Here is a 57,671-nt window from a genome sequence, read left to right as displayed (position 1 = left end):
CCGCCCCAATTCTCGAAGAGTCAAGGGAGATTTAACAACTTCGAGAAATTTATCCCATCCTATAAATCTTGAGGAGAATCGGAAAATGGCAAGCTATCAAGTTAGATTGATCAACAAAAAAGAAGACCTCGACACCACAATTGAAATCGATGAAGAGACTACAATTTTGGATGGAGCAGAAGAAAATGGTATTGAATTACCTTTCTCTTGCCATTCAGGTTCTTGCTCTAGCTGTGTAGGCAAAATTGTTGAAGGTGAAGTTGATCAATCTGATCAAATCTTCTTAGATGATGAACAAATGGGTAAAGGATTTGCTTTACTTTGTGTTACCTACCCCCGTTCTAACTGCACAATCAAAACTCACCAAGAACCATATTTAGTTTAATCAATCGCTGTAGTCGCTACTATCCACAGTTTTTGAAAATCTACATTAAGTCAGGATGATCTACATATTTCATCCTGATTCCTTGTATGTAAAAATTGTAGTTTGTATTAAACACAACACAAGTTTACAAAATAACAAAAATTTTGAATTTTAATTAGGTGACTACCAATGTTTACCCCATTTAGTGTAGCTGGCTGCTCTTTAGAACTGCTCAGACTTGGAGAGAAAGGTATCGTCATTTCCTGTAAAATTCAGGATCAGGCAGTTATGAAAAAACTTATATCACTCGGTTTAACAACAGGTACTAATATTACTGTAGAGCAGGAGTTTCCCTCATTATTAATCAAAGTAGGTAATATTTTACTAGAAATAGATAAAGAATTAGCACGCGCTATTTATGTTCGGATTATTTAGATGTTACGTCTACTATTAATAAATAATTAGTTAAAAATCAGAATCCCGTTATCGTCGATATACCGGGATTCTTAGTTGTACAAATATGAAAAATTAAATTGATTAACTAAATCTGGGGATTGTTTTAATCTATAGCCACTATGACATCTGAGGATTTGATCAGAGCATAAGCTGCTTTACCCTCAGCAAGTTGCAACTTGTCTGCTGACGACTTAGTGATGATTGAAACTATCTCTACACCAGGAGCAAGTTCTAAAGTTACTTCTGTATTTATTGCACCTGGCACAACTTTTTTAACTGTGGTTTTGAGAAAATTACGCGCACTAACTTCCATATGTTATGAACCTGAACTGTTTACACTTGATAAGATACCAACATTTTAGGTAACAAAAGAGCAGCTTTAGATTCTCTTAATAATTTCCCCTAATATAAATTAAAGTCAAAAGTAGAAAGGTAATAATAAAAAAGTTTTACTGCCTTTTTACTTTTTGGAGTCTGAGTTTACAACTCTAACTTTCTAAATTCTATAGCATTGTGTTTAGAAATGGTGGGCATTACTCACCATTACCTTTATTAGACCTCTTGCAAAAGTCCGAAAATGAGATGTGTCATTCTGAATAAAATGTAGAATCTTTGAGATGTTTCGCTTCGCTCAACATGACAGTTTAAGCATTTATGCAAGAGGTCTAAGTAGAACGGGGTAAATAATTAAAGGTTTGTAGTAAGGACTTTAGTCCTTATTTGAGAACTAAAGTTCTCACTACGAACTCAATCTTAGTATTTTTACATTACTTAATAGAGTTCGTTTGTTTCAACTCGTTCTACTTATTGTGCAAATTGTTTCTAAATACAACAACTAATGATGAATCAAAGAAGTAACCCCAATTTTAGTCCAGCAACTCAACAATGGTTGATAGCGAATGATTACAGCATTCAAGACTTAAATCAGCCTGGGGAAAATGGCGATACAGCTTTGATGAAAGCGACAAGAGAAGGAGTCTACGCAGTCGTGAAAGAATTAATTGATGCGGGGGCTGAGATTAATGCCAAAAATAATGATAGTAATAATGCTTTATGGTTTGCTTGTTTTGGCAATCACTACGATTTAATTAATTTGCTAGTAGATGCCAAAATTGATATCAACAATCAAAATGATAATGGTGCAACTGTTTTAATGTATGCCGCTTCATCTGGTAAAGCAGAAGTTGTAAAATTACTTTTACAATACCATCCTAACTTAGATTTAAAAAATTTGGATGATTATAGAGCGATAGATTTTGCTAGCACAACAGAAGTTTTAAGGATATTGAAAAATGCGTCAAGATAATAGTTCTGGTAAAGCTTACCATGAGGCTACCAAGCATTCTTACTTATCGGTGCAGCTTGATCCAAATTATATTGATGCTTCAACTCAACCAATTGCATTTAAAGTTTATCCAAAGTTTTATAGAAGAGTGAAATTAAATCTCAATAATAAAATTCACTCTTTTATTTGGTTAACTAGTGCAGTTACTTTAGAGAAGGTATATAATAATGTTCCTTACAAACTGCGGGTAAATCCATCAGCAGGCGCACTGTATCCTACGGAGGTGTACGTACAGATTCGAGGAGTGCCGGATATAGTAGATGGTATCTATCATGTAGAAGTTGAGAATAATTGTCTAACACTCATCTATGAATTAATTGATGATGGGTTAGAGAGTTATATTATACCGAACAAAAGTATAAGCGGATTCATTTTTTTCATTAGTTCTGTTTATTATAGGTCTAGTTGGAAATATAAAAACAGGAGCATAAGATATTGCCTGTTAGATAGCGGACACCATTTAGGTGCTATTGCAGCTTCAGCTTATCTTCATGAACGTGATATCCAGCTAATTTTTGACTTTGATAAACTTGCTCTCAATACAGCTTTAGGGTTTGAGAATAAAGAGTTTATTACGGCTTGTGCAGTATCTGGTGAAGCACAAGATCAGAAAGTTAGACAACTCAGGCTACAAGTTCCTTTTGTTTGCGGTACAGATTATTTTGAAGCTAATCAATTTATTGAAGATAGCTATCAAACAACAGCTTGTCAAACAAGTCAAAAACAACAACTCAAGCAGCCTCAATTTGATTTTGAGCCAGACAAATTTTATCAAACTGTCTGGAATAGACGTTCAATTAGACGTTTCCGGAAAGAGTCTATTTTGCAAGAACAATATTTATATGTCTTGCAAAAACTAGAGCAGTCAATCCCCACAGAAAACTTTGAGGAAGTAGAAATTTACTCTGTGGTGCATCGTGTTGACGGAATGTTACCAGGGTTATATAAAGGCGCGAATTTGATTAAAACAGGTAACTTCAGCGAACAGACTGGTTACTTGTGCATTAATCAAGCTATAGCAAGAGATTGTGGTGTGATTTTCTTTTTTGTATGTGAATATACCAGCTATCAAACAGCTATGCAGATAGCGGGGTTTCTGGGACAAAGAATTTATCTGGTGAGTAATTATGTAGGCATTCAATGTAGTGGCATTGGTGCTTTTTATGATAATGAAACCCAGCAATTCTTAGAAACAGATAAAGATGTGCTTTATGCAATGGCAATTGGAATTTAAGTAGGAATGTAAACAGAAATGAGCGGGCAGAGGTATCATTTTAACGGTGATGACTATCATCCTATGCAGCCATCATCGGCTGATATTATATTGAGACAGCAACTAGAGTATTCGATTAGTAGATACTTTTACGAAGAGTGCGATCGCACTCTGCAAAATCTGTTATCTAATTGTCGATGGTATGTGACAACTCAAGCCAACGCCATGACGCTGGTGATTGAATGTCCCGATCAAGTTACTAACTGGCGGGTTTTACAAAAACTTGTCCCAATGGGGAAATTACTCAATCAAATAGTTAGCAGTGCTAAAATTCGGGTTTGTCCCCCAGAAAATGAAGGTGTACCTTTTGAAATGAGGGTAGATGAACTTTCTGTGTATCGGGATATGGCCTAAATGGGAGCAGAGGGGCAGGGGGCAGGGGAGATTTAAATCAGTTAAGTGTTAATACTCAATGCCCAATGTCCCCTAATAATTACGTAGCAGAAGCCTTTCCTTTGCTACGCAACCTAGCGCGAACAGAACGCTACGCGCTTCCTTCTCTATAGAGAGGCTGTGCGCTGCGCCCTAAGCGTAGCTATGCCGCAGACTTTACGGAACACTGCGTGAACGCGCAGCGTATTCGTAGCATTCACCTGTAGAGTATTACGAATTACGAATTATTTTAATTATTTTCTCAAATACCAAATCAGCCGAATTCTGCACAACAGGACTTAACTCTAGTCCAAAATCAAGATTTGCCGCTTCAATTAAATAAACAGTCACATCTTGAGGAAAATCATCTTGAAAGATTTTCCTACCGACGGCTAAAGCATGATCCCAACGAAAATCATGCAAATTATAACTAGGTTCTGGTAAAGCTGTTAATTCTTCGCCAGGAACTTGAAACACTGCGCCAACTTCTGAACCAGTTGAACTTGCATCAATAATTACTAATTTTTTACTACCTCTAGCTTGAAACATTACCTCCATCCCGGCTGTTCCACAGTCATATACCTGCACATTGGGATGGGGATTTTTTGCTAGATATTTTTGTAGGCGTTGAGCAATAATTACGCCTACAGCGTCGTCACTGCGATTCAGATTTCCACAACCAATAATAGTAAGCATTTTTTATCCTACGGACAGTATGAACAGGCTGAACCAGAGATGCTAAAGCAGCACTAAGATTTAGTGACTGCTTGATATAAAATTTTTCTATCTACAGGTGGATGTATTTATGTACTATGTATCCAGTACACATGAGGTCATAACATTTAGCTAGAGTAAGGCTATGAAGATTAAAAATCTGAGAAAGAAAAACATAACATTCCTAACTTCGACCGGCTGTACATAATGAACTCTAGGCAATCTCCTCAAAACTTTCCATCTAATTCCTCTGACGAGCCGGAGGTTAACCAAAATGAACTCTTTCCAATTGTCAGCATGGGTGCATCTGCGGGAGGATTACAAGCATTCACAGAATTACTCAGCCATTTGCCCATAGATACTGGCATGGGATTTGTGCTAATTCAGCATTTGAGTCCCCATCAAAAAAGTATGTTGACAGAGATTCTGGGTAGAACAACCCAAATGCCTGTAGTCGAAGTACAGGATGGGATGTCTGTAGAACCGAATCATGTCTACGTGATTCCACCCAACTCCATGATGAAAATTTCTCAAGGTGTATTAAAACTGTCACCGCGAGAAAAAATCCGGGGCTTGTCTATGACAGTGGATACTTTCTTTTGTTCCCTAGCAGAAGATTACGGAAACAAAGCCATTGGAGTTGTCCTATCGGGGGGAGATTCTGACGGCGCAAAGGGACTGGAAAGGATCAAAGATGCTGGCGGTATTACCTTTGCTCAGTGTGAAGCATCGGCACAAGTCAGTAGTATGCCGAATACGGCTGTGGCTTCTGGCCATGTAGATTTTATCCTCACCCCGCAACAAATCGCCGAGGAGTTGGGAAAGATCAGCCGTCATCCCTACGTCAGACAACCAACCCCAGAGCCAATCACAGAGGAGATACCAGAAAGCGGTAATGCGCTGGCGATAATCTTCCGGTTGTTGCGGGTTGCCACAGGTGTTGACTTTACCCATTACAAGCAGAATACCCTGAAACGGCGCATTTCCAGGCGGATGATTTTGTACAAGCTGGAAAAATTGCAAGATTACGCTCAGTATCTCCAAAATAACCCAGCAGAAGTAACCGCGTTGTATCAGGATTTGCTAATTACTGTCACTAGTTTTTTCCGTGACCCTGAATCCTTTGCAGCCTTAAAAACCAAAGTTTTTCCGCTTATTGCCAAGGAACACCAGCCAGACTCACCCATTCGCGTCTGGGTAGCTGGATGTTCCACGGGGGAGGAAGCCTACTCTATTGGTATTTGCTGGATGGAGTTTTTGGCAGATCAGGGAATCAATCTGCCCATCCAGATTTTTGCGACAGATATCAATGAGGTGGCAATTGAGAAAGCCAGAAACGGTATCTATAAACCCAGTCAGATAGTAGATATCTCTCCAGAACGTCTACAGCAATTCTTTGTGCCGATAGATGGTAATTATCAGATTAGTAAGCCAGTACGTGAACTGTGTGTTTTCGCTAGGCACAACCTGATTAATGATCCGCCATTTTCCCGACTGGATCTGATTACTTGCCGCAATGTATTAATTTACTTAAGCTCTCCTTCACAGAAAAAACTCCTGCCCATGTTCCACTATGGTCTCCAGCCAACAGGCTTTCTGATGTTAGGCACTTCGGAGACAGTGGGTGAGTTTTCTAACTTGTTTACTTTAGTAGACAAAAAGTACAAAATTTATTCTCGGAAAATAGCATCGGCTCGGATCAGTATTGATATGATGCCTAGTAATTATCCCCCAGACACTCTGAACCCTCTGCCCTCAATGCGAGAAGATGCTTGGAATGGCCAGGAAATTTTGAAAGCAGCTGACAGGATTGTGTTGAATCAATATGCCCCAGTGGGGGTAATTATCAACAATGAACTGGAGATTTTGCAGTTTCGGGGGCAGACTAGTTCCTATCTACAACTCCCACCTGGTAGACCCAGCTTTAACCTGCTGAAAATGGCCAAGGAAGGATTACGGCTAGAACTACGCACCGCCGTCCACCAGGCTAAAAAGCAAAAGCTACCCGTGAGTAAGGAAGGCTTACAAATCAGAGAAGATCATCAAGTGAAGCTGGTGAGGGTTGATGTAATTCCGTTTCAATCTGTGGCGACCACAGAACTTTACTTTTTAGTGCTGTTTCAAGATATGCTCCCGGAGGTAGGTAGTGATCCGCCTACAGAAAACACTACTACTAGCGGCCATGTCAAACCTAGACGCGGAAAACAAGCGAGTTACGAGCAGGAAAACTCTCGGCTCAAACAGGAATTAGCAAATACTAAAGAATATCTGCAATCTATCATTGAAGAGCAGCAAGCTACTAATCAAGACCTGAGAGCAGCCAATGAAGAAATTCTCTCCAGTAACGAAGAACTGCAAAGCACTAATGAGGAATTGGAAACAGCCAAGGAAGAGATTCAGGCCACTAATGAAGAACTCTTCACAATTAACGCCGAACTACAACGACGGAACATTGAGTTAACTCAAGTCAGTAACGATTTGCAAAATCTCCTCAGTTGTATCAATATTCCTATCCTCATGTTGGGCAGTGATCTGGCGATTCGGCGTTTTACTCCCGTAGCAGAGAGAATATTTAACTTGATTCCTACGGATTTGGGGCGACCGCTTAGTGATATTAAGCACAATTTAAATATCTCTGATTTAGAACCAAAAATTTTAGAGGTAATTAGCACCCTTAATTATAAAACTCAGGAAGTTCAAGACGAAAAAGGGCATTGGTATGACCTACGAATTAGACCATATCGGACAATAGACAACAAAATTGATGGTGCTGTGGTGATTTTGGTAGATATTGATGATCTCAAAAACAGTGCCAAGCAGCTGAAAGTATCCATAGATTATGCCCAAGCAATTGTGGATACAATGAGCGAGTCTCTAGTGGTTCTGGATAAAGATTTACGGGTGATCAGTGCCAATCAGTTTTTCTACGAAACATTCCAGACTGCACTAGAAGATACAGAAAACCGTCTCATCTATGAAATTGGTAATGGACAGTGGAATATTCCCCTGTTGCGATCGCTCCTAGAAGATATTCTCCCCCAGCAAACCCAGGTTCAAGGTTTTGAGGTTGAGTGTAATTTTGAGCAAATCGGACATAAAATTATGCGGCTCAATGGCCGGAAGATGCCTACACAAGACCATCGAGAAATGATTCTTCTCCTGATTGAAGACATCACAGAACGAAAGCAATTGGAGGTAGAACATACTCAACTTTTGGCTCAAGAACAATCAGCCCGCAATGCGGCTGAAGCAGCCAACCACGCCAAAGATGAGTTTTTATCAATTCTCTCCCACGAACTGCGAAACCCACTCAATTCTTTGCTGGGTTGGGCGCAGTTATTGCAAAAGCATCAGCTTGACAAAGCTACCATTAACCAAGGATTGGAAGCCATTGAGCGCAGCGCACAGGCTCAAGCCCATCTGATTACTGATCTCCTCGACATCTCCCGCATTAGTTCCGGTAGGCTGCGTCTAGATGCCGAGTCAATTCAACTTATACCAATCATTGAATTTGCTATCGAGGTTGTCCGTCTCTCCGCCGAAGCTAGAAACATTCAAATTGTCTCCAGGCTAGATTCTACACCCAGAAATATAGTAGGCGATCCGACTCGCTTACAGCAGGTGCTGTGGAATTTACTTTCTAATGCCATTAAATTCACTCCCCTAGGCGGCAGAATTGACGTCACCCTAGATTACAGTGATCTTTATGCCGAGATTCAAGTTAGTGATACAGGTAAAGGTATCCCTGCTGACTTTCTCCCTTATATTTTTGAACGATTCCGTCAAGCTGATGGTAGCAGAACCCGTTCAAATCCTGGATTAGGGCTAGGACTGTCCATTGTCCGCCATTTAGTAGAACTCCACGGCGGTATAATTGAAGTGGCAAGTCCAGGTGAAGGTCAAGGGACAACTTTTACAGTCAAGCTACCTCTGCAACTTACCCAGCCAGAGATACTTCTGCCGATGTCACAAGTAGAGACGTTACAACGCAACGTCTCTGTAGATAATTTAGAAAGTTTGCCATCCCAGCCCTCTACTGATGACATTCCATCCCTGGAAGGTGTGCGGGTACTGGTGGTAGATGACGAAGCAGATATACGCCTGTTATTTAAAATAGTGCTGGAGGATTACGGCGCACAAGTCACAGAAACTGCATCAACAAGGGAGGCACTATCAAAGCTGAGAGACAACCCTGGTATTTATGACGTGCTTCTATCTGACATCGGTCTACCACAGGAGGACGGTTATGTACTAATTCGTCAGGTGAGACAGTTGAGTGACGAAGCCACCAGAAACATTCCTGCCGCCGCCCTCACCGCCTATGCTGGAAATGAGGAGTATGAAAAAGCTGTAGCAGCAGGATTCCAAATCCACCTTGCTAAACCTGTTGAACCCCCTCAGTTGTTATCTGTGGTTGCTACTTTGGCGGGGAGGATGCGTAATTCGTAAAAGCCATACCTTGACACTCTCAGCACTAAAAGTGACTGAGATTCTTGAAGAGTAATGAGTAATGAGTAATGAGTAATAAGTAATAAGTAAATACCCATTACTTATTACTCATTACTTAGTCAAAGCAGTTAAAACTGCCGTGAGCTACAACGAGGGACTGAAGCCTCTGAGCTTGTCAGCAAATCGTGTTATTTCTTGTCAGACTTATCGCCTGCCTATACTTGCAACTCAAATCCAGGTAATATATCTTCTCCAAAAATAATCGCTGGCATTTGAATAACTTCTACAGTTTTCAAAAGTCGGTAAATTTCCACTTGCTGATCTTGAGGATTAATTAGCCAACCCAAACGCAAACCATTTTCTATGTATTCCTGCATTTTCGCTTGGATAGATGCAAGCCGGTCTGTCTCGGAACGCAGTTCAATGACAAAATCGGGTACAAGTGGCGGAAATTTTTTTCGCTGTTCTAGTGTTAAAGCTTCCCAGCGTTCTAACTTTACCCAAGCCACATCAGGGGAACGTTTTGCACCATTCGGAAGTATAAAGATAGTTGAAGAACTAAAAACTTTTCCTAATTTAGCTTGACGATTCCAATTGTTCAAGTCTGTAATTAGGTCTGCTTCTTGATTTCCGCTTTCTCCTCCGACTGGGGGCATAATTATTAATTTTCCGGCTGCATTCATTTCCAGGCTTAAATCACTATTGGCAATACACAATTGATAAAATTGCTCATCAGTTAAATGAGCAATCGGTTCTAGATTAAGCACAACAGTATTCATCGAACCTTTCCTCGTGCCTTTGTTGCTAATATTAGTTACCTGTATTTAAAAGTTTAGTAGGACTAAAACTTTTCAAACATCCTCTTAATACCCCTACACCCCTCATCAACATTAAAAACTACTTGAAAAGCGATAATTTGGCTGCCATTCTAAATAAAGAATACAGAAAATTAACCACAATAAACCTGCGGCATATCCAGCTAAAACATCAGTAGGCCAATGTACTCCCAAATAGAGTCTACTAAAACCTACTGCCAAAATTATCGCTGTGGTTGAACCTAAAATCTCCTTGCGCCATTGGGGAAATTGCTTCGCCAAAATGTAGCCAATGCAGCCATAAATTGCTGTCGAAACCATTGCATGACCACTAGGAAAACTATAGTGAACTGCATTGACAATATAATTCCAAAGTGTGGGACGCGCCCTTCTGAAAATTTCTTTGAACAGCACATTTAAACCCACTGCACCGACTGTTGCTATAGCCAAAGTAGTTGCTTCTCGGCGGCGTTGATTCTGCCAGAGATTAATTCCTAGTGCTGAACAAATTGACAGAAAAATTACCGGCTCACCCAACATAGTTATCCCCTTCATGATGCCATCCAGCAGGGGGTTATGCAGGTTTTGCAGCCCTAGCAAAATGCTTTCATCTAAACCATTCTTGTATAAAATTCCACTGCTTAAAACTAGGGTGGTAGCAGCCGCAGATCCGATAATCAGTTGACTGTTGAGTTTGTCTAATCGTGGCTGCATCGGCATAGTTGCCAACTGTATTGGTGCTGCAACTGTCGTTATCGATAGATTTTTAGGGAATTTTCTATAATCTAAAACAATATCTTGGAGTCGGGAAGCGATCGCGCTATGCCTAAAATCAGGACTAAAAATCACCAGTACATTGCCTGTCAAATGGTTAGCACGTACTTGGTCAACGTTTTTCTCTTCTAATAGCCGAGACTCAATGTATTTTCCCATAAATTCGGAAAGATGCAGTCCTTTCACCTTGAATCTGGCTCTACCTTTGACAGATGTATGTATTGCCTGAATCAAACCATGCTCATGCGAGAGATTATTCTCATGCCCGTTCATCGTCCCAGAAGTCCATTTTGAATTATAAGTATATTTTAGAGCAGCGATGAATCGCTGCTCCAAAGACCAATTTCTTGCACCAGTTACTTTAACCGTACCGTCTTTTAGTATGGGCGATCAGCTACGCTGGGCGGTTACGCCATCGCGCAAATACTCAAAAACCTCCCCAGAACAGAGAACTTTAAAGGTTTTTTGGTAAATATTAAAGTCTGAAAACATCACGACACAACTAACTATACTCTGTTAAAATGCAGAATTGCGGCATTCGCTTTCAGTCTTGGCGTTTACCGCCCATCTAGCCTTGCAAATCATCCGTCCGCCTCAAACTGATGCCGCCACTGGCGACAGGCCGATGTTAATTCTGGAGTTTTATGTCTTTTTCTCATCTCGGCTTGTCCAAAGAAATTATCCGTGCCGTCACCGAACGGGGTTACACCAAACCCACGCCAATCCAGACACAGGCGATTCCTGCCGTCTTGTCGGGGCGTGATTTGCTAGCTGGCGCACAAACGGGGACTGGAAAGACTGCCAGCTTCACGCTGCCGCTTCTGCATCGATTGTCTGCCGACAGTAGCGTCAATCATATATCTAATGCACACTCACCGATCCGGGCGTTGATTCTCACCCCGACTCGTGAACTTGCCGCACAGGTAGAGTTAAGCGTGCGTGAGTACGGTAAGTACCTAAATTTGCACACGATGGCCATGTTTGGCGGGGTCAGCATTAATCCGCAGAAACGGCTTTTGAAGGGTCGTGTGGATATTCTCGTTTCTACACCAGGACGACTACTAGATCATGTGCAGCAAGGTACGATAAATCTGTCACATATTGAGATATTGGTGCTGGATGAAGCAGACCGGATGTTGGACATGGGTTTTATTCGTGATATCCGGCGCATTCTCTCGCTACTGCCCAAACAGCGACAAAACCTGCTGTTCTTCGCCACCTTCTCGGAAAAAATCAAGGCGCTCGCCACCGGGCTACTTAATCAACCGAAGATGATCGAGGTAGCACGCCGCAACGTTACCGCCGACACAGTGGCACAGAAAATCTACAAAGTAGAGCGTGACAGGAAACGTCAATTACTAGCGCACCTGATTCGGCAGGACAACTGGTATCAAGTGCTGGTATTTACTCGTACTAAGTATGGTGCTGATCGTCTGGTTAAGGAGTTAGGCCAAGAGCGTATTCAAGCACTAGCGATTCACGGTAATAAGAGCCAGTCGGCGCGTACCCACGCTCTGGCGAAGTTCAAAGACGGCACTTTACAAGTATTGGTAGCAACGGACATTGCCGCACGAGGTCTGGACATCAGCGAACTACCCCATGTGGTCAATTTCGATCTGCCCAATGTACCAGAAGATTACGTTCATCGCATTGGTCGTACTGGTCGTGCTGGTGCATCAGGTGAAGCTGTATCGCTGGTATGCGTCGATGAATACCAGTTGTTGGCAGATATCGAGAAACTAATTGAACAGCGATTACCTGTTGGAGTGGTTGCTGGCTTGGGAGCAAATTCCCCCACCAAGACCGAACCAATTCTAGATGAACGCAAGCACAGACCTCAAGGTAGTAAACGTCCGGTTCGCTCTACAGCTAAAAAATCGTCACAGCGCACCATAACAGGTGGGCAAAAGTCTGATGCTCGTCCTATAAAAAAATAGAAATGAGTCGCGACTGTCTTCAAAGTCAAACAATTTTAGATTTTAAATTTGCATAGCGCAGCGTCTGTCTAAGACACGCTCCGCAAACGTAGAGAGCGTCTTTTAGATTTATTTTGCCCACAAAGAGACGGGGCTTGAGCCGAAAAACCAGTCTAAAATCCAAAATCCGTCTTGAAAAGTTTCCTAGGTTGGGAAACCCGCCTACAGAACTTTCCGCAAAATCTAAAATTGGTAGGGTCAAGCGATCGCCTTGTATCCTAGAAGAAGTGGTAGTGCTGTGTCAAGTTAGTTTTGATGGTTTGTAGTAGGGACTTTAGTCATGATTTTTCTAAGGACTAAAGTCCTTACTACAAACTTGCTTATCCATCAATTCAAACTTGATGAACTAGTAGACCTAATAATATTTTTCTTTCCCCCTGCCTCAAACAGACTGCCTCAAACAGACCGCAATAAGATTGTAAAAATAGTACCCTTGGGATGATTATCTTCAACAGTAATAGTACCGCAATGTGCCTCAATTGCCATTTTGCAAAAAGCTAATCCTAAACCAATTTGTGAAATTTCTTGCATCCGCGTGCCAATCTCATATTTCTCAAAAATGCTTTGTCGTAAGTTATGAGCAACTCCCGAACCGGAATCAAGGACTTGCAATTTAGCTCCTGCTGTTAAATACTCTGCTTTCAAGGTAACTTGAGAGTGTGACGGGGAAAACTTAATCGCATTAGAGAGTAAATTATCCAGGATGCGGCGAAAGATGGGTGCATCGGCTTTGATCATGCCACCAGGATCGGGTAATTCATTGACGAGGCGAAGGTTTTTTTGGAGAGCGATCGCCTCAACATCTGCCAAGGCGGAAATGCAAAGCGCACGTAGGTCTAATTCTGTATAGTTCAGAACCATTTTGCCAGATTCTAACTTGGCCATGATGAGCAAGCTATCAATCAATGATTCCATTTGTTGGGATGCGATGCTTATTTGATCTAACTTTCGTTGTTGGTGTAAAAACGATAAATCTGGCAACCGGAGAATCTCATTGGAGAGTACAATGCTGGTAAGCGGGTTTCGCAGGTCATGGACAATCATATTGACCATATCTTCTCGTAGACATAGCAAGGTCTGTAATTTATCGTACTGCTGCTTGATCCGCAACATGGAATGAACTCTAGCTCTTAACTCCACACCGTTCACGGGTTTACTAATAAAGTCATCAGCCCCTGCGGCTACACACCGCGCCAGGTCTTCTTTAGTGGTTAATGCTGTCACCATAATAATAGGCAGTGTTTGCCATTGCGGGTCAGATTTGATCTGTCGGCATACTTCCATACCATCTAGATCAGGCATCATCACATCTAACAAAATTACATCAGGCTGAAAAGTATGGAGGCGAGCAATGGCTTGTTGACCAGTAGAAGCATAATGTAGTTGGTAGTTTTCACTATCTAATAACGCTTCAACAACATCAAAGTTATCCGGTTCATCATCAATTACCAGAATAGAGGGTTGATTAGTCATTGAAAATTTCCACTACCTCGTTAAAAGTTGTTGAATGGTCACTATCAGCTGTTTGAGTTTTACAGGTTTGGTCAAATATTCGTTAGCACCGGCAGCTAGACAAGTTTCGCGATCGCCCGGCATGGCTAGTGCTGTTAATGCAATTATAGGAATATGCTGAAATTGTGGCTGCTCACGGATACGCCGTATAGCTTCCAATCCATCCATTATAGGCATTTGAATGTCCATCACAATTAAGTCGGGATGTTGGAGATGAACCTGGTCAATGGCTTGTTGGCCATTGTTGGCGATCGCCAGACGATATCCTCGACTTTCAAGATAGCCGGACATTGTCTCGATGTTGGCTTGATGATCTTCTGCCAGCAAAATCACAGGATGATCCAAAGTAGGTTTCGCTACTATATCCATCACGGGCAAATCACCACAGACGTGCTTGGGTAACGAAGCTATTACCTGGTTTATAGGAATATGATCGCTGGTTATATAGGGAATACGAAGAGTAAAACAACTTCCTTGTCTGACTTGACTGGTGACACAGACCATTCCGCCATGTAAGGCAGCAATTCGTTTTACCAGTGCCAAACCTAGACCTGTACCGTTGTATTGGCGATTAAGGTTGCTGTCCAGTTGCATAAAAGGTTGAAATAGCTTGCTGATGTCTTGAGGGAGGATACCGATGCCGGTGTCAGTGATTGAGAAGCAGATGTGAGGGGATTGGGGATTGGGGACAGAGGGAGATAAGGAAAACCTACCCTTTGGAAACGGTGAAGCGGTAATGCCCCCCTGCCCCTCTACCCCTTCGAGCCAAACCTTAAGCGTCACCGTTCCTCCATTTGGGGTGAACTTGACGGCGTTGCTCAGTAGGTTAATGAGTCCCTGACGCAAACGGAGATTGTCTCCTTGGATACTGCCAAGATGATCAGGAATCTCAGTCATGAGGCGAATATTTTTTTTCCATGCCATCTGTTTGATCAAGGCCAAACTGTCATGACAAAGGTTTTTAATCGCCACGTCACTCAGTTGTAGTTCCAGTTTGCCTGATTCAATTTTGGATAAGTCGAGGATGTCATTGATTAGTTCTAGGAGGTGTCTACCACTGCGTTCGATGGTGGCGATCGCTTTTGCTTGCTGTTCATTAATCGCACCGAAGACATTTTCCTGAAACCCCTCAGACATACCTAAAATTGCATTGAGTGGTGTTCGCAATTCATGGCTCATATTAGCTAAAAATTCATCTTTGAGGCGAGTGGCGCGGGCCAGTTCGGTGTTGGCATTGGCTAATTGCTCATTTGTCTGCCTCAATTGTGCTTCTGCGTGTTTGCGCTCGGTGATATCTTCATAAGACCCTAAGATGCCAATCACCTCACCTGTGCTGTTAGTCAGGGGAACTTTGCTTGTCCTTACCCATATATACGAGCCATCCTGGTGTCCCATTGGTTCTTCATAACCGAGTTTGGAAGTTCCCGTAGCGATCACAGTTTTATCGTCTGCACGATAATTATCTGCTTGTTTTTTCCAAGGTAAGTCAAAGTCTGTCTTGCCGATAACCGCATCGGGATGTGATAGTTGGGCATCGCTGGCAAATGCGGGATTACAACCTACATAGGTTAATTGGCAATCTTTCCAAAAGACACGTTGGGGAATGGTATCTAGTACCAATTGCAGCATTGTGCGTGATTCATGCAATTCTTGTTCAGCTTGCTTGCGATTACTGATGTCAGTTACTCGCACTAAATTCATGGTATGACCAGCGATAGAAATGGGCTTGGCAGCAATGTTTCCCCAAAAAAAATTGCCTTGACGAGTCACATATTCAATTTCTCGACTCCAAAACCCCTCAGTCTCTATTTGTACAACGATGGCAACCATCTCATCTGGAGAGAATTGACGACGCTGGAGTGAATGCCCTTCAATCCCCAGTAGTTCTGCTTTGTTATTAGCTTCAAATAATTCTACTGCTCGTCGATTACAATCCTGAGTGATTAGTGATACTGGATCAACCAGAAACAAAGCATCGGCAGATTCGTTGAAAATTACCTCCCGTAAATCCCTGTTACGGATCAGTTCTTGTTCAGCTTGTTTGCGCTCGGTAATATCTAAGATAATGCCGATTAACTGTATTGGCTGACGATCATCATCAAGTATGACTTCGCCTCGTGAAAATAAATAACGTAAACTTTGATCTGGGCGATAAAAACGATACTCTAGTTCATAACATAGCCCCAGGGCGATCGCTTCTTCTACCACAAGGTCGCGATGCGCACGATCATCTGGATGTATACTCTGGAGCATCTCGTCATAGCTGGGCATACCAGACTCAAGATTACGCCCAAAAATGTAAAAGACTTCTTCTGACCAGATTACTTCTTGGGTTTGCAAATTCATCTCCCAACTACCTAAATGAGCAATCCTTTGGGCAGCAGCGAGGTTAGCTGCATTTTTGCTGAGTTGGGCTTCAATCTGTTTTTGTTGGGTGATATCTTGGGTAATACCAACACTGCCAATTATCTCTCCTGCTGAATTGCATAAGGGCTTAACCGATAGAGATACAGGAAAACGCGAGCCGTCTTTACGAATAAACGTCCACTCATCCTGACTGCTACCTAACTGATTTTTGAGGATCAATTCGCCACCAGGGGCAATTTCACACCCCAGTTCTTGTGAGAGTGCTTGTGCTTGTGCCTTGAGTTCCTCCGGGTCGTGAAAGATGAGTGGAGTTACTTGACCCACCACTTCCTCGGCTGTATAACCCAACATTTTCTGGGCAGCAGTGTTAAAGGTTTGAATTATACCTTGAGAGTTGGTAGAAATGATTGCATAATCGGTGCATTCTAGGATGGCTTGTTGCAGATTGATCAGGTCAAAAAACTGAGCTTCTGCTTGTTTACGAGTGGTAATATCTGTTTCTGAACCACTCATCCGTGTGACGTTGCCTGCTTCATCCCATAGTGCTTGACCCCGGTCTAATACCCACAGGTAAGAACCATCTTTGCATTGCGCTCGATATTCTTCTTGGAAGAATAGAGTTTTGTGGGCAAAATAGTCAGCCACCGCCATCATGACGCGATCGCGATCGTCGGGATGTATGCGGATGAACCATTCTTCTAAGCTGGAGCTAATTTCATCCTCCATGAAGCCCCGCATTTGTTTCCAGCGTGCCGAGAAGAACACCTGATTAGTTTTGACATTCCAGTCCCAAATCCCATCATTGCTGCCGCGTAGTGCTAAATGCCAGCGTTCTTGACTTTCTCTGAGAGTTTTCTCGGTGCGTTTGCGTTCTCTCAGTTGTGTATGCGCTATCTCGTAAGCACTTGCTTGTTGAATGGCGATCGCTATTTGTAATGCTAGTTGATCTAATAATTCTAGTTCTACTGATTGCCACTGACGTGGTGCAGTACATTGGTGAGCAATTAATAACCCCCATAAGCGATTTCTCACCACAATTGGCACGACTAAATTAGCTTTGACTTCAAATTGTTCCAGCAGATGCACATGACAGTCTGTTAAGTCAGCTTGATCAATATGATTGATTGCCCGTGTTTTTCCTAGGCTATATTCTGCTCCCGTTCTCTGTTGAAAATAGGTATCCTGAATCTGTTTCCCCAAACTTACCGTCCAACCTGGCAGCACTGACTCCGCCACTACAGTACCGCTCATATCTGAGTCAAATTGATAAACTACTACCCTATCTGTCTGTAAAAACTGGCGCACTTCTTTTGCTGTAACAGCTAAAATCTCTTTTAAATTCAGTGATTGAAGAATCCGTAAAGCGATCGCACTAATAAGTTGTTTTTGTTCCCGACTTTGTTCTAATTGCCAATGCAGATGCCTCTGTTCCACTGCATCATGAATTGCCTTTTGTAGAGTTGCCGGTGTGAGTTTGCTTTTGACTAAATAATCTTGTGCGCCGCTTTTCATCGCCCGAACTGCGATCGCTGCATTATCCTCTTCTGTCAACAGGATAATCGCAGATTGTGTATTACTCACAAGTTTCCTAAATTCTTCCAAAAACGCCAGTCCATTTCCATCGGGCAACCTAAAATTTAGCAAAATAATATCTGATATCCCCTGCTGACACCATGCCATTGCCTGTGTTGCCGTTTCAAATTCCAAAATACGATAGTTATATAGGCTATCCTCCTGCAAAAACTGACGAAATATTACCCGCTCTTCGATGCAATTATCAATCAACAGGATGGTTAGGCAGGAGGGATGACTCATAACTAGGTTGTAATATTCCTCCCAACTAGACATACTAGTTGGTGAAATGTTAATAGTGTGTTTACTCTTGGTGCTGTTTTACAAAATCCCCTACTAGAGTTGAGTCTGTAGTTGTGGATTTTTGAGTTGCTGTTATCCACTTACAGATAAAAGCGCAAACATCAACTATTTTAGCCTGCATCCTATAAAATGTTTAATTGTTCTCACTACCAAGGTTAATGCTGTCTTCGTTTCCCTTGTTCTATGCCAAAAAAATATTAATAATTCCATTTTATGTGCAGTATTTAATTACGATTTCAGCAATTTTGTTATTATTGATTAATAAATATAACTAGTCAAGTGTCGTAAAAATAGATAATCAGCAAATACCTAAATATTTTTATATCTAATGAGAGATTGTTTTCTGTTTTTAAATGTGAATAATCCCAAGTCTTTAGATAACACAGGAAAACAGGCTGGGAAATTTAATACAAATATATTTAAATAATTTGAGGATGAGCGAACATCGTTTGAGCAAAATTGTGATTGAACGTCCTCGACATGGGATGAGAATTAGCCTTAAAAAGCTGACAGGCTTCAAAAAGCAATTACACAAACTGACTGAGGAAGCGAGTCAAGATGGATTGTTGAATCCCTACCTGATTAAAGCAACAAACAGAACTAAATATCTTTCAGATCATCTCAGCCCTCTACGTCGGTTTTTGCGATCGCAAGTCGGACAACCGTGGAATGATGTTTACAGCGAACTGTGTAAAAAATTAGATCCCAACACAATGACAGGACAACACGTTCTGGCTCATGTGTGGGACTATGTTGAACGTCATGTAGAAATAATTGATGGTAGTCTTTACAGTCAGCCTTATCGGGGCTACCGCATTCAGTTAAATGTCAGCCATTACGATCACTTCTATATTCATCCTCAAACTGGCATTCTCTGTGCAGCCGATAAATTGCCTCGCCAGCGAAAACGAAGGCAGAGTTGACGTTCTCACCGCACTTTTAGGGCGGTGATTCTAAAAATCACTTTTTAGGCTTTCTCTTTCATCGACACGCCTTAAAATCAACTATCCATTACTGGCAATGCTTAAACCAATTAACCGTTCAACAGAACCAATTAACGAGCTTAACTTAGCTGACCCCAGAGGGCTACATCTTCAGAGACTTACTAGTATAAAACTAGCGTTTTCGTGCGCCTCACGATACGTTTATGGACAAAAATCTTTTGTTTTCTGGTTTGTGCTACTGTGTTGATTTCGCTAGCTATGATTACACTCGTTTTCGCCACCGAGTTGTCTTTATTGTTTCCCGACCCGTCGTGTTTCACTCATTTGAGTCGTCCTGTATCGGCGGATATTCTACCTGAGACAATTTAACTCTATCACAAAAAGCCGTCCTAGAAGGACGGGGCTTTAGACCCATATTTTCGGTAAAGAAAATTTCATCATCGTTGATAGTGCTGAATACTCTTCTTACTCAGCACGCATCACTTTTTACTGTGAAAATAATTGTGCGTTTAATGCTTTTGTAATGCGATCGCTAGAAAATTCTAAGTGGGCTAAAGTATAAGTATCCAGTTTTTCCCCAAATTGTTTTACCTGGGTATTAATGGCGTTTTGCAGTTGGCGTAATTCATACCAAGCCAGTGTCCTGCCATCTTCAGGTACATCATATTGATGTAAGACCATTTCTAGCAAAATATTCAGATGTTCTTGTTGCAAGGAACGCCGGATGCTCGAAATTGCCTGTGGTTTCCCAGAAGCTAAAACTTCTGTCCAAATGCCTTGTTGCAAGGTGTCGAATAATTCCGGGATGGAAAGTGCTTGCCCAACTAGGGTTTTTAATTCTAGATCCCGTAAACGATTGAGACGTTCACCGTCAAATAGCGATCGCAATATTCCCCTTTGATAACTTAAAATACTTTCATGAATGGGATAGTCAAGGCGGTTATTGGGCGCAAAGCTTCCCCAGTGTTGCCAGCGTGATGGTGCTAGCTGATTTAGCAACTGTGGCGAGAAACTAAAAGCATCCTCAGCAAACACATACTCTTGTAACTTCGCCAATGCTTGACGTTGTCTCAGCAGTGGAACTGGTACAAATGCCCATGAACTATCATCACTAGCATGAACACGGCGAAACGATTCTCCACCAATATATTGAGAAAGTAAGTTGGCGTTACGAAAATAATATTTCAAGACTCGATTAAATAAGACGCGCAGATTACTATAGCTTTCTCCTCGTGGTAAATAATGCTCATCCAGGCGTTGCCACATCACACGGGCATTATCCATTTGCCACTGGGAATAAACTAGTACATCACTACTCATATCCCAAACATTGGCTAGAGGATTGATATCCCAGATATCTTCATCAGTTGCATAAGATAACTCTGGTTGAGGTGATGCCAAGGCAATCTGCTGCAAAAAGCTCTTTTCCGCTTCTGGATGGATCATCTCACCGACGGCGTGAGGACTGTTTTTATATCCATATTCAATTGCCCATTCATCGTAAGGGCCAATCACACTGGGGAAATATTCACCTTGCTGGACTCCCTGTGGTGCGATGTTCACCGGTAGATAGTCCATCACCGAACCAACTAAACCTTTATTATGGGTGATTTCAGTGTTATTTAATTCTTCCGGCGTTAACATAGTGCTGCCGTGGAAGTTGTGACGCAAACCGAGAGTGTGTCCGACTTCATGGGCGATGAGATAACGCAAATATTGATGTACATAATCCTGCATCGCCTCACTACTCGGTTGAGTATTTTGCAACAGTGATAACGCCAATGCCCCCATAGCAGCTTGCTCTGAAGTATGTTGGCTATAGCAAGATTCCGATGAATTGGGTAGAGGTGTAGGGGAATACACCTGCTTAATATATTTCTCCTGCCTTTTGCTTCCTGCCTCTTGACATAGGTTATTTTCTTCCATCAGTGCGCGATATTCTTGCTGAACCGATCGCACCATGTTGGCATCGATGATAATATCTGCATCTAAGATTTCGCCGGTGAGGGGGTTAATTCGTACTGGCCCTTTGGCAAAACCTGCATCTAAAGAATTAAACCAGCGAATGGTGTTGTAGCGAACATCCCCTGGTTGCCAGTCAGCATCATCTGGCATTTGTTGGACTGCGATCGCATTTTCAAATCCTGCTTTGGCAAATGCTTTGTTCCACATCAGCACACCTTCACGAATAGCCTCACGATACTGCGGGGGTACAGCATTCTCAATCCAAAACACAATTTGCTGTTTGGGTGGTGATAAGGGTGCGTTGGGATTGGATGCTTCGAGATGCCAACGGTTGACATAACGTACAAAGGGTTCTTGGCTGTGATTGTTCGAGAAGTCTTGGAAGGCAGTAATAAAATATCCCACTCGGTCATCAGCTAACCTGGGAATATAGCCGTTGTGTTCTTGAAGTTGAGAAAAACTGTAGTGTACTTTCAAGGTAAGGGAGCGACTATCGGGTAAAGTGACTAAATCTGCTCCTTCTGGTGATGAAAAACCATATATTGCATCAATTTCTACATTTTCTGGGAAGCTTTTGACATCACCAAAATAAGATTTGCTCCTTTCTAGCCGATAATCAGCCCGTAAAGAGTATTTCAAGAGGGGAGTTAATCCAGGAAAATCCTGCATGAGCAGATCGTCCAGATTAATTAGAATATTTTTACTACGCGGATCAATACTTTCTATTTCCAGTGAATAAAGAACTGAGTCGCTAAAAGAACGAGCTAGCGATCGCTGTTCTGCTTCACTTGGTTCTGTACGGAATTTAACATTACGCACAACAAAGTGCAAATTATTGTTAACTCGGCAAAAATAAAACAGGTAATCAGCAAGCGGTAATCCGCTATAAATCCCCGCCTCACCAATACCTGATTCTAATGTCACTGTAGCTAAATAATTTTTATTTAGTTGTTCTGGCTGAATTTCCAAGTAAATTTCCCCAGAATTCTCCCGACTATAAAGTGTGAAAAGTCCCTCTAATTTGTTTTTTCCCTTAAATAGCTCTCGAAATTGCCAAAAATCTTCTTTTCTACTCTCCCCAAGATTATTGTCAGCAATTGCTAATTTTTCCCCTATCGAGACTGCGGTTAATTGCTGAACATCAGGATTTGCAAGCTGGTCGGCTCTGGCATAATTGGTATTTAGTAATAAGTTATACAATAAAAAAGTCAAGATTACTACTTTAGTTATCCAGTATTTCATTCTTTAGTTTTCTGCCTGAAGCGATTCTCTTGTTGAGGACAAAATCGATAGCTATTCCGTGATTTTTAATTTATAAAATAAAATTCAATATTTAGCAATATTTACTTCTTCAGGCAGATAGTTTATTCAACTAAAGATAGATGTTTTTACTTCAGGTAGATTTTAGAGATCCGGTATAAATTATCTGTAGCGAATTATAACGTAACTAAGCGAGTGTATAAGTTATCGCCTTTTCAAACACGAAACACAAAGTTTTTATTAAATTTCTACATTTAAAAATAAAATTCAACATTAGGCATATCCAGAAATGAAATATATGTTATCCGGAAACATCAGAGAGACGTAGGATTGCTACGCCTCTACATTCTTCTTCGGAGATGTCTAGCATTCATCGTGAGTGTGATTAGATTGTATTGATGTAAGATCCCTCCTTTGTATCGATAAACATTGGTTGAAATTGGTGATTATGTGTCTTCTTTAAAACTGGCATTTCTTGCCAGCATTGTCGGCAGAAAAAATAGACTTCATGACTACGGATATGCCGTAAAAGTCTGTGAGAGCAACAGGGACAAGTATTCATTATTTTTTGAGTTTATAAAAATGTAATTTCAAAACAAAATCTATAGTTATGTAACAAATTTATTAGTTACTTAACTGTTTTAATAATTAGGTTTTTCATAAGTAATATCTTCAGTAAAAACACCTAAAATTGGTATTAAGTTATATTAAAGAAATCATTTATAAGTAGACTCGCTTACATGAATACCGCTTAATTGAATTTGGGGATCAATATTTAGAGGATTGAGATCAGAAAAAACCTCAAGTATTCAATTGAGAACCCTAGAAGATAAATATTTTTCATGAGTAGTATTGCGTAGTTTGTTACAGTCTAATCAGGCAGTTTATCTGAAAAAATTGCGCAGCCAAATATGAACATAGGTATTGGGCAGAAACAAATCAAAAGATTCTTTGTTGTTTCCTTAGCTTCCCCTGCACCCCTTGCACCCCGGCTTCTTCTGACTCCCCATTCGCTAAAATGCAGCGATCGCACCAAAATATGGATCGCATTCTGAAGTATCTTAATTCTGAGGCATGAGTCAAAAATTCAGAAACTGCAATATCAATGTGTCAACTGCTGGGAATGAATTGCAATGTGCCAACCGATATCTGCTTTTCCTTTGAAGGGTTTTCCGCACGGGGAGGAAGAACAGATCATCATAGTGATGGTTGGGGGATTGCCTTCTTTGAAGGTAAAGGATGTCGAATATTTTTAGATGCTAAACCCTCTATCAATTCTGCGATCGCAGAATTGGTGAGGCGTTATCCCATCCACTCTACCCATGTGATCGCTCATATTCGTAAGGCTACCCAAGGGGAAGTCGCCTTACAAAATTGTCATCCGTTTCGCCGGGAACTCTGGGGACGGTATTGGGTATTTGCGCATAACGGCAATTTGCCAGATTTTGATCCAGAACATCAAGGTTTTTATCAGGCTGTGGGTAATACTGATAGTGAAAAAGCCTTTTGCTTAATTCTAGAAACCCTGAGACAAAGCTTTCCTCAAGGTAAACCTCCTTTAGAGCAAATATATTCTGTACTGCAAAAAGTTACAGAAAAATTAGCTAATATAGGTATTTTTAATTACTTACTCTCTGATGGAGAACATTTTTTTACGCACTGTTCAACTAAACTTAGCTACATAGTCCGTCAAGCACCCTTTGCGGCGGCTCACTTGATAGACCAAGATATGACTGTAGATTTTAGGGAATTGACCACATTCAGCGATCGCGTTGCCGTCATAGCTACTACCCCCCTTACAGATAACGAGGTTTGGACACCAATCAAACCGGGAGAATTGTTAGTATTTCAAGATGGATTGCCATTGCCACATTTCTAGCATTAGTCAAAAGTCAAAAGAATTGTATTCCGGGCTTTTGCGCTATATAACCTTGATAAGCTAATCGTCATTTAAATTGCACCATTTTCATAATCATCAAAGCTGCAAACCCTCGCCCTTGCTCCCTGCCCCCTGCGGCCTCAATGCTTACTCCAGGAGATTGTCGAACGGAGAACCCGCATTAAAGATTTGGCATAATTAATGGCTGGAGATGGGGAAACTCTTGGTAGTAGCTAATCTTAACTTTCATTACATCACTTATTAACCATCTACTGGATGCAGACAATCGGCTTCTATGTCATCCTATAAAAGGAGAGTTAATTCGGTGAGCATCTTTGTTTTTAGTATTGACAGGTTTTTCCCTTTTGGTCTTGACAGGTTTTTCTCCGAAATTTAAATCTCTACACAGTAATAATTTTGGAGATCATCGATGTCAATTTATGTAGGCAACCTCTCTTACGAAGTTACCCAAGATACCTTGAGTGCTGTTTTTGCAGAATATGGTACTGTAAAGCGGGTTCAAGTACCCACTGACCGTGAAACAGGCCGTCCACGCGGTTTTGCTTTTGTGGAAATGGGAACTGAAGCTGAAGAAACAGCTGCCATTGAAGCCCTTGACGGTGCTGAATGGATGGGTCGTGACCTCAAAGTCAACAAAGCCAAGCCCAAAGAAGACAGAGGTTCATTTGGTGGTGGAAATCGTGGGGGAGGATATGGTGGAGGTGGTGGTGGACGTAACCGCTACTAAATTTTGAAAGCTGAAATTTTTCTAGCGAATTTTCAGGTTATATCAAAAGTCTGAATTGTTTTGCACTTTAGCCAACGGGACGGCTTACCATGATAAGCCATTAATTAAGCCAATTTAGGAGGAGGGATAATGACCCAAATAGTGGTAGGCGATAATGAACACATTGAATCAGCCTTACGTCGATTTAAGCGAGAAGTTTCCAAGGCGGGGATTTTTCAAGATATGAGGAAGCACCGTCACTTTGAAACGCCTATTGAAAAGTCCAAGCGCAAGAAAATTGCCTTGCACAAGCAGAGTAAAAGACGCTTCCGCTCTTAAGCAGTGATATAAATATCAAAAAACCCTCATAATTTTTTATGAGGGTTTTTTTATTTCTACTCAGCACTCACAACTCACAACATCGGTCGATTGTTGATTGGAGTTCTTTTAAATGCACTGGTTTAGCTAGATACTCATTAGCCCCTGCTGCCAAACATTTCTCGCGATCGCCAGGCATGGCTAAGGCTGTCAGGGCAATAATGGGGACTTGGGCTAGTTCTAATACATTGCGGATCAGTCCTATGGCTTCTAGTCCATCAATTCCGGGCATCTGGATATCCATCAAAATTACATCGGGTTTGTACTCTTGTGCAAGGTTAATTGCCTCCTCGCCATTTTTGGCCACAATTACCTGATATCCCCGCACAGTTAGGTAGGCAGAAAAGGTATCGATGTTGGCTTGATTATCTTCTGCTAGCAGAATCTGCAATTGTTTTGGTACACAACTAGTTAATAGGGTAGATTGTCTCTCCTCAGAAGTTGTTTTTGGCGGTAATGCTTGGAGCTTTTTCCTATCTGGTATTTCAAAATAAGGTAAGGTGACAGTGAAACAACTTCCCTCTCTCTCCTTACTTACCAGATCAATACTGCCATTTTGCAGTTCTACCAAGCGGCTAACCAATGCCAATCCTAAACCTGTGCCAGCATACTGACGATTCAGGCTGCTATCCATTTGCACAAAAGATTGGAACAACTTGGGTATATCTGCTTGAGCAATGCCAATACCGGTATCGTTGACAGAGAATTTGATCTTAGGGGACTGGGGATTAGGGATTAGGGGTTCGGGAACTTGGGATCCGGGGGTAATGCGGATTTGGCATGAGTCATTCTCCCCTGTCTTCTGTGTCTCCTCCAGCCAAACCTTGAGTGTCACCGAGCCTCCTGACGGAGTGAATTTGACAGCATTACTCAACAGGTTAATGAGTATTTGGCGAGTCCGCAGTTCGTCTAAGGCAATTTCATCAGGGTCGCAGGGAATGTCTATATTTAGTTCAATATTTTTGCTATCAGCTATTTGCTTGACAAAACTCATACTAGAATTGCACAAGTTTTTAATAGAGACTGGCTCAATCTGCAATTCCACTTTGCCAGACTCAATTTTTGTCAGATCCAAGATGTCATTAATCAAAGCCAGTAGATGTTCACCGCTACTTTCAATTGTGGCGATCGCCTTTTTTTGTCGTGAATTTAATTCCCCAAAAATGTTTTCCTGTAGACCTTCAGACATTCCCAAGATGGCATTGAGGGGTGTCCGTAGTTCATGACTCATGCTAGCCAGGAATTCGCTCTTGGCTTGGTTAGCGGCATCTGCTGCTGTTTTCATATTCTCTGCTTGCTCTAGCAGTTTTGCCTGTTTTACTGCCACACCTAACTGTGTAGCAATTTGAGTGATAAATTCTTTTTCTTTTTTCCGCCAATGACGCGCACCTGAACACTGGTGAATACACAGTAAACCCCAAAGTGTTTCTCCGATAAACAGAGGGGCTATTAGATAGGCTTTAATCTGAAATTTAGTCAGAGTTGCCACATAGCAAGGATCTATTTCTGCTTGGTCGATGTCATCAAGAGCATAAGATTTTTTGTCAGAGTGATGCGTGACATAGTTACGAAAACAACCATCTTTGATGGGGATATTTATTCCCAAAACATAGCCTGTACGTACATCCTCGGAGATAATTTCGCCTAATGTAAAATCAGAGTCAGGAGCAAAACGAAACACCGCTACACGATCAGCATTCAGCAGTTGGCGGACTTCTTGAGTAGTGGCTTTAAATATCTTGCTTAAGTCCAAAGATTCCCGAATTTTGGTAATTACACCCATCAATGTCTGCTGTTGCTCGGCAAAAATTGATAAATCCTTGGCAAGTTTCTCCGCCAAAGTTCGCTTTTGGTCGGCGATGATAGTTGATTGCTGCAACTCTACTGTGCGAATTTGTACCTGTTGCTCTAAATTGGCATTGAGCATTTGCACTTGATTGTATAGTTGGTACTGTTTGACAGCAGAGGAAAACCGTTCACTCATGGCTTGAGCGAGGCGGATATCAGCCTCTATCCATGCTTGTGCTTGACCTTTTTTAATTTCCTGCCAGGCCTCAAAGGATTTGCGGGGCGACAATTGGCGTGTGTCGGGTTGATGATAACCCGCCCACAGTAGTGTTTGGTCAACCTCATCCCGAAAAATACTGAGGCTACCTAGCACTTCCTGACCAAAATAAAGAGGCATGATCAGTACACCCCGAATCTGCGTTGCTTCAAATGCAGCAATCAGGGTACGAAACAGAGGTTCTTTGTAGATGTCAGAGATCGCCCAAATATCAGTTTCAGTTTCTAATGTTTGCGGCACTTCCTTGAGAGCATACATTGCCCGCATCCATTGCACTGACCAGGGTTTGCCAGCTCTATTTGCACCAGGTTGGTCATCATTTTTCACTAATACTGAGCTGAGATACTTCTGCCACAGGATATTCTCCTCAATTGGTCTACCACTTGCCCGATCCAGGGGTTCTGGTTGTGTACCGCAGACATAGATTTCAGCCTTCTGAGTAGAATTTTCACTTGATAGATACAAGCGACCACCAGATCCCTGAAAGACCTGAACAACTTCCTCAAGTGCTGCTTGGAGTTGGACTGTGGGTGTGGTGTGGAGTAATGTGGTGACATGGTTGATATGGGCTTCCTGTTTGGCTTGTTCGCGCACACGTTCGAGCAGAATTGATTGGGCGATCGCGATCGACACCTGATCGACAACCGACTGAATAAACAATAATTCTTCTTGGGTAACGATTCGTGGTTCTGAATGATGGGATACTAGTAAACCCCAAAGGTAGTTATTGCTAGGCAAAGATGGTAGTAGAGTTTTACTGGAATTTGTGGCTTCGATGACAATCGGCACTACCACAGAAGATTTTACTCCCATAGCATTCATGTACTCTCGATGACAAGGATCTATGGGACGATAGCGAATATCTGGAAACTCTAGAGAATTACCTGTTTCTATACAGTCTAATGGGCTGATGCCAATCTGATGGGAGTCAAAATCAATAATTGTGCGTTGACGTGCGCGTAAATAAAGTTCGCGGGCATAAGGTGGAATGTCATCGGCTGGAAAATGCAGGTCTAATAGTGAGGGGAGGCGATCTTCGCAAATTGATTCTGCAATGACTAAACCGTGACCATCTAGTTGAAACTGGTAAATCTTGACTCGATCTGTTCCCAAAAATAACCGAACTTCCGCAACTGTTGCAGACAGGATTTCTTGCAGTTCTAATGATTGTCGAATACGGTTGCTGATGCGATGTAGCATTAACTGCTGTGTCAGATTTACTGATTGTGCCTCAACACTACTTTGATCATCCTCTTCGTTTGCTGGGTTCATAGGGAATATAAATACCGACTATAAAATAATTTGTATAATAGATTAATCTAAAGTTTTAAATTATACATTCGATATTTTACATATAAATTTAGTATTGTGAACTACCCACATTGACTTGGAATACCAAGTACAGTGTTGGCTTCTGTACTCACGGGGGAGTGCAGCAACTTGGACTTTGCCTAACAGCACGCTACGCGAACGCCCTAGTTTTGGTCTTGCCTCTTTGATAGTTTATGAGAAAACCGAATTGTCAAGAAGATGGGATTTTAAATTCAATTTCCATTCAAAATTGAATTGTCCAATGTCCATAATATAGATATATGCACAAACGCTATTTTCTCAAAACTGGTGCTGCATTAGTTGGCACAGCTTTATTACCACCGATTCTTTTACAGAGGTCAAACATCATGGCAACTTCTAATACTAAGTTTGAAATTACTAAACCTGATGCTGAATGGCGTTCGATTTTATCGCCAGAACAGTTTCGCGTTCTACGTCAACATGGTACGGAACGCGCTTTTACTAGCCCACTCGATAAGCAATATGGTGCGGGTACTTATATCTGTGCCGCTTGTGAACAGCCTTTGTTTAAATCTGACACTAAATTTAACAGTGGTACTGGCTGGCCTAGCTTTTTTGACCCCATCGAAGGTGGAATTGCTACTACTGTAGATCGGTCGTTTTTCATGACGAGAGTGGAAGTACATTGTAGCCGTTGTGGTGGGCATCTAGGCCATGTTTTTGAAGATGGGCCTGCACCCACAGGCCAGCGTTATTGTATGAATGGTGTATCCCTCAAGTTCATTCCCGCTTAAAGTCATCCAAGATATCAGGAAAATAATGTAGAGACGTGGCTACGTCTCTATGAATTATCAATTTCATCCAAAATGATAGGTTTAATGATTTATGATTGATTTTGCGATCGCCTATGCGACTGCCCCCTTGCCCCCTCAACATATTCTCGCGATAAGTAGCCGTCTTGGTGTACAAAATTTGTGCTGGCTACTTACTTAGATTAATTGCTTATATAACTTTATATAACATTTTTTCTAAGTTGGTCTCCAAAAGTTGTCTCCTATGTCATGATGGGAGTTGAGAATTAATTCGGTTAACAGCATTTGTTTTTAGTATTGACAGGCTTTTGGCTTTTGGTATTGACAAACTTTTCTCCGAAATATAAATCTCTACACACTTACGATTTCGGAGACAGTCTATGTCAGTTTATGTAGGAAATCTTTCTTACGACGTTACAGAAGAAAATCTAAATGCCGTTTTTGCAGAATACGGTTCTGTGAAACGTGTTCAGTTACCCACTGATCGTGAAACAGGCCGTTTACGCGGCTTCGGTTTTGTAGAAATGGGTACAGAAGCTGAAGAAACAGCAGCTATTGATGCACTAAATGGTGCAGAATGGATGGGACGTGACCTGAAAGTGAACAAGGCTAAACCCAGAGAAGAGAGAGGTTCATTTGGTGGTGGCGGTGGTGGTGGTAATCGTGGTAGCTATGGTAAAAGCAACCGCTACTAAGGTTAACAACTCAGCCATTGAAAGCTAACCGCTTAGTTGAAAAATTAATTTGAGTTAGTAAAGGTTCAGGTGTATTCGCCTGAACCTTTTTTGCATCACATCAAGCTTTGGGCTGTTTCTTTCGTGCAGAGTTAATATTTAAGCGCGTTTTTATTTTTGTGTTTATTTTAGTTACACATTCCTATATAATAAGGATATAAGCTATTGAGCAAGTTAGATATAGCAATATATTTTACTTGCAGAAGGTAAATTTCTTAATTATTTTGAGGCTCAATTGAAAATCAGAGCATTAGATGTCAAAGCTGGCGATCGCATAGTTGCCTACTGCAATAACAAAATGCAAATCTGTAAAGTTAAAAGCATTTCAAACACTGAGCAGATGAACATCACACTTTCAGTATTTACCTCGGAACATTATCGTGGCTGCCTAGTCTCAAGTGTAGTTCGCTTCCGTGATGATGCTTTGGTTGATTTGGTCAGCTAAAAAAACCTACAATTCAGTATTGATTGTAAATCCCAAACAGTATTTGAATTGGTTTTAGTCCCAGTTTAATCTCCTAGCTGGATTTGACTTGATAGCAAGTAAGGTAGGAAAAAATGTTATTACAGGCATACATAACCCCGGTTTTTGCAAAAACCGGGGTTACACAATTTATGTTCATTAAACAGTCTTGCGAGAAATGCAGGCGTGGTTTGTAGAATTCTCAGTTTTAACAACGCTGTAACTGTGCCAACAACACCACTATCTCATCCATTGCTTGCCGTAAAACACTTGCAGGTTGTTCCGATTGATTTACCATAATACTGAGAATTATAGGCTCATATTCAGGCGGATTCATATATCCTGAGAGGGAAATTGCACCACTTAATGTACCTGTTTTGGCTTGAAAAATTCCCTCCGCCGGAGTATTACGAAAACGATTACGTAAAGTGCCACTTTTTCCAGCTATAGGTAAAGATGCACGATACAAATTGGCAACTGGGGTTTTCGCTACTCCCTGCAAAGTTTGTACCAATGCTTCAGGGGTAATTAAATTCCGTCGTGATAAACCGGAAGCATCTACCAATCTATAACCTGTGGGGTCAACTCCCAACTGAGTTAAACTTTTTTTGAGAACTTCCAACCCTATATCCGCAGTGTTTTGATTTGCTTGTTTGGATTGTTGAAAAGCTAAAGCTCGCAAAAGTGCTTCTGCATAGAGATTGTTACTATTTTGGTTAGTTTCCATAACTAACTCCGATAAAGGCGGTGACTGCACAAATGCTAATTCCTGTTGATTATTGCTCCTATTAGCAACTAATGTTTGTCCCAAAGCAATTTGTTCTGTTGCTAAAACTGTACGGAAACGCCTTAAAAAGTAATAATTGGGGTCAACGACAGGTAAACTTACTAAATATGGTTGGGAATTAGCTGCTACTTGTCCTTCTATTCGCAGTATTTTACCAGTTAAATCGCGGCTAACACTGATGTAACTCGGTTGATTTTCTGCAACTGTCACAGACCGATTAACTAATAACCACTGTCTTGCTTCATTATGATCTTTCCACCCTAACTGCGAAGTTTGACCGACACTTTGGGGTCTTATTTCTAAGCCAAAAACATTTTGATTTAAAATAAAACTATTAACTGGCGCACCATAATCTGACTGTAAATCTTCCCATTGCCAAGTAGAGTTTACAATATCACCTTGAATATAACTATCGTCGGCAATTAACTGCTGAATTTGAGTGATACCCTTCTGTTTTAGCTGTTGGGCGAGTGCTTTTAATTGGGTATCATTAAGGCTGGGATCGCCTCTACCCACAACGCTAAAAATACTATTCTCATTTTGATAAATCGAGGTACGGAAGCGAAAGTTTGCACCCAAATGTTGCAGTGCAGCAGCTGTAGTCAGCAGTTTGGTGTTGGAAGCAGGAATAAAATATTTTTGGCTATCTCGACTATAGAGAGTTTTTACAGATGACAGTGGTTTGACTAAAATTCCCCATCGGACTCGATTAAATAGGGGACGATTAACTATTGCATCTATAGCTGTGCCGATTTGAGCCGAACAAATTGATTTAGTGGTATTTGATGGTGCAGATGGGGTTTGAGCTTGAACGAGTTGCTGAGTTACACAAATATGTGTACTAACCATCAGTAAAACTAAACTAAGATTAAGTTTTTTAGAGATCATTGAGAGGAATAAAAACTACTTGATGATAATAACTTAGGGCAGTAGGGTAGTTGGTCTATAGTTTTCAACAGTTATCAGTTATCAATACTTTTCTCTTCCTTGTTACATCATGATTCAGATATTTGCTTTGCCTGCATTGATAGCTTTATTACTTTCTGTTGCTAACTGCACAGTAAAAAGAGATCCCTCGTCTAGCTTACTTTTGACATTAATTGAACCACCGCAATGCCACAATAATCGCTGCACAATTGTTAAACCTAAACCAGCACCATTAATTTCGTCGCTGACTCCTGAACGCACGCGATAAAAGCACTCAAAGATTTTGGGAATTTCACTTTCAGCAATACCAATACCTGTGTCGCGTACTTCTAGTTGGACATATTCGCCATGAAATTTGGCTCTAACCCAGACTTGACCACCGTTGGCAGTAAAATTGATGCTGTTATGTAGTAGATTAATCACTATCTGTTTAAGTCCACCAGTGACGCACCAAACAGCTGGTAGATCAGTGGGTACAGTGTAGGCTAACATGATACCTTTTTCTTGGGCTAGAGGTTGGTAAGTGCTGACTACCCCAGGGACAATATCTGCAAGTTTGACCAGTTCTAGGGTTGTATTTTCTAAGTTATGCTCTAGTTGGACGAGATCCAGTAGACTTGTAATCAAAATACTCTGGCGATCGCACTGACTATTGAGCATTTGTAAATAACGTTGTCGTTGGTTGGGTTTAATATTTGGTGAATTCAACAACGAGAGGGCTGTTTTAATCTGGGTTAGGGGTGTCCGCAACTCTTGACAGACGTTACTTAAATATTCATCTTTCAGGCGTTCTTTCTTGTGTAAGTTTTGATTTTTTTCTTTTAACTTAGAAATTCGTTCAGTTCTAATTTGCCGATTGATTTCATCTTGTCGCTGGATTTGCTTGGCAAATAATTGACTAATCAATCCTGGTTCTGATGCAGTTGGACAAATGAAATCCGTAGGTGCAATTGTATCTAATTCCGATTTAATCTCCTGCTTTAACCCATCTAAAATTATTTGAATAACTTTGCTATCAATGCTAATAAGAGTTAATAAAGGTTGACTCTTATTAGCATTTTCCTTGCTTAAAACTTGACTTTTATCTTTTTTGATTGGTTGATATGCTACCACTACACTGCAAAAATTTGGTGATAAAACTATCAGAAAATATTCACAGCTAATGTGACTATTTGGTATTGATTCCAAACTTATATGACGGCAATCTAAAGGAGATGAGGAAGTCAAATTTTCCTCACTTTCTGGTTCTGCTTCTGCTTCTGCTTTCTTCTCCTTGGGTTGACATTTGTATATGGTACTTACTGTTCTCGCTGATGACTGATAGCGAATTAATTCTGTGTACCAAATTTTTCCCGGTGGGAGTTTAAACCATATCGTTGCATTGATCTGCCGTTCAATCAGTAAATCTATTGTTGCTCTGACTAATGAGAGCAGCGTAGCAGGATTAAGAGGAAATGCTTGGGGGGGAGAGTCCACTCCTAACGCTAGCTGATAAACGGAAAAATCCTTATGCAGAGAATCATTCATGGGTCAAACGCGACAAATAAAAATTAGGGGAAGAAAGAAATAATTATGTCATTGATTTTCACTTATTTATATACTTTTTGACACCTAAAATACTTAAAAAGTATTAATTAATTGGTGTGTAGGGGTGTAGGGGAAGGAAGAAGTAAATTCTCTCCCAGTCCCCAATTCCTCAATCACCTCTAGATTGCAAAGCGGCGCGTGCGTGTTCTCGGTCATCAAAGTGGATTTTTTCTGTGCCGAGAATTTGGTAGTCTTCATGACCTTTGCCAGCCAGTAACACACCGTCTCCGGGTTGGGCTTGGAGAATGGCGGTACGAATAGCGGTAGCGCGATCGCAAATTACTAGCGGTTGTATGGTGTCGGGTATGCCTGCTAAAACATCCTCTAAAATCTTTTCTGGGTCTTCAGTGCGGGGATTATCGGAGGTGACTACCGCCACGTCTGCTAACTCTGCGGCAATTTTACCCATTTTGGGGCGTTTGGTGCGATCGCGATCGCCACCACAGCCAAAAACACAGATCATTTTCCCTGGAATAAACGGCCTAGCTGCTTTGAGTAGGTTTTCTAAGCTATCCGGTGTGTGGGCATAATCCACAATGACGCTAATTTTTTGGTCAGGACTAATCTGCACCCTCTCCATCCGTCCCGGAACTCCCGGAAATTCAGGAATAGCGGCTGCGACTAATTGCAAATCTAACCCCAGATGTAAAACTGCACCGACGGCTGCCAACAGATTTTCTAAATTATATTGACCGACTAGAGGCGATCGGAAAGTTACATTACCCTCTGGTGTATGCAGCATACCACTCACACCATTTGGTTCATAACTTAAATCACTCATCCACAAATGAGCATCGGCATCATTAACGCTGTAACTCCATACTTTTTCAGGATTCAAAGCGGCAATTAATCGGTTACCGTAGGGGTCATCAGCATTAATAATTGCCCGTCCCTTCAGATATTCAGGGCTAAATAACAACGCCTTCGCCCCAAAATAATCTTCCATATCGCTGTGATAGTCCAAATGGTCTTGGGTGAGGTTAGTAAACACCCCCACCTCAAATGGACAACCCAGGACACGGCCTTGGGCTAAAGCATGGGAACTGACTTCCATCGCGCCAAACTCACAACCAGCTTTTACAGCCTGTGCTAGTTGCTGTTGTAGTTCCACCGCGAAGGGTGTAGTATGAGCAGCCGTTTGTTCAAAACCAGCCCAACGAGTGTAGAGAGTCCCCATCAAAGCTGTTGGTAATTTAGCTTTGGTGAGTAAAAATTCAATCAGGTGAGTAGTAGTAGTTTTACCATTAGTACCAGTCACACCCACCAGCTTGAGTTTTTGCCCAGGATATCCATAAAAAGCAGCCGCAATTTGGGCGCAAGCTTTGGTCATGTCGTTAGCACTAATGACAACAGCCTCATCTGTGGGAGGATTTTTTTGTACAGCTTGGGGGGAAACGATCGCCGCTACAGCACCGGATGCGATCGCACTTGGCCAAAATTCTCCTCCATCTACACGTGTTCCAGGCATCCCAATAAACAAATCTCCCGCACTACAAGCATGGGAGTTGGTCTTTAATCCTTGGACTTCAGCATCCGCCAAAGCCGGAGGTAATTGTGCAATACTGTCAACCGTCGCTAGTAATTCCCGCAATTTCATCTTGTGAACCTCAGCACACACTTTGCTTGCGCTTATTCTGCATTATTTTTTTCTATCTTGGCTAAATACTTACACAACATTTGCTCCAATTGCTGGACACTAGCACGAGGAGAAGGACGGGGCAAAGCTTGTGCTTGCTCGTTTTCTGACTGTATTAGATGCAGAACTGGAATCTCATACTGATATGCACCAAACCAATCTTCACGGGTAGTAATGTCACGAATCTCTAACTCAAATTGCAGATTTTGGATCTGTTCCAGCTTTTCTTGCAAGCCTTCACACAAATGACAACCGGGTTTACTGTATAAAATTAATCGCATTTACCTAAAATAATCGCGCTGATCGCATCTTTCATAATAGGCGCAAAATAGAGTTATGGAATCAGAGTAGGCGATCGCTATGACTCAACTCAAAACGGAAATCACAACCCAACAATTCCTCGAATTACCAGAGGGGGATATTACTTACGAATTAGTTAATGGGGAATTAAAAGCCAAAATATTACCAAAAAAATATCATTCTAGGCTAACAGGCGCAATTATTACACTTTTAACGCCGTGGGCGCAAAATCGCGGTGAAATTGGTATCGAGTGGGCAGTTACTCTCAAACGCCAAGGACGAGATTGGATTCCTGTCCCCGACTTACTTTATATTTCCTTCTCACGTCTCCCTAATGATGTCATTGAGGATGCACCCTGTCCCATACCACCAGACTTAGTGATTGAAATTATCTCTCCCGGTCAAAGTTTTGGAGAAATGAGTGCCAAAGCCACAGATTACCTAGATGCAGGCGTGATGAGAGTTTGGGTGTTAGATGCCAAAGCTAAAACTGTAACCGTGTTCTATCCTGATGCCAGACCACAAACAAAAATCGGTGAAGATATTTTAGCAGATGACCTATTAACAGACTTACAACTCACACCCCAACAAATTTTTCAACAAGCAGGAATACCTTAAGTATTTGGTGCGATGGCGTAACCGCCCAGCGTAGCTGATCGCCTACCAAAAACCACAAACTCTAGAAAATACTCCGCGATAACTTAGCGTAACTCTGCGTTGAAAATTCTTCTTCTGAAAATACTAAAAAATGTTACTAGAGTTTTCAATTACACAGTGTGTATTAATTCTTGAGCGATAATAGAAGTATAAACCAGTGAAAAAACCAATACCTCAATCAAACTCTAAAATCTAGAGCTACATCAGGAGGTTTATGATGACACACGATTTTCCTTTATTTGATCCTAGCACTTACCTGATTGTCAAAATCAGCGTGTTAATTATCTTGTTGCTAGTATTTTTAACAATTTCTGCTGCTCCGGTTATTTAATTACTAGCTGATTAATATCTCACATTTCCCAATTGTAGCAGTCTCCTATATATCTGGAGATGAGATGATGCTGGGTATAAATAATCTCACACAAACCCTGGTAATTTTTACAGCTTTGTTAATCAATTTCAATTTTAATCAGTCAGTTCAAAAACAAAATGCCAATTTGTGGGTTGCAGTCCCCAAGGTAAACATTGCCAATTTAGCAGATGGTAACTACCAATTTTGCAGTCAACCTGACCCCCAAGACTGGCGTGTTGGTGCGGGTGTTTGTGCGAATTTTAAAAAAACTGTGCATAAATTTGAGGGGTATTATGGCTATCCCCACTCCGATAACTTTATCTGTATTAGAGGTAGCATGAAAGGTAATCTAATTACAGGTGAAGCTTTAGCTATATTGTGGAGTGGTAGTCAGCAGAATAATTTACCCAAATCTGCATTTAAATGGGATGTTGAAGGGCGATTGACACTAAATCAAGGTAATTTGATGAGTAACGCTAATCATCATGAGGATGCTGTGCAGAGGATTATTTATCACCAAGCTTTGCTGAATCTTGAGGGGTTTTATCAATACAACCACCCTCGAATGACTCGGCCATCTCAACTGTGTGATTGGAATTTAAAACAATCAATTAACTAGCGTGTTCCCAATCACTTAATAGTTCAGGTGATTGTGTGATTTGCTGAGGTTTGCGTAATGGTACTTTAGGTGAACCAATATCCATGCGAGGAAAAGACTGCTGTTTTTTAGCAGATTTTTTATCTGGTTTGGTAGTGATTGTCTGTGTAAGTGTCATGATTAATCAAGCCTTAACGAAGAACTGCGCCTACAGTTTATAGCAACCATTTTCAAATGGCAAATTCCTGATGAAGGATATAAAAAAATTCCGCGATCGCACGGGTATCGAGAGCTAACATATCCTTCCTGTGCATAAATGTAGGATATCTCTATTATTCTCAGCTTTTGGACAATTATCCGTTTTATTCAAACATTTTCTTTTGTAAGGAATTACACCTCAATATCACACCATTGATAGAATTTGTTTTGTCATCACTACTAATACAACAGCAATCAAGATTAAGTAGCCATGATGAACTGCATACACCACCAGGGATAAAAAATCTCTCCCTCTGCTTCCAAGACTGTTCGGCTAAGAGTATTGGAGGTTATGGTAACGAAACGCAAGCTACAGGTTTTTAAACAAATTTTTGTGTAAATTCATACATTAAATCGACTCTACCTTTCCTTAACATTGCTGGATCTAGTCTTTCAGTGGTGTTACAAGTCATCAAAACAACTAATCGCTGCTTGATTTGAATCCCTGCATCATCAATGACACTTTGATACAAAGTCCCATCCAATAAGCTCAAAATGTGTTCTGTTTTGTTGTTATGCTGGGCTACTTCCGAGGCGCGGTTTTGAGCTAAGTTATCAGCTTCGTTAACAATAATACAAATTCGTTCTAAATATGTGGGTGGAACAAAGTTAGCGATCGCATCATGATCCAAAATAAATATGACGAATCCTAAAGGGACAAGAATTTCTTTGGCTACTGCTTGTGTCCACGCAGTTTTACCTGTACCTGGTTCGCCGTTGACTACCACCGCAAGCTGGTTTTGGTTGAGGATGGCTTGCTGCACTGTATCTGTGAAGCTTTGAATATCTGTGGGGAAACTGCGGATTTGGAATTGGCTATGGACTTTCCCGACGCGGCTTTGATAGCCACTCAGCATCACTGCTAAATCGTAAGTAGCTTTGTTAACCAGTGGTGACATATCCCTGGACATTAACGTATATTGTCGCCGTCCGCGATCGTAAGCTTCGACTTGTAGCCAAATATCTTGTTCTGACCAATAGGCATAAACCGTATTCAAAACATCGAGACGTTCCCAATTCACAAATTTTTCTACAGGATAATAAAAATCTCTTTCTAAGTAATATTGGGTAATGATATCCGGACGGCCTAATACATTTAAAACTCGTAAAACTGTAATTTCTTGTAGCCGATTCAGCACATAATCAATGGGTATGCTATTGCGACTAACAAATTGTAATATTGGCGTTTCTGTATTTAAAACATCTTTATAACGATAGTCTGGGGCTTGTGGATTAGGTGTAACATAATGCCAAAATTTTTCTATTTCATAGCGGGTATTTTCCGAGGCTAGACTTAAAATATTAGCCCACCAAGTATAGTTATTTCTGCCTAAAATTTCTGCCATACCACTGGCTAAATTCAAAGTTTTTTGAGTTAACTCTCTGGTATCATTATGTAATAGTTCACCTAAAAATTCCCAGTTTAATTCTCGATGCAATGGTCGCCAACCACTAGCAAGTAAGCTTTGATTGTTTTGATTTTTTGGCGTAATTTCGTTGCGGCTAAAATAATCAAATTCCATATTTTAGATAAAAGTCACAGGTTGAGAATATTCTAATAACAGCAGATTAATATAGAGATTGCAAATCAGGATCTATCCAGCTTTTGCGAGCGTTTTCAGACATGATTAAGTTTTGACTATAGTAGTTAAATACCAGATTCTTATTACCATATACATCAATGTAATTTATTAGTGAGTTCTAATAAATAACCACTTGCTTGGCTATCTTTTAAATAGTGACTAACTAGATAAATCCAAAACAATGTCATGGTTTCATGATAGCCACTATTGTGTGTATTGGCAATCTTCATGGCTTGATTGTAACGTTGTATACCGTCACGAATCAAGGAGATAGCTTGTTTTTCTGGGTGGCGAATAAGATACCATAATGCAACAGTTAAATGGGCATGATGATCCCATCGAGAATGAGGCAGTGTAAATTCATTGAAAGCTTTAACAATACTTTGTATTTCATCAACTGTTTGATATTTATTTGTTACCTCACTCATATTTTATATTGGGGTAATCGAATGGGGAGTGAAAAATAAGCATCTTAGATTTATCAGATTTAAAATTATGAAATTGATATTGATATCATCTGCTGTCACTGACTAGGTTTGATATTTTAGCTAATAGTTAAGGTTAGTGATTTTGCTGTATAAATCTTTTTATACTACAAATACTACACTATGGTTAGCCAATCATACATAGAAATTTACAAAAATATATTAACTCCTTGTTTGATGATGAAATACTAAGTAAGTGACTTATTAAGTTAATACAATTTGATCCAGAGCCTCCACTGATAAAAATGTATCTTTACATCTACTGAAATAAATAACACCAGGGATTATACTGCAAAACATAATTATGTATATTAAGTTATGATGAAGTTACGCAAAAAATATTCTGTAATCTTGCGTATAATCAATAAGTGTCTGCTAAACCTATAAAAATTATCGTAATTTTTTGAATTTTTTTGACGAGATACCTTGTCTGCTTACGAATGACGATCAATTCTCATGGAATCTTCTAGAAATGTATCTGGCAAAATCATTCATGAGTGATAAAAAGAAGCGCAACTCTCAGCAGCCGTTGATTTTAGCAGTGGAAGACAACGATGATAGTCTACTGCTGATTAGTTATGCCCTTGAATCACTTGGCTGTAGATTTATTTGTCAACAAGATAGTACTAATACTGTACTAGTAGCAAAAGAGTATCAGCCAGACTTAATTATGTTAGATATCTTGTTACCCAGTCTCAATGGGATTGATGTTATAAGTTATCTCAAACAAGAACCTCTAACGCGTGAAATTCCTGTAGTAGCTGTCACAGCTTTGGCTGATAGAGAGGATCAAGAACGCATTCTTAAGGCAGGGTTTAATGAATACCTCTGTAAACCTTACATGATTGAAGATTTAGAGGCAGTGATTCGCCGCTTACTTTGTGGCAAGTTTCAATTTGCCTCAGCTTATCAGTTATGTCAAGAATAGGGAACAGGTGACAGGTGACAGGTGACTAATGTAAATTTTTTGGTAGTTGGATGGTGAATGTACTACCTTTTCCTAGTTCGGATGTGAGGCTAATTTTACCTTCGTGCGCTTCGATAATGCGGCTGGACAAATGTAATCCTAAGCCACTACCTGATCTTTTATTCCTACCTTGGCGAAATCGCTCAAAAACAGTAGCTTGGTCTTCTATCGCAATTCCATAACCAGTATCTTCTACTTCGATATTTACCCAGTTGTGATTGGTTTCCCATATCGTGATGCTAATGCTACCTGTGTCAGTAAATTTAATAGCATTACCGACTAAGTTATGTAGCACACGCCGTAGTTCTAAGGCATCACCCATAACTACACCAGCTTTATTTCCCAGATTATCTAATTGACTGGTGTCTAGCTTGAGACTGATATTTTTTTCGCTGGCTAGAGGGATGAGTTCGCTGACTACTTCTGAGGCGATTTCAGGAAGATTGCAGCTTTCGTAATTCAAGGTTTTTTTACCTGCCTCGAAGCGATAAACTTCTAGGAGGGTGTTGACCATTTGCATGAGATTTTGATTGCTGCGAATCATCACAGCGATCGCTTGTTTCATTTCTGGAGAAATCGGGCAAAAGGTTTCTTTTTCAAACAAATCCAGCATCCGATCTGCTGCTACTAAAGGGGTGCGTAAATCGTGAGTCAGACGAGAAACAAAGTCTTCCCGTTGACGTGCCATTTTGCGTTGTTCGTCAAGACTATGCTTGAGGCGGAGAAGCGATCGCACTCTCGCTAATAATTCATCTGTATCAAATGGTTTGCGAATAAAATCATCAGCACCAGCATCTAAACCTTCGACAACACTGGATTCGTGAAAGGCGGTAATCAACAAAATAGGAATATAGTTGAGTTCAGGATTCTTGCGGATGCGCCGTGTCACTTCATAACCATCCATTCCGGGCATCATCACATCTAGCAAAATCAGATCAGGTGGAGATTGAGTAACTTTTTCTAGAGCTGACTTCCCATCTGTAACTGAATCAATCTCATAGCCTTCACTTTCGAGAATGGTCTGAACCAAAATCAGATTATCTCTAGTATCATCAACAGCTAGAATACGATCAATTTTAGAATTTTCAACAACAGACATGATAATCAACTGGTTAGGAACTTTTATAGTTTGAGGTGAGGAAACCCCATAGAGACTTGACTCGTTTGAGAAGGAGATGGATGTGAGTTTTGAGGCGAAGACAAAATTCCTTTGCCATTGAAATCCACCGCCGCTAACGTTTGGTTTGAGGTAGATAATGATACTTTTCTGGGTAGTTCAATTTTAAATAGAGAACCAACCCCTACTTGACTTTCAAGAGAGATTTTGCCGCCCATCATTTGGACAAGAGAGTTGATAATTGCTAAACCCAAGCCTGTACCTGAATATTTACGGGTAATACTTTGATCAACTTGTCGAAAAGCTTCAAAAATATGCTGAGAATCTTGAGAAGATATACCTATACCTGTATCTCGAACAGCGATCGCCACTCGATTTTCTCCCAGGTCTTGTAATTCCACCCAGATACTACCAGACTCAGTAAACTTAATAGAATTAGATAATAAATTTAATAATATCTGTCTGATCCGTACCGGATCATTAAAAATTAAAGAGTTAGCTATATTAATTTTTACTATCAAAGACAACTTTTTTGCTTCTGCTAAAGAACGCATTTCTGCAACTGCTGTATGAGTGACTTTAGCTACATCAAATAATTCTGGCTGGAGTGCTAATCTTCCTTCCTCCAACTTAGAAAAATCGAGAACTTCATTCACTAGCAGCAGCAAGTGCTTACCGTTATTCAGGATACGTTCTACCATATCCGCTTGCTGATTTGTGAGTTTGCCAAACTTAGGGCGTAACAATATTTGAGCAAAACCAATAATAGCATTCATTGGTGTTCGCAACTCATGAGACATTGTAGCTAAAAACTGAGATTTTAGCCGTGATGCTTCTAATAGTTTTAAATTTTGTAACTGAATTTGTTCCTGTTGTCTCTCTAGTTCTTGATTTTTACGTAATAACTGTTCATGGCTTTCTTTCAGCTGCTGATGTGCTAAATCTCTTTGCAGTTCCGCTTGGTAAACTCGCATCGCATGGCGTAAAACCTGAGTCACGGTTGCTGATGACAGCCTGGATTTAGCCAGATAATCGGTAGCACCAGCTTTCATCAATTCAACAGCCGTTTGTTCGTCTCCTTGATCTGTGATCACTACTAGGGGAACTTTAATTTCCGAGTCCCGAAGCTTTTGAATTAAGCTTAAAGCATCTTGGTCTGGCAAATCATTGTCCAAGAAAACACAATCATAAGTAGTACGTCTTAAGGTAGAGATTGCAGTTTTTGCGTCACTTACTTCAGACAATTCTATTTTCTCACCTGCTTGGGTCAGGGCTAAATAGACTGTCATGCGGTCTAACTCATCATCGTCTACAACCAAAATTCTCAGCGTTTCTTTCATTGGTTTTTATTTTCGCTGTCAAATACAGGTTGGTGTCAAACATATCTTGTTTTAAACTAACAAACTAAATAATTCTAAATGTTGGGTATGTATTTTGAGAATTATACTGAGTGAATGAAAGAGGTTTAGATTTTAGGATGTCTCTAATTAGAATAGAGGCTGATTCCAGAATTCAGCATACTTCCCACACAACATTATGAGTAATTCTAACCCGTTCCTTTACCAATAAACTAATTCCATTGGTAATATGAACTTTATGGAGTTTTATTTTGGTAGTCCTGACATTTAGTTGATCATTCATCCTTTGCTAAAATCATATTTATTTACATTGGGGGTATATTTTGTATTTAAATTGTGCTGTAGTTGAATTGATCATGAATTAGCAATTAATGAACAAGGCATAGATCGCTGACGCCCAACAAAGACAACGACTATTACAAAGTAAATTACAACACTTTATTAACCTTCATTACAATTGTAAAAGAATGAGTTAACACAAGTCCTCACCCATTGGTGAGAGTTGGAAACAAACATTGTGTAACATCAGCTTGGGGTATTGAACTGTTGCGATCGCTTGATCTGAGTGCAGCAAAATAATCTGAACTTGTGGTATTTGGTATTTCTAAAATTTGTTGGCGATCGCTAAAGGCATTCCCGTGTTTTTTTGGTGATTGCAACTTGTGAGAGATGACAAAAGTTACAATAAATTTAGCTAAAATCATCAGTAAAGACTATGTTAATTATCTGTTACAGTCAGCTTGTAGTATTTTTCCTACTTTTGAAAAGACTAGAATATTGAAGCGGGGGTACTTAAAGTTTTCTGATTTTATCTTCTCGATGAAAACTGCTGATCACTTTTCTGCTAAATTTAGCCATAATATGCCATACTAGTTGATAAAATAACTATCAATAAGCAAGAATTAGACAAACATAACACAACGGCAGGATGTGAATAAAAAGTCGGAAAAAGGTCGTATTAGCTCTTGTATCCCAGATTTTTCAACTGTAATTACTGTAATATATCAAGTCAGTCTACTTGATCAGTGCAGAAAGCAAGTATCATATATTATTAAGTGGAAAATAAATACATCCCAAGCATGATTCTGAGCTAAATCCAGCCTGAAAAAAAAGGTAGTGATTATTTCTATCGGTGGATGCAGGCATATACAGAGATCATCTATCTTAGGTTTGGAAAACTCATAGAAAGCAAATTAGAAACAACTAAAAAAAATTTAGTTTGTCAGCTGCAAAGAAGAAATAGCGGGTGTAGCAATGAATGAAATTAGCATTATTTTAATTGAAGACCATGACCTAACGAGGATGGGGTTAAGAGCTGCATTGCAGTCCCACGGAGGATTGAGAGTAGTTGGTGAAGCCGCTAATGCGACTCAAGGACTAAAACTGTTGGAAACAGCAAAGCCAGATGTCGCCGTGGTAGATATTGGACTACCTGACATGGATGGCATTGAACTCACCCGTAAGTTTAGACGCTATCAAGCTGAAAGTGGACAAACAAATACTAAGGTTTTGATCCTGACAATGGATCATACCGAGGATGCGGTGCTAGCAGCCTTCGCCGCAGGTGCAGACTCTTATTACATGAAAGAGACAAGCATTAGTAAATTAACAGAGGCGATACAAGCAACTTACGCCGGTAACTCTTGGATTGATCCAGCGATCGCTAATGTAGTATTACAGAAAATGCGGCAGGGTATCCCTGTAGAAACCCAATCATCTGATAAGCCAAAAACGGTCAAAATCGAAGCTTTACCTTCAGAATACGAACAAGTTTTAGAAACTTACCCACTCACACAACGGGAGTTAGAAATTTTAGAGTTAATTGTGGCTGGTTGCAGTAACGGACAAATTGCCGAGAAACTCTATATTACTGTCGGCACAGTTAAAACTCACGTTCGTAACATTCTGAATAAACTGTGCGCCGATGACCGTACCCAAGCGGCTGTAAGGGCTTTGCGTTCTGGTTTGGTAGCGTAATTGCTGGACGTTGGGTATAGATTTTCTGAACCTCTCCCCAACCCCTCTCCGACGCGGAAAGGGGCTTAAATACTGAATTTTTCTACTAAACACTCAGCAATCCTGGCTGCTGCACCTGGCTTCCCCATCCTCCGCCTACCATTCTCGGCAATGATATGCAGCCTATCAGGATAAGTGAAAAGCGATCGCACTTCTTGAGCAACTTGTCCTGGTTCTGGCACTAAAATTAGCGATAAGCCTAAAAGTCGGCTTTGGGCTTCTGCAAAACCGGGGTTATATTGCGGCCCCTCCCCAGGAATGGCGATCGCGGGTTTACCTAAACCGATAAACTGTTCTGTAGCTGTCCCCGCCATTGCGATCGCCACATCTCCCCAATGCAAACATTCGTTGTATGCTTGTTGCGTCAAGATGATGTAGGCATTTCTTTGTTGAAAGATCAAAGCAGTGTCATCCGGTAGGGGAAGAGGTGATCCTGTAGACGTTCGCCAGCCTTGAGACTGGACAGTTTGGGCTAGTCTACTCAAGTCTAGATGAGGTGCGATCGCTCCTAAAAACACTACATGACTAGAACTAGGGATAAACGAATTTTGCTCCTGAAAACTCCCCATCAATGCAGACACCGCCACCATAATTATTTCCCAATTTTTATAGGCTTCCGGCGCACGCGAACCAGGGAGGAGAGTAATCCCCAATGGTCTAGCTATTTCTTGCTGTTGGGTATTAAACCTCGCCTCTAAACCATCCATCATCGGATTTCCCACATCAAAAGCCGGAATCTGCCACTGATTTAAAATTTGTGTTGTCAACCCATCCCTAGGAAACACCGCACGACAACGGCGGCGACTCATTAACCACCTCTCCCAAGGATGATAAATCGAACCCGAAAAGTTTTCCCATTTGGCTGCTTTTGATTTCCTAGCTAATATTCCCACTTCATCCCGCACATAATATTCTGATTTCGCCGTGCCGATAAAGGCATATTTAGCACCACTCATAAAAGCAAACAATAACGGGACAATATCCCCCACCGCCAAGATAGCGTTCTTGTTCCCTAATTTTTTCTGGGAACGCACCCAACGCCGCATCGCTTGAATTTGACTCCAAGTCAGTTGTACCAAGCCACCTTTCACATCCCGCGCCAATTGTCGCCCATCCATATAGATAAACCCACCAGAAGGCATAGTCCGCACTGAACCAATGAGGGGAATATCTAACTGTTGGTAAGCCCGTCCTTCACCCACCAGAGGTAAAGCAAAGATATCTGGTGGGTTTGATTGTTGCAATAGTTCTTGCAAAATGCGGACAGCAATTACATCTTCCCCATGACCATTACTTAATACCAACAACTGCAACCGAGAACTTGCGGTGGGCGAATTAGCTAGGGATAAGCGGGATAAATCATTCATGAGAAATACAGGTGACAGGTGACAGGTGATAGTGAAGAAGGAAAGAAAGAGAGTGTTTATTTCATTTTTTGTTAGCTAGTGCGTAAGGCTGCTACTTTGAGGCTGATAAGAAACAAAATATCAAAATTAACGTTCTATTTAAGTAATAGCTATTAATAAAGTGAACAGTACATATGCTCGTAGTGGTGCAGGTTTTTGCGCTACTATCCTTGTACTTCATAAGTGTTTTATCATTCTGAATGTTGTAGCTTTCTTCCCCTAGTGTATTGAAAATTATGCGTGTTTCTTCTACTGCAATTTTGACTTTAGCTACTTTAGCGGCTGGTAATGTTACGCAACAAGCCATAGCTGTATCTGCTAACGCCTCAAATTCGGCTGCACCAGACCAAAATTTAGTAGTTCCAGTAGTGGAAGAAACCCCCGCACCTCTCAACGCTGTGGCTGCACTAGAAACAGAGATAACTCCCCAATTTTCTCCATCTACAGTCATAGCTCAAAAACCTGTGGTTCTGCCTCCTACACCTCCTGTTGTGACTCCACCAACCCCCAAGCCTACCACGACTGAAGGCGGTTTGGTCGTCACAGCTACTGATGTGCAGATAGTGGGAGCAACTCCTGAATTACAGCAAGTTATCCGCCAATTAATTAAAACCCAAACTGGAGGCGAAACCAGCGAAAGCCAATTACAAAGAGATGTCGCAGCAATTTTGCAGACTGGTTTATTTGTCAATGCTAACGTCAATACCCGCACTACCCCATCTGGTGTAAATGTAATATATCAAGTGCAACCAGTGGTAGTGCGATCGCTCCAACTCGAAGGCGCGAAAGCCCTGACTTATCAAGTCGCCCTTAAACCTTTTCAATCCCAAATCGGTAAACCCATCAGTCCCGAAGGGCTGAAAACAGCCGTCCAACAAGTAAATAAATGGTACGCCGACAATGGTTATAATTTGGCACGGGTGTTATCAATTAAACCTAGTAATGAAGGTATTCTCACGGTCAATGTGGCGGAAGGTTTAGTAAGTGATATCAAGTTCCGTTTTGTGAACGACGAAGGTAAAACCGTCGATAATAATAACAATCCTGTTTCAGGACGTACCAAACCAGACTTTTTAAAGCAACAACTGCAATTGAAGCCAGGACAAGTTTTTCAAGAAAATATTGTCCAGCAAGATGTCCAGCAATTATATCGTACTGGCTTATTTCAAAGTATTAATGTCGCCTTTGAAGGGGATGCTAGTAACCTAGATGTGATTTACGAACTCAAGGAAAATGGGGCGCGTGCGATTAACTTGGGTGGTAGTTACAACGGTGATACAGGGTTAATCGGGACTGTGAACTATCAAGACCAAAATATTGGCGGCAGAAATGATATTTTAAACGTCAATGTCGGTGTCAGTCGCCGAGACTTGCAATTTGATAGTAAATTTATTAGTCCCTATCGCGCCACTAATCCTGATCGTTTAGGGTACACAGTGAACATCTTCCGCAGTCGAGAACTTTCAGAAACCTTTGATGATGAGATTAAGTTAGCTAATGACGATAAAGTCCGCGAAGGTAAGATTGGTGCATCCATCAGCTTACAACGGCCGATTGATGATTGGGATGCGTCTTTAGGATTTAATTATACTCGTACCAGCATCCGCGATCGCCAAGGCAATATTAACTCCACCGATGTCCAAGGAAACCCCCTCTCTGCTAGTGGTACTGGTGTTGATGACTTAGCTACCGTCTCTTTCACCGCCACCAAAGACCAACGGGATAACCGGATTAATCCTACTAAGGGTTCTGTATTGAGTTTGAGTACAGAACAATCTGTCCCCATCGGTGAAGGTAACATTTCCATGAATCGCCTCACAGCCAATTACAAACAGTATGTCCCAGTGCAGCTATTTAACAGTCAAAAACCCCAAGTATTTGCCTTTAATGTGCAAGCTGGTACTGTATTAGGTGACTTACCACCCTATGAAACCTTTAACTTAGGGGGTTCTAATTCCGTGCGTGGTTACGACGCAGGGGATGTAGGTAATGGTCGCAGCTATGTATTAGCCTCTGCTGAATATCGCTTTTCCGTCTTACCAATCTTAGGGGGAGTATTGTTCGCTGACTTCGCCTCAGACTTAGGTTCTGGTGACACTGTTCTTGGAGACCCCGCAGGTGTACGCGGTAAACCTGGTTCTGGTTTTGGTTACGGTGCGGGAGTACGAGTAGACTCCCCATTAGGTTTAATTCGCGCTGACTACGGCGTTAGTGACCAAGGGGAAAGTAGAATACATTTAGGCATAGGTCAACGGTTTTAAAAGCAAGATGAGGAATAACACCTCACAGCAGATAAAGACGAGGCTAGAAAAAAATAAATATATTTACTTCTTTTTATAAGAATGTGAGTTTTGTTGTGATTGGCTATCTGCTCTGAGTTGTTGTCTGCCGTTAGTAATAATTCGTAACATATCTTTTAAGTCTTGTTCGATACCTTCCAAGACATGATCGGCATATTGATCCGCACCACCTTCAATTTCTTGTGCTTGGGCGATCGCAATTTGTCGCATTTGTTCCAACTCTTCTTGACAAGCAAGCCGCTTCAAGTCAATCTCATTGAGAGTGTCCTTCATCATCGCCTCACACTCTTGCTGCACTTGTTGGCGTAGTTGTTCAGCTTGGTGTTCCGCCTGCATGATAATATCGCTTTCCGCCAAAATTTGCGCTCTTTTGGCTTGGGCAGCATCAACAAGCTGCTGTCCATATTCTTCCGCTTCCAGCAGAATTTCATCTTTTTGTTCCAGAATAGCTGCGGCTTGCTGAAACACTGACGGCAAAGAAACCCTAATGTAGTCTAGCTGTTCTAATAATTTTTCTTCATCTACTAATGTCCGTCCCGTCAGGGGGATGCGGAAACTAGTCAGCATAATTTCTTCTAGACGATTAAGTTCTTCTTGAATATCTACACTTCCTGCTTGGGGACTCTCTCCGGGGGAGATTCCGTTGACGTAATCTGGGGGATAGCTTCCGTTGCGATTGGGGTCGCTATGGGATACTTGTGGTTGTAGCATTTGTATATATCTAGGGCAATGAGCGGAGGGACAAGATGATCGACTGAACCACCAAATCTTGCAATCTCTTTTACCACACTACTACTTAAAAAACTATACTCATTTGATGTTGCTAAAAAAACTGTCTCGATTTGGGTAGAAAGCGTTTTATTAGTATGCGCCATCTGTAGTTCTACTTCAAAGTCAGAAATAGCCCGTAGACCTCGTAATATAACTTGTGCTTTTCGTTGCTGGGCATAATTGACAGTTAAACCATCAAAGCTGTCTACTTCCACATTAGATAGATGTTTTGTAGCCAGACGAATCTGTTCTAGGCGTTGCGGTACGCTAAAAAGTGGTACTTTATTTGGGTTTCGTAATACAGCAACAATCACCTCATCAAACAACCGACTACCACGTTGAATAATATCGAGGTGTCCTAAAGTAATGGGGTCAAAGCTACCGGGATAAATAGCAATCACAATAAATCACGATATTGAATGTATCAAAGTTACTGAGGAGATTATATCGGAATGAGGTGACAGGTTACAGGTTACAGGTGACAGAGAATTAAGGACTGGGGACAAAGGATACAAGGAATAGAAGGAAGTAAAAAGGTAGACAAAAAGAATCTTTTGCCTCAATCCCCAATCCCCAATTCCCAATCCCCATTCACTAATGACTAATGACTATTTAGGGAATTTTACATGGCACTGGATTTTTCTGCTTTGCCTTTGGCGTTTTTATTTACTTCCCCCGGCCCTATTCTGGTGGAAATCGGCCCAATTACTATTCGCTGGTATGGCTTATTAATCGCTTCTGCTGTCTTAATCGGTGTTAGCCTTTCCCAGTATTTAGCAAAACGCCGTCATGTTAATCCAGAGTTACTGAGTGATTTGTCAATTTGGCTGGTAATTGCAGCCATTCCCTCAGCCAGAATTTATTATGTTTTATTTGAATGGTCAGAATATGCCCAAAATCCAGGCAGGATTATTGCGATTTGGCAAGGAGGTATTGCCATTCATGGAGCAATTATTGGCGGTACTTTGGCTGCACTGATTTTTGCCAAGCTTAAACGGGTTTCTTTTTGGCAATTAGCCGATTTAATTGCACCGTCACTAATTTTAGGACAGGCGATCGGGCGTTGGGGTAATTTCTTCAACTCTGAAGCTTTTGGTCGTCCTACTAATTTGCCTTGGAAATTGTACATTCCATTAGAACGCCGTCCGCCGGCGTTAGCAAGTTTTGAATATTTTCATCCCACTTTCCTCTACGAATCTCTGTGGAATTTAATGGTGTTTGCTCTGCTTCTGACTTTATTCTTTCGTGGTTTATCGGGTAAGCCACGCCTGCGCGTAGGTACATTATTTATGCTGTACCTGGTAGCTTACAGCCTAGGACGTTTTTGGATTGAGGGACTTCGCACTGATAGTTTGATGTTGGGGCCATTACGAATTGCACAAGTTGTCAGCCTCACTGGTATAACTTTGGGATTAGCTGGTTTAGCGTGGCTGTATCTCCGTAAACGTCCTTTACCTGATGTTGTTTCTCCCGTGAAAGATGAGTAGGGAGGTTGAGGTGACAGGGGACAGACAACAGGTGACAGTGAGTATATAATGCCCAATGCCCAAAAATAAAAAATGCCCCAGAGTTTTGTTTTCTCCAGGGCTTAACCAGGGTGCATCTACCATTACTCTCTACTACTCCTATAGGGATAATCCGGAAAGATACTGAGCAAATTCCCAAAAAATTTTTTGAGGGTGAAATAACACCTGGTAATTACTTAGGGTTTATTGAAATTTAGGTATGAAAGTTAATCAACATCCCTTAGAACCAAAAGTATATATTGTGGGAGCAGGCCCCGGAGATCCAGATTTACTAACGCTCAAAGCTCAAAAACTGCTCGCTGCGGCAGATGTGATTTTATTCGCTGATTCGTTAATTCCGGAACAGCTTTTGCAGTTTTGTCGGGAAGATGCGGAAATTATTCGCACTGCTGATAAAACTTTGGAAGAGATTCTACCTCTAATGATCGAACAGGTGCGATCGCAGCAAAAATCTGTGGTACGTCTCCAATCAGGTGATCCCAGTCTCTACAGTGCTATACATGAGCAAATGCAGCTTCTGGCTGAAGCTAACATTCCCTTTGAAATCATCCCAGGTATTAGTGCTTTTCAAGCCGCAGCCGCTAAACTCAATGTAGAGTTGACTGTCCCCGGTTTAGTGCAAACCATCATTTTGACGCGTATTAGCGGACGTACAGAAGTCCCTGTCAGGGAAGAGCTAGCCTCTTTAGCCGCCCATCAAGCTAGTTTGTGTTTATATCTGAGTGCGCGTCATGTAGAAAATGCCCAAGCCAAATTACTCGAACACTATCCACTAGATACTCCTGTAGCAATTTGCTTCCGCATCGGCTGGCCAGATGAAAAAATTAGGGTTGTACCTCTCACCCAAATGGCAGAATGTACTCAGCAAGAAAATCTGATGCGTACAACGCTGTACATAATTAGTCCAGCATTATCGTCAACAAATGGGCGATCGCGCTTATATGATCCTGAGTATAGTCGCTTATTTCGTCAGGTTGGGTGATAGGTATAGGGACTATTGATTTCTTGCACCAGCAACTTAGGTTAATATTAAATTTTGAATTTTGAATTTTGAATTGATAGTATGCCTCTAATTAAAGTCCAAACTTCTGCATCTGCACCGGAAAAAGCTGAAGTTGAGGCTATGTTGAAAAGCCTTTCAGCGAAGTTAGCCAAGCACTTGGGAAAACCAGAATCTTATGTGATGACGGCCTTTGAAGCAGGAATTTCCATGACTTTTGCTGGCACTACAGAACCAGTTTGTTATGTAGAAATTAAGAGTATTGGCACAATGAAGCCCAATCAAACTGAGGCGATGAGTCAGGATTTTTGCCAGCAGATTAATCAAACTCTTGGAGTACCCCAAAATCGCATTTATATCGATTTTGCTGATGCTAAAGGGTCAATGTGGGGCTGGAACGGCTCAACTTTTGGTTAGATTTAAGGGGGCTATCAAGAAGCAAGAAAGGGGCAAGAGAGATGAGGAAGACAAGTGAGGCTTAAATCAATCAGTGAACAGTTATCAAGTGACTGGTAACTGTTTACTGTTGATGCCTAATACCCAATGCCCAATTTGATTTGAAAGTTGTACTATAGAGATTCAGCATCAACTTGTGATTTTTTATGTCTGCTATGCCTCTTGTTTCCCCAGTTAACTCAAGCATCCCAGAAACAACAACTTTGCCGCCCTTACTCGGTGCTTCGGTGACGGAGTTAACTGCTTGGGTACAGCAGCAGGGACAACCTGCTTACAGAGGTAAGCAACTCCATGATTGGATCTATCACAAGGGAGTGCGATCGCTAGCTGATATTTCTGCGTTTCCGAAGCAATGGCGAGCAGATGTTGCAGATATCCCCATCGGACGTTCTCAGATTCACTATCGATCTATGGCAACAGATGACACTGTGAAGTATCTTTTGCAACTATCTGATGGGCAGATTGTGGAAACCGTCGGGATTCCTACAGATAAGCGTTTAACTGTTTGCGTATCTACCCAGGTGGGTTGTCCAATGGCGTGTGATTTCTGCGCTACTGGGAAAGGTGGCTACAAACGTAATTTGGGCAGACACGAAATTGTTGATCAAGTATTAACAGTGCAAGAAGATTTTCAGCAACGGGTGAGTCATGTTGTGTTTATGGGCATGGGTGAACCGTTGTTAAATACTGAGAATGTTTTAGGCGCAATTAAATCTTTAAATCAAGATGTGGGGATTGGACAGCGATCTCTAACTTTATCTACTGTAGGAATCCGCGATCGCATCCGTGAGTTAGCCGAACACCATCTGCAAGTTACCCTAGCTGTGAGTCTCCACGCCCCCAACCAAGCACTGCGCGAACAACTTATCCCTAGTGCGCGTTCCTATCCCATCGAAGATTTAATGGCTGAATGTCGAGAATATGTGGAAATTACTGGCAGACGGGTAAGTTTTGAATACATCTTGCTAGCTGGGGTGAATGATTTACCAGAACACGCCTTACAACTAGCCAAGCGTCTGCGGGGATTTCAATGTCATGTCAACTTGATTCCTTACAATCCCATTCAGGAAGTTGATTACAAACGTCCTAAGAGCGATCGGATTCAAGCTTTTGTCACAGTTCTCCAACAGCAAAACATCGCTGTTAGCGTCCGCTATTCCCGTGGTTTAGAAGCTGATGCCGCCTGTGGACAATTGAGAATAAGTAATTCGTAATTAGTCAATATTAAGTAGGGTATGTTACGGCTCTGCGAAGATTTGAGAGCTTGAGCGAGTACCAATGAGCCGTAACGCACCTCTTGACTGTGGTGGGTTAGGCGCGACTTTAACGGATAAGATATTCGTTAGCTAAAATTTGGGTAAACGTGCTAGTCATGGTTGATCTGAAAGATGGTGTCAGCCGCTACTCATATTGAGATACTTAGGCGGTAGTACCAGACTATTCTTGTACCTCATACTCTGTTATCCTCGTCTTAAGAGGTGTAAGTGCAGCATGAGTTGATATTAAAACAAATATTTTTTGCTGAACTGCCACGAATAAAGACTAAACTAAAAAGTCTTGTGCAGCAAAACTCCTAACTCATATCTAATGATTTAATCATGTCTAAGGTTCTCGTCTCCGATCCTATTGACCAGGCTGGTATTGACATTCTCTCGCAAGTTGCTACTGTTGATGTTAATACAGGCCTCAAACCAGCAGAACTAATAGAAATTATTGGTGAATACGACGCGTTAATGATTCGTTCGGGAACGCGGGTAACTCAAGAAATTATCGAAGCAGGTACTCAGCTGAAAATCATCGGTCGTGCCGGTGTTGGTGTAGATAATGTAGATGTGCCTGCTGCTACCCGCAGAGGCATTGTTGTAGTTAATTCCCCCGAAGGTAATACCATTGCTGCGGCGGAACACGCCCTAGCGATGATGTTGTCTTTATCTCGTCACATCCCTGATGCTAATGCTTCTGTAAAAAGCGGCGTGTGGGATCGTAAAACTTTTGTGGGATCAGAAGTATATAAGAAAACTATTGGTATCGTTGGCTTAGGTAAAATTGGCTCTCATGTGGCTGCTGTTGCCAAAGCTATGGGAATGAAACTACTAGCTTACGATCCTTTCATTTCTACAGAACGAGCAGAACAAATTGGCTGTCAGTTGGTGGATTTAGATTTGTTGATCCAGCAAGCAGACTACATCACCCTGCACATTCCCAAAACCCCAGAAACAACCCACCTCATTAATGCCGAAACCCTGGCAAAAATGAAACCCACAGCCCGGATTATCAACTGCGCTCGTGGTGGGATCATTGATGAAGCTGCCTTAGCCGCAGCCATTAAAGCTGGGACAATTTCGGGTGCAGCTTTGGATGTGTTCGAGTCTGAACCATTGGGTGAATCAGAATTGCGATCGCTTGGCAAAGAGATCATCCTTACTCCCCACTTAGGCGCATCCACAGCAGAAGCTCAAGTGAATGTAGCCATAGACGTAGCTGAACAAATCCGCGACGTACTTCTAGGACTACCCGCGCGTTCCGCCGTTAACATTCCCGGACTCGGCCCTGATGTCTTGGAAGAACTCAAACCCTATATGCAGCTTGCAGAAACCTTGGGGAAATTGGTAGGACAGTTAGCCGGGGGAAGAGTAGAGTTGCTCACCGTCCGCCTCCAAGGGGAACTTGCAACTAACAAGAGTCAACCTCTAGTAATTGCAGCCCTCAAAGGCTTACTTTATCAAGCCCTCAGAGAACGGGTAAATTACGTCAACGCCAACATCGAAGCCAAAGAACGAGGAATTCGCGTCATCGAAACCCGCGACGCTTCCGCCCGTGATTACGCCGGCTCATTACGTTTGGAAGCCACAGGTACTTTAGGTACTCATTCTGTAACTGGTGCATTGTTGGGTGAGAAGGAAATTCACCTGACTGATGTTGACGGTTTCCCCATTAACGTCCCACCTAGTAAATATATGGTGTTTACCTTACACCGTGATATGCCAGGAATTATTGGCAAACTAGGTTCTCTATTAGGAAGCTTTAATGTCAATATTGCCAGTATGCAGGTAGGTCGCAAAATCGTCCGTGGTGATGCAGTCATGGCTCTCAGCATTGATGATCCCTTACCAGACGGGATTTTAACTGAGATTACCAAAGTACCCGGTATCCGGGATGCGTATACAGTAACTTTATAAAGTGCTGAGTGCTGAGTAGGGAGTGCTGAGTAAGGAGTTTTGAGTACAGATGTGATTAATTTCGTCTGTAATCAGTGAAAAAAAAAGTTAGGAGTGAAAAGTTAGCAATCAACAAAATAACTAAGCACTCATAACTAAGCACTCATAACTAAGCACTCATAACTCATAACTCATAACTCAGCACCGGCTAAACGCCGCGCTACCGCTAACAGCACTCAGCACTCATAACTCAGCACTCAGCACTCAGCACTCAGCACTCAGCACTCAGCACTGAAAAATGGCAAACACTTGGTGGGAACTACAGATTTTATGTGAACCAGCGTTAGAAGACTCTGTTTTTTGGCGATTAGAAGATTTTGGTTGTCGGGGTTCGGCTAGTGAAAGTAAGGGGACTGACTGTTTAGTCAAGGGTTACTTACCAATCTTTCAAGCAGAGTTACTAGATTTAGCTGCATTGGGGCTTTGGCTGCGCCAAGATGCCCTGTGTGTAGGATTATCTAGTCCCACCTTGAATTGGCAGCTAATTGATGAAGAAGACTGGGCAACTAGTTGGAAACAATACTGGCATCCTCAAGAAATAGGCGATCGCTTTCTCATCAACCCCGCATGGCTACCATTACCAGAAAACTCAGACAGGTTAGTTATTCGTCTTGATCCTGGTGTAGCTTTTGGGACAGGTAATCACGCCACCACTCAACTGTGTTTGGAATCTCTAGAGATGCGTTTAAGTGAAGTTCCCCAGTCTTTTATGGGAACAGGTGGTAAACGAGAGCCTGTAATAGTTGCGGATATTGGTTGTGGTTCTGGTATCCTTTCAATCGGGGCAGTGCTATTAGGAGCAGAGAAAGCCTATGCGGTGGATACAGACCCCTTAGCAGTGCAATCAACTTTTAGCAATCGCGCACTCAATGAAGTTAGCCCGGAACGCATAGTACCAGCAGAAGGTAGCGTAGACATTTTAAAAAAACTAATTGAACGGCCAGTAGATGGTATCGTCTGCAATATTTTGGCTGATGTGATTATTCAACTAGTACCAGAAATCACCGAAATATGTAAATCTAGCACCTGGGCTATTTTCAGTGGAATTTTAATAGAACAATCAAACTCTGTTGCTGAAGCTTTAGAAAAACATGGTTGGGTCGTCGCTACTATGTGGAAACGCAAAGAGTGGTGTTGTTTAAATGTGCGCCGTTCTTAACTTTATTTAGTAACGTGATCAAAAAATCTTTAGTTGGTGTGCAATTCATCAAAAATAATATTTAGAGACGTGAAAATTCACGCCTCTAAACTTAACATTAGTTAAAGTAAACCTTGCAGACGTTGGACTAACTGCGGGGTTTGCAATACACCCTCAATGCGATCAACTGGTTGACCTTGCTTAAACAATACTAGTGTTGGTAGAGCATAAATTTCATACTGGGTGGCCAGTTCTGTGTACTTTTCAGTGTCAATTTTGACAATGCGCAAACGGTCTTTTAGTTGAGTATTTACTTGCTCTAAAATCGGCCCCATCATTTGACAAGGGCCACACCATTCAGCATAAAAATCTACTAAAACAGGTACATCAGAATCAGACAGCATCTCGTCAAAGCT

At 41.3% G+C, this 57,671-nt stretch carries 49 protein-coding genes (1 of these 49 only partly in view); 27 read left to right on the top strand and 22 right to left on the bottom strand.

Features of this window, described 5'->3' with window-relative positions:
• Positions 1-85: 85 nt before the first annotated feature.
• The gene (locus VB693_RS04325; protein WP_190710126.1) at positions 86-385 is read left to right on the top strand and encodes a 2Fe-2S iron-sulfur cluster-binding protein; all 300 of its coding nucleotides are present in this window, start codon (positions 86-88) and stop codon (positions 383-385) included.
• A 168-nt stretch (positions 386-553) separates the two neighbouring features.
• Entirely contained in the window at positions 554-799 is a 246-nt protein-coding gene (locus VB693_RS04320; protein ID WP_323265193.1) for a FeoA family protein, read from the top strand.
• Between the two features lie 124 nt (positions 800-923).
• Here VB693_RS04320 and VB693_RS04315 read toward each other — a convergent pair whose 3' ends face one another.
• Entirely contained in the window at positions 924-1,133 is a 210-nt protein-coding gene (locus VB693_RS04315) for a TOBE domain-containing protein (RefSeq protein ID WP_190710131.1), read from the bottom strand.
• 528 nt (positions 1,134-1,661) lie between these two features.
• Between VB693_RS04315 and VB693_RS04310 the strand changes: the two genes are divergently transcribed.
• The 3 genes from VB693_RS04310 to VB693_RS04300 are packed head-to-tail and all read left to right on the top strand — an operon-like array spanning position 1,662 to position 3,792.
• On the top strand, positions 1,662-2,126 hold the full coding sequence (locus tag VB693_RS04310) for an ankyrin repeat domain-containing protein (protein WP_323265256.1): 465 nt from the start codon (positions 1,662-1,664) through the stop codon (positions 2,124-2,126).
• Positions 2,113-3,399, top strand: coding sequence for a SagB family peptide dehydrogenase (locus VB693_RS04305; RefSeq protein ID WP_323265192.1), 1,287 nt, complete (start codon positions 2,113-2,115; stop codon positions 3,397-3,399). The genes VB693_RS04310 and VB693_RS04305 overlap by 14 nt, the downstream gene beginning before the upstream one ends.
• Before the next feature lie 18 nt (positions 3,400-3,417).
• Positions 3,418-3,792, top strand: a complete 375-nt coding sequence (locus VB693_RS04300) for a hypothetical protein (protein ID WP_190710135.1) — start codon at positions 3,418-3,420, stop codon at positions 3,790-3,792.
• 249 nt (positions 3,793-4,041) lie between these two features.
• Here VB693_RS04300 and VB693_RS04295 read toward each other — a convergent pair whose 3' ends face one another.
• Positions 4,042-4,506 carry a hydrogenase maturation protease gene (locus VB693_RS04295; RefSeq protein ID WP_323265191.1) on the bottom strand — a complete coding sequence of 155 codons (465 nt, stop codon included), beginning with the start codon at positions 4,504-4,506 and terminating at the stop codon, positions 4,042-4,044.
• 225 nt (positions 4,507-4,731) lie between these two features.
• Between VB693_RS04295 and VB693_RS04290 the strand changes: the two genes are divergently transcribed.
• Positions 4,732-8,973 carry a chemotaxis protein CheB gene (locus tag VB693_RS04290; protein ID WP_323265190.1) on the top strand — a complete coding sequence of 1,414 codons (4,242 nt, stop codon included), beginning with the start codon at positions 4,732-4,734 and terminating at the stop codon, positions 8,971-8,973.
• Positions 8,974-9,188: 215 nt separating this feature from the next.
• Here the strand turns inward: VB693_RS04290 and VB693_RS04285 are convergent, their stop codons facing one another.
• A complete protein-coding gene (locus VB693_RS04285; protein WP_323265189.1) occupies positions 9,189-9,752 on the bottom strand; it encodes a Uma2 family endonuclease in 564 nt (187 codons plus the stop codon).
• A 111-nt stretch (positions 9,753-9,863) separates the two neighbouring features.
• Positions 9,864-10,898: a phosphatase PAP2 family protein gene (locus VB693_RS04280; RefSeq protein ID WP_323265188.1), complete on the bottom strand. Its 1,035-nt coding sequence runs from the start codon at positions 10,896-10,898 to the stop codon at positions 9,864-9,866.
• A gap of 308 nt (positions 10,899-11,206) precedes the next feature.
• Between VB693_RS04280 and VB693_RS04275 the strand changes: the two genes are divergently transcribed.
• Both VB693_RS04275 and VB693_RS04270 read left to right on the top strand, forming a co-directional pair.
• Positions 11,207-12,499: a DEAD/DEAH box helicase gene (locus tag VB693_RS04275; RefSeq protein WP_323265187.1), complete on the top strand. Its 1,293-nt coding sequence runs from the start codon at positions 11,207-11,209 to the stop codon at positions 12,497-12,499.
• Positions 12,500-12,633: 134 nt separating this feature from the next.
• Positions 12,634-12,804, top strand: coding sequence for a hypothetical protein (locus VB693_RS04270; protein WP_323265186.1), 171 nt, complete (start codon positions 12,634-12,636; stop codon positions 12,802-12,804).
• 130 nt (positions 12,805-12,934) lie between these two features.
• Here VB693_RS04270 and VB693_RS04265 read toward each other — a convergent pair whose 3' ends face one another.
• Entirely contained in the window at positions 12,935-14,011 is a 1,077-nt protein-coding gene (locus VB693_RS04265) for a hybrid sensor histidine kinase/response regulator (protein ID WP_323265185.1), read from the bottom strand.
• Between the two features lie 12 nt (positions 14,012-14,023).
• Positions 14,024-18,265: a PAS domain S-box protein gene (locus VB693_RS04260; RefSeq protein WP_323265184.1), complete on the bottom strand. Its 4,242-nt coding sequence runs from the start codon at positions 18,263-18,265 to the stop codon at positions 14,024-14,026.
• Positions 18,266-18,726: 461 nt separating this feature from the next.
• Between VB693_RS04260 and VB693_RS04255 the strand changes: the two genes are divergently transcribed.
• Positions 18,727-19,215 (top strand): hypothetical protein, encoded by a 489-nt coding sequence (locus VB693_RS04255; RefSeq protein ID WP_323265183.1) that lies wholly within the window; start codon positions 18,727-18,729, stop codon positions 19,213-19,215.
• Positions 19,216-19,722: 507 nt separating this feature from the next.
• Here the strand turns inward: VB693_RS04255 and VB693_RS04250 are convergent.
• Entirely contained in the window at positions 19,723-22,443 is a 2,721-nt protein-coding gene (locus VB693_RS04250; protein WP_323265182.1) for a zinc-dependent metalloprotease, read from the bottom strand.
• 1,123 nt (positions 22,444-23,566) lie between these two features.
• Between VB693_RS04250 and VB693_RS04245 the strand changes: the two genes are divergently transcribed.
• From VB693_RS04245 to rpsU, 3 genes are all read left to right on the top strand, one after another.
• Positions 23,567-24,340, top strand: a complete 774-nt coding sequence (locus tag VB693_RS04245) for a class II glutamine amidotransferase (protein WP_190709814.1) — start codon at positions 23,567-23,569, stop codon at positions 24,338-24,340.
• A gap of 430 nt (positions 24,341-24,770) precedes the next feature.
• Complete coding sequence (locus tag VB693_RS04240) at positions 24,771-25,088, top strand: RNA recognition motif domain-containing protein (RefSeq protein ID WP_190709816.1); 318 nt, start codon at positions 24,771-24,773, stop codon at positions 25,086-25,088.
• 129 nt (positions 25,089-25,217) lie between these two features.
• On the top strand, positions 25,218-25,406 hold the full coding sequence (gene rpsU, locus VB693_RS04235) for a 30S ribosomal protein S21 (RefSeq protein ID WP_190709818.1): 189 nt from the start codon (positions 25,218-25,220) through the stop codon (positions 25,404-25,406).
• Between the two features lie 67 nt (positions 25,407-25,473).
• Here the strand turns inward: rpsU and VB693_RS04230 are convergent, their stop codons facing one another.
• Complete coding sequence (locus VB693_RS04230; protein WP_323265181.1) at positions 25,474-28,782, bottom strand: GAF domain-containing protein; 3,309 nt, start codon at positions 28,780-28,782, stop codon at positions 25,474-25,476.
• 320 nt (positions 28,783-29,102) lie between these two features.
• Between VB693_RS04230 and msrB the strand changes: the two genes are divergently transcribed.
• The 3 genes from msrB (at position 29,103) to VB693_RS04215 (ending at position 30,794) form a co-directional block, all read left to right on the top strand.
• Positions 29,103-29,597, top strand: a complete 495-nt coding sequence (gene msrB, locus VB693_RS04225) for a peptide-methionine (R)-S-oxide reductase MsrB (protein ID WP_323265180.1) — start codon at positions 29,103-29,105, stop codon at positions 29,595-29,597.
• 398 nt (positions 29,598-29,995) lie between these two features.
• Positions 29,996-30,310 (top strand): RNA recognition motif domain-containing protein, encoded by a 315-nt coding sequence (locus tag VB693_RS04220; RefSeq protein ID WP_190709824.1) that lies wholly within the window; start codon positions 29,996-29,998, stop codon positions 30,308-30,310.
• A gap of 274 nt (positions 30,311-30,584) precedes the next feature.
• Positions 30,585-30,794 (top strand): hypothetical protein, encoded by a 210-nt coding sequence (locus VB693_RS04215; protein WP_190709826.1) that lies wholly within the window; start codon positions 30,585-30,587, stop codon positions 30,792-30,794.
• A gap of 226 nt (positions 30,795-31,020) precedes the next feature.
• On the opposite strand, the gene dacB is transcribed toward VB693_RS04215, so the two are convergent.
• From dacB to VB693_RS04195, 4 genes are all read right to left on the bottom strand, one after another.
• Positions 31,021-32,448: a D-alanyl-D-alanine carboxypeptidase/D-alanyl-D-alanine-endopeptidase gene (gene dacB, locus VB693_RS04210; RefSeq protein ID WP_416233365.1), complete on the bottom strand. Its 1,428-nt coding sequence runs from the start codon at positions 32,446-32,448 to the stop codon at positions 31,021-31,023.
• A 153-nt stretch (positions 32,449-32,601) separates the two neighbouring features.
• Complete coding sequence (locus VB693_RS04205) at positions 32,602-34,053, bottom strand: DICT sensory domain-containing protein (RefSeq protein WP_323265179.1); 1,452 nt, start codon at positions 34,051-34,053, stop codon at positions 32,602-32,604.
• A gap of 169 nt (positions 34,054-34,222) precedes the next feature.
• On the bottom strand, positions 34,223-35,710 hold the full coding sequence (locus VB693_RS04200) for a UDP-N-acetylmuramoyl-L-alanyl-D-glutamate--2,6-diaminopimelate ligase (RefSeq protein WP_323265178.1): 1,488 nt from the start codon (positions 35,708-35,710) through the stop codon (positions 34,223-34,225).
• A 32-nt stretch (positions 35,711-35,742) separates the two neighbouring features.
• Positions 35,743-36,030: a glutaredoxin family protein gene (locus VB693_RS04195; protein WP_323265177.1), complete on the bottom strand. Its 288-nt coding sequence runs from the start codon at positions 36,028-36,030 to the stop codon at positions 35,743-35,745.
• Positions 36,031-36,109: 79 nt separating this feature from the next.
• On the opposite strand from VB693_RS04195, the gene VB693_RS04190 reads away from it, so the two are divergent.
• Together VB693_RS04190 and VB693_RS04185 are read left to right on the top strand one after the other, a co-directional pair.
• On the top strand, positions 36,110-36,667 hold the full coding sequence (locus tag VB693_RS04190; protein ID WP_323265176.1) for a Uma2 family endonuclease: 558 nt from the start codon (positions 36,110-36,112) through the stop codon (positions 36,665-36,667).
• Between the two features lie 434 nt (positions 36,668-37,101).
• The gene (locus VB693_RS04185; protein WP_323265175.1) at positions 37,102-37,677 is read left to right on the top strand and encodes a hypothetical protein; all 576 of its coding nucleotides are present in this window, start codon (positions 37,102-37,104) and stop codon (positions 37,675-37,677) included.
• On the opposite strand, the gene VB693_RS04180 is transcribed toward VB693_RS04185, so the two are convergent.
• Positions 37,670-37,834, bottom strand: coding sequence for a hypothetical protein (locus VB693_RS04180; RefSeq protein ID WP_323265174.1), 165 nt, complete (start codon positions 37,832-37,834; stop codon positions 37,670-37,672). The genes VB693_RS04185 and VB693_RS04180 overlap by 8 nt on opposite strands.
• A gap of 248 nt (positions 37,835-38,082) precedes the next feature.
• Between VB693_RS04180 and VB693_RS04175 the strand changes: the two genes are divergently transcribed.
• The gene (locus VB693_RS04175; RefSeq protein ID WP_323265173.1) at positions 38,083-38,238 is read left to right on the top strand and encodes a hypothetical protein; all 156 of its coding nucleotides are present in this window, start codon (positions 38,083-38,085) and stop codon (positions 38,236-38,238) included.
• Here VB693_RS04175 and VB693_RS04170 read toward each other — a convergent pair.
• Positions 38,235-39,437: an AAA family ATPase gene (locus VB693_RS04170; protein WP_190701237.1), complete on the bottom strand. Its 1,203-nt coding sequence runs from the start codon at positions 39,435-39,437 to the stop codon at positions 38,235-38,237. The genes VB693_RS04175 and VB693_RS04170 overlap by 4 nt on opposite strands.
• Before the next feature lie 155 nt (positions 39,438-39,592).
• A complete protein-coding gene (locus tag VB693_RS04165; RefSeq protein WP_323265172.1) occupies positions 39,593-39,925 on the bottom strand; it encodes a hypothetical protein in 333 nt (110 codons plus the stop codon).
• Between the two features lie 529 nt (positions 39,926-40,454).
• Here VB693_RS04165 and VB693_RS04160 point away from each other — a divergent pair.
• Positions 40,455-40,910 carry a response regulator gene (locus VB693_RS04160; protein ID WP_190701231.1) on the top strand — a complete coding sequence of 152 codons (456 nt, stop codon included), beginning with the start codon at positions 40,455-40,457 and terminating at the stop codon, positions 40,908-40,910.
• A 25-nt stretch (positions 40,911-40,935) separates the two neighbouring features.
• Here VB693_RS04160 and VB693_RS04155 read toward each other — a convergent pair whose 3' ends face one another.
• The 3 genes from VB693_RS04155 to VB693_RS04145 form a co-directional block, all read right to left on the bottom strand.
• The gene (locus VB693_RS04155) at positions 40,936-42,048 is read right to left on the bottom strand and encodes a response regulator (RefSeq protein ID WP_190701228.1); all 1,113 of its coding nucleotides are present in this window, start codon (positions 42,046-42,048) and stop codon (positions 40,936-40,938) included.
• 23 nt (positions 42,049-42,071) lie between these two features.
• Positions 42,072-43,406: an ATP-binding protein gene (locus tag VB693_RS04150; protein ID WP_323265171.1), complete on the bottom strand. Its 1,335-nt coding sequence runs from the start codon at positions 43,404-43,406 to the stop codon at positions 42,072-42,074.
• A 503-nt stretch (positions 43,407-43,909) separates the two neighbouring features.
• Positions 43,910-44,128, bottom strand: coding sequence for a hypothetical protein (locus tag VB693_RS04145; RefSeq protein WP_323265170.1), 219 nt, complete (start codon positions 44,126-44,128; stop codon positions 43,910-43,912).
• 550 nt (positions 44,129-44,678) lie between these two features.
• On the opposite strand from VB693_RS04145, the gene VB693_RS04140 reads away from it, so the two are divergent.
• A complete protein-coding gene (locus VB693_RS04140; protein ID WP_190701221.1) occupies positions 44,679-45,401 on the top strand; it encodes a response regulator in 723 nt (240 codons plus the stop codon).
• A 65-nt stretch (positions 45,402-45,466) separates the two neighbouring features.
• Here the strand turns inward: VB693_RS04140 and VB693_RS04135 are convergent, their stop codons facing one another.
• A complete protein-coding gene (locus VB693_RS04135; protein WP_323265169.1) occupies positions 45,467-46,807 on the bottom strand; it encodes a lipid-A-disaccharide synthase-related protein in 1,341 nt (446 codons plus the stop codon).
• Between the two features lie 275 nt (positions 46,808-47,082).
• On the opposite strand from VB693_RS04135, the gene VB693_RS04130 reads away from it, so the two are divergent.
• Positions 47,083-49,107 carry an outer membrane protein assembly factor gene (locus VB693_RS04130; RefSeq protein WP_323265168.1) on the top strand — a complete coding sequence of 675 codons (2,025 nt, stop codon included), beginning with the start codon at positions 47,083-47,085 and terminating at the stop codon, positions 49,105-49,107.
• A 63-nt stretch (positions 49,108-49,170) separates the two neighbouring features.
• Here the strand turns inward: VB693_RS04130 and VB693_RS04125 are convergent, their stop codons facing one another.
• Positions 49,171-49,857 (bottom strand): DivIVA domain-containing protein, encoded by a 687-nt coding sequence (locus tag VB693_RS04125; RefSeq protein WP_323265167.1) that lies wholly within the window; start codon positions 49,855-49,857, stop codon positions 49,171-49,173.
• On the bottom strand, positions 49,749-50,318 hold the full coding sequence (gene coaD, locus VB693_RS04120) for a pantetheine-phosphate adenylyltransferase (protein ID WP_323265166.1): 570 nt from the start codon (positions 50,316-50,318) through the stop codon (positions 49,749-49,751). Before coaD ends, VB693_RS04125 begins: the two co-directional genes overlap by 109 nt.
• A 225-nt stretch (positions 50,319-50,543) precedes the next feature.
• Between coaD and lgt the strand changes: the two genes are divergently transcribed.
• The 6 genes from lgt to prmA all read left to right on the top strand — a co-directional run bounded on the left by lgt (position 50,544) and on the right by prmA (position 57,276).
• Complete coding sequence (gene lgt, locus VB693_RS04115; RefSeq protein ID WP_190701206.1) at positions 50,544-51,404, top strand: prolipoprotein diacylglyceryl transferase; 861 nt, start codon at positions 50,544-50,546, stop codon at positions 51,402-51,404.
• A gap of 238 nt (positions 51,405-51,642) precedes the next feature.
• Positions 51,643-52,425 carry a precorrin-4 C(11)-methyltransferase gene (cobM, locus tag VB693_RS04110; protein ID WP_323265165.1) on the top strand — a complete coding sequence of 261 codons (783 nt, stop codon included), beginning with the start codon at positions 51,643-51,645 and terminating at the stop codon, positions 52,423-52,425.
• 81 nt (positions 52,426-52,506) lie between these two features.
• The gene (locus VB693_RS04105) at positions 52,507-52,860 is read left to right on the top strand and encodes a phenylpyruvate tautomerase MIF-related protein (RefSeq protein WP_190701200.1); all 354 of its coding nucleotides are present in this window, start codon (positions 52,507-52,509) and stop codon (positions 52,858-52,860) included.
• A 185-nt stretch (positions 52,861-53,045) separates the two neighbouring features.
• On the top strand, positions 53,046-54,113 hold the full coding sequence (gene rlmN, locus VB693_RS04100) for a 23S rRNA (adenine(2503)-C(2))-methyltransferase RlmN (protein WP_323265164.1): 1,068 nt from the start codon (positions 53,046-53,048) through the stop codon (positions 54,111-54,113).
• Positions 54,114-54,497: 384 nt separating this feature from the next.
• Positions 54,498-56,078 carry a phosphoglycerate dehydrogenase gene (gene serA, locus VB693_RS04095; RefSeq protein WP_323265163.1) on the top strand — a complete coding sequence of 527 codons (1,581 nt, stop codon included), beginning with the start codon at positions 54,498-54,500 and terminating at the stop codon, positions 56,076-56,078.
• Positions 56,079-56,355: 277 nt separating this feature from the next.
• Complete coding sequence (gene prmA, locus VB693_RS04090; protein WP_323265162.1) at positions 56,356-57,276, top strand: 50S ribosomal protein L11 methyltransferase; 921 nt, start codon at positions 56,356-56,358, stop codon at positions 57,274-57,276.
• Between the two features lie 101 nt (positions 57,277-57,377).
• Here the strand turns inward: prmA and trxA are convergent, their stop codons facing one another.
• A protein-coding gene (gene trxA, locus VB693_RS04085; RefSeq protein WP_190701189.1) for a thioredoxin crosses the window boundary here: on the bottom strand, positions 57,378-57,671 show its 3' portion. Its footprint extends 24 nt past the window's final position; only the last 294 of its 318 coding nucleotides appear in the window; its start codon lies beyond the right edge, outside the window; it ends in the stop codon at positions 57,378-57,380.

Origin of the sequence: Anabaena sp. UHCC 0399, assembly GCF_034931465.1 — a bacterium.
Taxonomy (GTDB): Bacteria; Cyanobacteriota; Cyanobacteriia; order Cyanobacteriales; family Nostocaceae; genus Trichormus; species Trichormus minutissimus.
This window is presented reverse-complemented; position numbering and strand designations above follow the sequence as displayed.

Coding starts and splice junctions, on each gene's coding strand:
- VB693_RS04150 (WP_323265171.1), bottom strand. CDS start 43,406: ATGAAAGAAACGCTGAGAATTTTGGTTGTAGACGATGATGAGTTAGAC.
- VB693_RS04200 (WP_323265178.1), bottom strand. CDS start 35,710: ATGAAATTGCGGGAATTACTAGCGACGGTTGACAGTATTGCACAATTA.
- VB693_RS04305 (WP_323265192.1), top strand. CDS start 2,113: ATGCGTCAAGATAATAGTTCTGGTAAAGCTTACCATGAGGCTACCAAG.
- VB693_RS04140 (WP_190701221.1), top strand. CDS start 44,679: ATGAATGAAATTAGCATTATTTTAATTGAAGACCATGACCTAACGAGG.
- VB693_RS04220 (WP_190709824.1), top strand. CDS start 29,996: ATGTCAGTTTATGTAGGAAATCTTTCTTACGACGTTACAGAAGAAAAT.
- VB693_RS04285 (WP_323265189.1), bottom strand. CDS start 9,752: ATGAATACTGTTGTGCTTAATCTAGAACCGATTGCTCATTTAACTGAT.
- VB693_RS04105 (WP_190701200.1), top strand. CDS start 52,507: ATGCCTCTAATTAAAGTCCAAACTTCTGCATCTGCACCGGAAAAAGCT.
- VB693_RS04325 (WP_190710126.1), top strand. CDS start 86: ATGGCAAGCTATCAAGTTAGATTGATCAACAAAAAAGAAGACCTCGAC.
- VB693_RS04250 (WP_323265182.1), bottom strand. CDS start 22,443: ATGAAATACTGGATAACTAAAGTAGTAATCTTGACTTTTTTATTGTAT.
- VB693_RS04320 (WP_323265193.1), top strand. CDS start 554: ATGTTTACCCCATTTAGTGTAGCTGGCTGCTCTTTAGAACTGCTCAGA.
- msrB (WP_323265180.1), top strand. CDS start 29,103: ATGCACAAACGCTATTTTCTCAAAACTGGTGCTGCATTAGTTGGCACA.
- rpsU (WP_190709818.1), top strand. CDS start 25,218: ATGACCCAAATAGTGGTAGGCGATAATGAACACATTGAATCAGCCTTA.
- VB693_RS04245 (WP_190709814.1), top strand. CDS start 23,567: ATGTGTCAACTGCTGGGAATGAATTGCAATGTGCCAACCGATATCTGC.
- VB693_RS04275 (WP_323265187.1), top strand. CDS start 11,207: ATGTCTTTTTCTCATCTCGGCTTGTCCAAAGAAATTATCCGTGCCGTC.
- VB693_RS04265 (WP_323265185.1), bottom strand. CDS start 14,011: ATGACTAATCAACCCTCTATTCTGGTAATTGATGATGAACCGGATAAC.
- VB693_RS04165 (WP_323265172.1), bottom strand. CDS start 39,925: ATGAGTGAGGTAACAAATAAATATCAAACAGTTGATGAAATACAAAGT.
- VB693_RS04300 (WP_190710135.1), top strand. CDS start 3,418: ATGAGCGGGCAGAGGTATCATTTTAACGGTGATGACTATCATCCTATG.
- VB693_RS04155 (WP_190701228.1), bottom strand. CDS start 42,048: ATGTCTGTTGTTGAAAATTCTAAAATTGATCGTATTCTAGCTGTTGAT.
- VB693_RS04315 (WP_190710131.1), bottom strand. CDS start 1,133: ATGGAAGTTAGTGCGCGTAATTTTCTCAAAACCACAGTTAAAAAAGTT.
- VB693_RS04260 (WP_323265184.1), bottom strand. CDS start 18,265: ATGTCTAGTTGGGAGGAATATTACAACCTAGTTATGAGTCATCCCTCC.
- prmA (WP_323265162.1), top strand. CDS start 56,356: ATGGCAAACACTTGGTGGGAACTACAGATTTTATGTGAACCAGCGTTA.
- VB693_RS04240 (WP_190709816.1), top strand. CDS start 24,771: ATGTCAATTTATGTAGGCAACCTCTCTTACGAAGTTACCCAAGATACC.
- dacB (WP_416233365.1), bottom strand. CDS start 32,448: ATGGTTAGTACACATATTTGTGTAACTCAGCAACTCGTTCAAGCTCAA.
- VB693_RS04135 (WP_323265169.1), bottom strand. CDS start 46,807: ATGAATGATTTATCCCGCTTATCCCTAGCTAATTCGCCCACCGCAAGT.
- VB693_RS04130 (WP_323265168.1), top strand. CDS start 47,083: ATGCGTGTTTCTTCTACTGCAATTTTGACTTTAGCTACTTTAGCGGCT.
- VB693_RS04180 (WP_323265174.1), bottom strand. CDS start 37,834: ATGACACTTACACAGACAATCACTACCAAACCAGATAAAAAATCTGCT.
- VB693_RS04125 (WP_323265167.1), bottom strand. CDS start 49,857: ATGCTACAACCACAAGTATCCCATAGCGACCCCAATCGCAACGGAAGC.
- serA (WP_323265163.1), top strand. CDS start 54,498: ATGTCTAAGGTTCTCGTCTCCGATCCTATTGACCAGGCTGGTATTGAC.
- VB693_RS04145 (WP_323265170.1), bottom strand. CDS start 44,128: ATGATTTTAGCTAAATTTATTGTAACTTTTGTCATCTCTCACAAGTTG.
- VB693_RS04310 (WP_323265256.1), top strand. CDS start 1,662: ATGAATCAAAGAAGTAACCCCAATTTTAGTCCAGCAACTCAACAATGG.
- VB693_RS04205 (WP_323265179.1), bottom strand. CDS start 34,053: ATGAATGATTCTCTGCATAAGGATTTTTCCGTTTATCAGCTAGCGTTA.
- VB693_RS04255 (WP_323265183.1), top strand. CDS start 18,727: ATGAGCGAACATCGTTTGAGCAAAATTGTGATTGAACGTCCTCGACAT.
- VB693_RS04195 (WP_323265177.1), bottom strand. CDS start 36,030: ATGCGATTAATTTTATACAGTAAACCCGGTTGTCATTTGTGTGAAGGC.
- VB693_RS04170 (WP_190701237.1), bottom strand. CDS start 39,437: ATGGAATTTGATTATTTTAGCCGCAACGAAATTACGCCAAAAAATCAA.
- VB693_RS04230 (WP_323265181.1), bottom strand. CDS start 28,782: ATGAACCCAGCAAACGAAGAGGATGATCAAAGTAGTGTTGAGGCACAA.
- VB693_RS04295 (WP_323265191.1), bottom strand. CDS start 4,506: ATGCTTACTATTATTGGTTGTGGAAATCTGAATCGCAGTGACGACGCT.
- VB693_RS04290 (WP_323265190.1), top strand. CDS start 4,732: ATGAACTCTAGGCAATCTCCTCAAAACTTTCCATCTAATTCCTCTGAC.
- cobM (WP_323265165.1), top strand. CDS start 51,643: ATGAAAGTTAATCAACATCCCTTAGAACCAAAAGTATATATTGTGGGA.
- VB693_RS04160 (WP_190701231.1), top strand. CDS start 40,455: ATGTATCTGGCAAAATCATTCATGAGTGATAAAAAGAAGCGCAACTCT.
- lgt (WP_190701206.1), top strand. CDS start 50,544: ATGGCACTGGATTTTTCTGCTTTGCCTTTGGCGTTTTTATTTACTTCC.
- VB693_RS04190 (WP_323265176.1), top strand. CDS start 36,110: ATGACTCAACTCAAAACGGAAATCACAACCCAACAATTCCTCGAATTA.
- VB693_RS04185 (WP_323265175.1), top strand. CDS start 37,102: ATGATGCTGGGTATAAATAATCTCACACAAACCCTGGTAATTTTTACA.
- rlmN (WP_323265164.1), top strand. CDS start 53,046: ATGTCTGCTATGCCTCTTGTTTCCCCAGTTAACTCAAGCATCCCAGAA.